Annotated in this window: 32 protein-coding genes and 5 pseudogenes; 13 read left to right on the forward strand and 24 right to left on the reverse strand. The window is 62.1% G+C overall.

What is annotated here, in order from left to right:
* Positions 1–182 (reverse strand): annotated as a pseudogene (locus BM374_RS39090) (GGDEF domain-containing protein); the annotation flags it as partial.
* Positions 183–926: 744 nt separating this feature from the next.
* Here BM374_RS39090 and BM374_RS35920 point away from each other — a divergent pair.
* The 3 genes and pseudogenes from BM374_RS35920 to BM374_RS35930 all read left to right on the forward strand — a co-directional run.
* On the forward strand, positions 927–1,142 hold the full coding sequence (locus BM374_RS35920) for a dodecin family protein (RefSeq protein WP_092303486.1): 216 nt from the start codon (positions 927–929) through the stop codon (positions 1,140–1,142).
* A 166-nt stretch (positions 1,143–1,308) separates the two neighbouring features.
* Positions 1,309–1,534: pseudogene (locus BM374_RS39735) on the forward strand (hypothetical protein); the annotation flags it as partial.
* 354 nt (positions 1,535–1,888) lie between these two features.
* Positions 1,889–2,801, forward strand: a pseudogene (locus tag BM374_RS35930) (IS110 family RNA-guided transposase); the annotation flags it as partial.
* 762 nt (positions 2,802–3,563) lie between these two features.
* On the opposite strand, the gene BM374_RS39095 reads toward BM374_RS35930, so the two are convergent.
* The gene (locus BM374_RS39095) at positions 3,564–5,687 is read right to left on the reverse strand and encodes a methyl-accepting chemotaxis protein (RefSeq protein WP_177248776.1); all 2,124 of its coding nucleotides are present in this window, start codon (positions 5,685–5,687) and stop codon (positions 3,564–3,566) included.
* A gap of 741 nt (positions 5,688–6,428) precedes the next feature.
* Positions 6,429–7,540 (reverse strand): annotated as a pseudogene (locus tag BM374_RS35945) (IS3 family transposase).
* A gap of 61 nt (positions 7,541–7,601) precedes the next feature.
* On the opposite strand from BM374_RS35945, the pseudogene BM374_RS39740 reads away from it, so the two are divergent.
* Positions 7,602–8,070 (forward strand): annotated as a pseudogene (locus BM374_RS39740) (site-specific integrase); the annotation flags it as partial.
* Positions 8,071–8,284: 214 nt separating this feature from the next.
* On the opposite strand, the gene rhaI reads toward BM374_RS39740, so the two are convergent.
* The gene (gene rhaI, locus BM374_RS35955; RefSeq protein WP_092303490.1) at positions 8,285–9,583 is read right to left on the reverse strand and encodes an L-rhamnose catabolism isomerase; all 1,299 of its coding nucleotides are present in this window, start codon (positions 9,581–9,583) and stop codon (positions 8,285–8,287) included.
* On the reverse strand, positions 9,580–11,676 hold the full coding sequence (locus BM374_RS35960) for a bifunctional rhamnulose-1-phosphate aldolase/short-chain dehydrogenase (RefSeq protein ID WP_092303492.1): 2,097 nt from the start codon (positions 11,674–11,676) through the stop codon (positions 9,580–9,582). The genes rhaI and BM374_RS35960 overlap by 4 nt, the downstream gene beginning before the upstream one ends.
* Before the next feature lie 184 nt (positions 11,677–11,860).
* Between BM374_RS35960 and BM374_RS35965 the strand changes: the two genes are divergently transcribed.
* The 6 genes from BM374_RS35965 (at position 11,861) to BM374_RS35990 (ending at position 18,792) form a co-directional block, all read left to right on the forward strand.
* A complete protein-coding gene (locus BM374_RS35965) occupies positions 11,861–12,673 on the forward strand; it encodes a DeoR/GlpR family DNA-binding transcription regulator (protein WP_092303543.1) in 813 nt (270 codons plus the stop codon).
* 2 nt (positions 12,674–12,675) lie between these two features.
* Positions 12,676–14,217 carry a sugar ABC transporter ATP-binding protein gene (locus BM374_RS35970; RefSeq protein WP_177248777.1) on the forward strand — a complete coding sequence of 514 codons (1,542 nt, stop codon included), beginning with the start codon at positions 12,676–12,678 and terminating at the stop codon, positions 14,215–14,217.
* On the forward strand, positions 14,214–15,200 hold the full coding sequence (locus BM374_RS35975; RefSeq protein ID WP_092303495.1) for an ABC transporter permease: 987 nt from the start codon (positions 14,214–14,216) through the stop codon (positions 15,198–15,200). Before BM374_RS35970 ends, BM374_RS35975 begins: the two co-directional genes overlap by 4 nt.
* Positions 15,197–16,189: an ABC transporter permease gene (locus BM374_RS35980; RefSeq protein WP_092303497.1), complete on the forward strand. Its 993-nt coding sequence runs from the start codon at positions 15,197–15,199 to the stop codon at positions 16,187–16,189. The genes BM374_RS35975 and BM374_RS35980 overlap by 4 nt, the downstream gene beginning before the upstream one ends.
* 48 nt (positions 16,190–16,237) lie before the next feature.
* The gene (locus BM374_RS35985) at positions 16,238–17,353 is read left to right on the forward strand and encodes an autoinducer 2 ABC transporter substrate-binding protein (RefSeq protein ID WP_092303545.1); all 1,116 of its coding nucleotides are present in this window, start codon (positions 16,238–16,240) and stop codon (positions 17,351–17,353) included.
* A gap of 74 nt (positions 17,354–17,427) precedes the next feature.
* Positions 17,428–18,792, forward strand: coding sequence for an FGGY-family carbohydrate kinase (locus tag BM374_RS35990; protein WP_092303499.1), 1,365 nt, complete (start codon positions 17,428–17,430; stop codon positions 18,790–18,792).
* Positions 18,793–18,915: 123 nt separating this feature from the next.
* Here BM374_RS35990 and BM374_RS35995 read toward each other — a convergent pair whose 3' ends face one another.
* The 6 genes from BM374_RS35995 to BM374_RS36020 form a co-directional block, all read right to left on the reverse strand.
* Entirely contained in the window at positions 18,916–19,809 is an 894-nt protein-coding gene (locus tag BM374_RS35995) for a sugar phosphate isomerase/epimerase family protein (protein WP_092303501.1), read from the reverse strand.
* A gap of 69 nt (positions 19,810–19,878) precedes the next feature.
* Positions 19,879–20,817 (reverse strand): ABC transporter substrate-binding protein, encoded by a 939-nt coding sequence (locus tag BM374_RS36000; RefSeq protein ID WP_092303503.1) that lies wholly within the window; start codon positions 20,815–20,817, stop codon positions 19,879–19,881.
* A gap of 78 nt (positions 20,818–20,895) precedes the next feature.
* Complete coding sequence (locus tag BM374_RS36005; RefSeq protein WP_502689490.1) at positions 20,896–21,876, reverse strand: ABC transporter permease subunit; 981 nt, start codon at positions 21,874–21,876, stop codon at positions 20,896–20,898.
* Positions 21,877–21,893: 17 nt separating this feature from the next.
* A complete protein-coding gene (locus BM374_RS36010; RefSeq protein ID WP_177248779.1) occupies positions 21,894–23,390 on the reverse strand; it encodes a sugar ABC transporter ATP-binding protein in 1,497 nt (498 codons plus the stop codon).
* Between the two features lie 44 nt (positions 23,391–23,434).
* Entirely contained in the window at positions 23,435–24,814 is a 1,380-nt protein-coding gene (locus BM374_RS36015) for an FGGY-family carbohydrate kinase (protein ID WP_092303508.1), read from the reverse strand.
* Positions 24,811–25,593 carry a DeoR/GlpR family DNA-binding transcription regulator gene (locus BM374_RS36020; protein WP_092303510.1) on the reverse strand — a complete coding sequence of 261 codons (783 nt, stop codon included), beginning with the start codon at positions 25,591–25,593 and terminating at the stop codon, positions 24,811–24,813. Before BM374_RS36020 ends, BM374_RS36015 begins: the two co-directional genes overlap by 4 nt.
* Before the next feature lie 197 nt (positions 25,594–25,790).
* On the opposite strand from BM374_RS36020, the gene BM374_RS36025 reads away from it, so the two are divergent.
* Genes BM374_RS36025 through BM374_RS36035 form a run of 3 tightly spaced genes read left to right on the forward strand, consistent with a single transcriptional unit; the run spans position 25,791 to position 28,963 of the window.
* Positions 25,791–26,831 (forward strand): class II aldolase/adducin family protein, encoded by a 1,041-nt coding sequence (locus tag BM374_RS36025; RefSeq protein WP_092303512.1) that lies wholly within the window; start codon positions 25,791–25,793, stop codon positions 26,829–26,831.
* A gap of 10 nt (positions 26,832–26,841) precedes the next feature.
* Entirely contained in the window at positions 26,842–28,116 is a 1,275-nt protein-coding gene (locus BM374_RS36030; RefSeq protein ID WP_092303514.1) for an FGGY-family carbohydrate kinase, read from the forward strand.
* Between the two features lie 4 nt (positions 28,117–28,120).
* A complete protein-coding gene (locus BM374_RS36035) occupies positions 28,121–28,963 on the forward strand; it encodes a TIGR01459 family HAD-type hydrolase (protein ID WP_092303517.1) in 843 nt (280 codons plus the stop codon).
* Positions 28,964–29,136: 173 nt separating this feature from the next.
* Here BM374_RS36035 and BM374_RS36040 read toward each other — a convergent pair whose 3' ends face one another.
* The 13 genes from BM374_RS36040 to BM374_RS39245 all read right to left on the reverse strand — a co-directional run bounded on the left by BM374_RS36040 (position 29,137) and on the right by BM374_RS39245 (position 44,090).
* On the reverse strand, positions 29,137–30,162 hold the full coding sequence (locus tag BM374_RS36040; RefSeq protein ID WP_092303519.1) for an aldo/keto reductase: 1,026 nt from the start codon (positions 30,160–30,162) through the stop codon (positions 29,137–29,139).
* 908 nt (positions 30,163–31,070) lie between these two features.
* On the reverse strand, positions 31,071–32,579 hold the full coding sequence (locus tag BM374_RS36050) for a glycerol-3-phosphate dehydrogenase (protein ID WP_092303521.1): 1,509 nt from the start codon (positions 32,577–32,579) through the stop codon (positions 31,071–31,073).
* Complete coding sequence (locus tag BM374_RS36055) at positions 32,576–33,334, reverse strand: class II aldolase/adducin family protein (RefSeq protein WP_092303523.1); 759 nt, start codon at positions 33,332–33,334, stop codon at positions 32,576–32,578. The genes BM374_RS36050 and BM374_RS36055 overlap by 4 nt, the downstream gene beginning before the upstream one ends.
* 19 nt (positions 33,335–33,353) lie before the next feature.
* Complete coding sequence (locus BM374_RS36060) at positions 33,354–34,394, reverse strand: 2-hydroxyacid dehydrogenase (RefSeq protein WP_092303525.1); 1,041 nt, start codon at positions 34,392–34,394, stop codon at positions 33,354–33,356.
* Positions 34,387–35,967, reverse strand: coding sequence for an FGGY-family carbohydrate kinase (locus tag BM374_RS36065; RefSeq protein WP_092303527.1), 1,581 nt, complete (start codon positions 35,965–35,967; stop codon positions 34,387–34,389). Before BM374_RS36065 ends, BM374_RS36060 begins: the two co-directional genes overlap by 8 nt.
* A 2-nt stretch (positions 35,968–35,969) precedes the next feature.
* Positions 35,970–37,079, reverse strand: a complete 1,110-nt coding sequence (locus BM374_RS36070; RefSeq protein ID WP_092303547.1) for an ABC transporter ATP-binding protein — start codon at positions 37,077–37,079, stop codon at positions 35,970–35,972.
* Positions 37,080–37,100: 21 nt separating this feature from the next.
* Entirely contained in the window at positions 37,101–38,207 is a 1,107-nt protein-coding gene (locus BM374_RS36075) for an ABC transporter ATP-binding protein (RefSeq protein ID WP_092303529.1), read from the reverse strand.
* 3 nt (positions 38,208–38,210) lie between these two features.
* Positions 38,211–39,068 carry a carbohydrate ABC transporter permease gene (locus BM374_RS36080; protein WP_092303549.1) on the reverse strand — a complete coding sequence of 286 codons (858 nt, stop codon included), beginning with the start codon at positions 39,066–39,068 and terminating at the stop codon, positions 38,211–38,213.
* Positions 39,069–39,084: 16 nt separating this feature from the next.
* The gene (locus BM374_RS36085; protein ID WP_177248780.1) at positions 39,085–40,011 is read right to left on the reverse strand and encodes a carbohydrate ABC transporter permease; all 927 of its coding nucleotides are present in this window, start codon (positions 40,009–40,011) and stop codon (positions 39,085–39,087) included.
* Positions 40,012–40,155: 144 nt separating this feature from the next.
* Complete coding sequence (locus BM374_RS36090) at positions 40,156–41,595, reverse strand: extracellular solute-binding protein (RefSeq protein WP_092303533.1); 1,440 nt, start codon at positions 41,593–41,595, stop codon at positions 40,156–40,158.
* A gap of 26 nt (positions 41,596–41,621) precedes the next feature.
* On the reverse strand, positions 41,622–42,629 hold the full coding sequence (locus BM374_RS36095; RefSeq protein WP_092303535.1) for a sugar-binding transcriptional regulator: 1,008 nt from the start codon (positions 42,627–42,629) through the stop codon (positions 41,622–41,624).
* Positions 42,630–43,157: 528 nt separating this feature from the next.
* Positions 43,158–43,385, reverse strand: coding sequence for a sigma factor-like helix-turn-helix DNA-binding protein (locus tag BM374_RS40400; RefSeq protein WP_092303537.1), 228 nt, complete (start codon positions 43,383–43,385; stop codon positions 43,158–43,160).
* A gap of 456 nt (positions 43,386–43,841) precedes the next feature.
* A complete protein-coding gene (locus BM374_RS39245) occupies positions 43,842–44,090 on the reverse strand; it encodes a PRC-barrel domain containing protein (RefSeq protein ID WP_502689492.1) in 249 nt (82 codons plus the stop codon).
* Positions 44,091–44,232: the final 142 nt, after the last annotated feature.

Below are 44,232 nucleotides of genomic sequence, written 5' to 3' on the forward strand. Positions count from 1 at the left end.
TCGACACGCTTCTCGACATATTGCTCGAACTGATCCGCTGGGACGTCATAGAGATTCTTGCCCCAGACATAGGTGACGAGGTCGCGCATCGTCGGGCGGGTATCGCGGATGAATTCATCCGAGATGTCCCACATTTTGCGGAAAGCGCGATTGATCAGCTTGGCGCGAAGATCGGAACCCATGAACAGAATGCCGTAGTCGATCGTGTCGAGAACAGCGTGAAGTTCTTGATCAGCTTGAGGGAGCGCGGCGCGGCGGCGCGGGACGGTTGTCCTCTGACGTCCGCCGGCCGTCTTTCCAGTCGCTGCCGATCGCCGCACCATTGGCTCCTTTAGCCCAGACTACATCATACCACGTTACTGAATTTGGCGCGGTGTTTTGCCTCATCGCGGAATTGGCAGGCGACTTCCCCAATGGGTCAAAATCGGCGGTCGATCCAGCTGCAGCTGCTTCCAGTTGACCCTCAGCAGCAGACGTTTTGACAGACTCGGATGTAATCAGCCTCAGGCCAAGAGCCGAAGTAGACGCCTCTGCGCTTCAGAACGTCAACGACTGCTCCGTCGAAGTTTAAATGAAGAGCATTCCATGGGGCAGCGGTGTCTACGGCTACGCCGCAACACGAGATCCGACGTACGATCCGGGTCACAAGCGGGCATCCTGGTGCTGTCCGACCCTGCGGCCCCAAGGCCAGCATCAGGGCGATTGGGACAGAGGACAGCTCAACAGGTAAGCGACAGCCAGTCGGCCCCTTTTCCGTCAGCCAGCCGCAGGACATGATGGCGCTATTCCGACAGGTTAGCTTGGGCCAAGAGCCGCCCTCCGCCAAATGCAGTTGTCTCCTTCCCGGTTCCGGGGCATTCGCGAAACGGTATCGGCGTCGAGATCCTGATGCTAGATTTCCTGGGTCAGCCGGACAGGAGGACGACATGCCTGATAGCGTCTACAAGGTCATAGAACTGGTCGGTACCAGCAGTGACTCGTGGGAGAAAGCGGCCGCCAATGCGGTCGAGCAAGCAGCAAAATCTCTCCGCGATCTTCGCATTGCAGAGGTCATCAAGCTCGATATGCAACTTGATGACAAGGGAAAAGTTGAGGCCTATCGCGCCAAGCTCAACGTATCATTCAAGTTCGAGGGCTCTTAAGCCTCCGCACCTCGCCCGCGCTTGTGCGCGAAGATGGCTCATTGGAAAAAGGCGCGTTGCGAGGCCCGCCCAGCTGGGCGGTGTGACCCAGCTCCGGAAGTCGGCGCTAGCCTGACGGGGACCGACATCCTTTGATGCGAGGCGCGTTTGGCAGCGTGGTGAGCTCATGTACATGCTCATTCGCAAGTACACCAAGGTTCGTTCGGTAGCAGACGCCGCTCGCCGCGCCAGGAGTGCGGTCGGCCAGATCCTGAGGCAATCGCCGGGTTTCAGGTCCTACTATATGCTGGATGGCGGGCGACGGTGTCAGTATCGCCGTGATGATATTTGACGACCGCGAAAGCGCCAATACAGCGAACGACAAGATACAGTTTGTTCAAGCAGGTCTACATGCACCTCAACCGCGGCCACAAGCCACCACAGCACGGCCCCAGATAAGGCCGGCGCCGACGCTGAAGCCGTCGTCGGCAGACTGCACACGTCCCATCGCGCGGAAAGTGTCGAGTACAGCAGAGAGCCAGCCACCAAAAAGGAATTCAGCAGACAGCAGCTTTACGCCATTCTGGCTGAGGCGGTCAGAAACACTGGTTAAGGAGCTCACCATGAAAGTCTTTGCGCTCCGGTCATCTCGGGCTCGCCTCGACGGTGCGGCTGTCGCGAACCTCCCCAGGCCTACGTCTGCTAATGGAATGATCCGGCCGTGCTCCGGCCCGCCAGTGCGAGAAGCTGGCAAGGGCGCTCAAGTCATGTCTCAGAACCTCAACAAAGCGATCGCCGTGATCGGCGTCGATATCGGCAAGAACTCGTTCCACCTCGTGGGTCACGATCACCGCGGTGCCATCGTGCTGCGGCAGAAGTGGTCACTCAGCCAGGTGGAAACACGGCTCGCCAACTTGCTGCCGTGCTTGATCGGTATGGAGGCCTGCGTCGGCGTGCAGCATCTCAGCCGGAAGCTCCAAATGCTTGGCCACGACGCCCGCCTGTGCCGGCGAAATACGTGCGCCCCTACTCGAAGGGGCAGAAGAATGACTTCCGAGATGCGGAAGCCATCGCCGAGGCTGTCCAACGCCCGACCATGAAATACGTCGCAACCAAGATCGCCATCAGCTCGACCTTCGGGCGCTGCACCGCGTCCCCGATCGATTGGTCGGTCAGCGTACCGGCGTCATCAATCAGATCCGTGCGTTCCTGCTGGAGCGGGGCATCGCCGTACGGCAAGGCCTGCTTTCCCTACGGTCCGAGTTGCCGGATATGCTCGCGACGCGCGCCGATGTGCTTTCGCCTCGCATGTCACGCATCATCGAGGATCTGGCGGGCGACTGGCGCCAGCTGGATGCGCGTATCGAGGGGCTGTCTAGCGAGATCGAAACGCTGGCTCGTCAAGATAAGGCCTGCGAGCGACTGATGACGGTGTCCGGCATTGGCCCGCTTATCTCGAGTGCAATGGCGGCCGCGATCGTCACTGGAGACGTGTTCTCGAAAGGCCGCGAGTTCGGTGCCTGGCTCGGACTGGTGCCGAAGCAGATATCGACCGACGACCGCACGATCCTCGGCAAGATATCAAGGCGTGGCAACCGCTACCTACGCGCGCTGTTCGTGCAAGCCGCATGGGTCATTCTGGTCAGGGTCAAGTGCTGGGAGCGCTACGGCAGATCCTCGCGCCGTGCTCGGGGCCGTCAAGGCGCAGCCTCGTAGCGTAGAGCAAGACGTCAGGACAGCACGACGGCCTTGACGGCCTCTTGCGCGCGGCGCGTCTGCGCGCGCAGGCCGGGACGAAGGAACGCCCGGCACGCACGAACAAAGGAATAGCGCGAAGTGAGGAGCTATCGAGATGACGTAGCCAACATCCCTTACCCGCCGAGGTCTGCGAGAGGATGAGACGACGATGGAAGATCGGTCTTCCTGGCGCATGCGAACACTGGTGACCCGAATGGCCCTTTCGAGGCCAGTCCGCTAATCAGCTCGAATGCGCGCTGATATCCATGATGGCCCGGAGCACAGCACGCTCCAATCAGAGGCCGCATACATTGATGCAAGACCGCGATCTGACAGGTTGACGAAAACTCTTGTAACGCGCGGCCGGACCATACATCGGGTCACGAGCTGACGGTTCGCGAGCGGTGCGGCAAGGCCCGCCAGGGGCCAACAGGCGACATTTCTTCTTTTTGGATCGGTATAGTGGGCGGCCTGAGCTTCGCTGATCGGATGCGAGGAGAATGGCATGAGGAGCATTTCGGCGGACACGATACCCATACGCTTTTGGCAAATTAGATACGATCAAAACCGCGATCCGGATACGCCGACGCTGCCAATCATCTCCGACAGCTCCAATTGCCAGAATTTTGCGTACGGTACCGACGCAACCGATTGCACGTTGGCAGTGGCCTGCTAAAAACCGCCCTCACTCGGCGCCCTGGGGTGTTAAGCCGCACGAACGGATTGAAGGAACTTCGTCACCTCGAGCTTCAGCCGATTGCTGTCGCCGGACAGCATTTGCGCTGCCGAAAGCACCTGCGAGGACGCCGACCCGGTCTCGCCTGCACCGCGCTCAACGTCGTTGATGTTCGATGAAACTTGCTGGGTGCCTTGCGCAGCCTGCTGCACGTTGCGGGAGATTTCCTGCGTCGCCGCGCCCTGCTCTTCCACGGCCGCGGCGATAGTCGAAGAGATTTCCGACAGGCGCTCGATAGTGCCCGAAATTGCCTTGATCGCACCGACCGATTCACCGGTTGCACTCTGGATGCCCAAGATCTGCTGGCTGATTTCACCAGTTGCTTTCGCAGTCTGCTCGGCCAATGCCTTCACTTCGGAAGCGACCACGGCAAAGCCGCGACCTGCCTCGCCTGCGCGCGCCGCCTCGATGGTGGCGTTGAGCGCTAGCAAGTTCGTTTGGCTCGCGATGGTGTTGATGAGCTCGACAACGTCGCCAATGCGGCCAGCTGCCTTCGACAGCTCACCGACGCGGTCATTGGTGGCCCGAGCCTGACCAACGGCGTCGCCGGCCATCCGGGCCGATTCCTGAACCTGGCGGCCAATCTCAGTCACCGAGGAAGTCAGTTGCTCAGTCGCCGAGGCAACCGATTGCACATTGGCAGTGGCCTGCTCTGAGGCAGCTGCTACAGCCGTTGCCAACTGCTGCGACCGATCTGCCGTGGCGGTGAGCGTCTTGGCGGATGCCTCCAGTTCAGTAGAGGCCGAAGAAACTGTCTCGACGATCTCGCCAATCCTAGCTTCGAAGTCATCAGCAAGCAGCTTCATTGCGGCAGCCTTTTCCGCCTGGGCCGCTTTTTCGAGCGCCTCGCGCTCTGCCTGCATCGACCGGATCTTTTCCGCATTATCCTGGAACACGAGCAATGCGTGCGCCATCGCCCCCATCTCGTCCCGACGATCCAGGCAAGGCACCACGATTTCGGTCCCGCCTCCGGCGATTGTACCCATGGCCCGCGTCATCTGGTTCATGGAACAAATTATTCGCTCGAAGACTATCCAGAGGGCGCCGGCCGCAAGGAGGGTAGACAGAGCCATCAGAACGCCATTCACAAGCAGCGTGTGCAGGCTGTTGCGCTGCGCTGCGTCGGTGAGTTTTGCGGCTTCCTGACTGGCCGTCGCGCTGAGCGCGATCACCTCGTCAATCGCTTGGGTTGACTGACCAAACCAATCAGCGGAACTGATCGGATAATTCCCGCCGCCAAGACCGGCGGCATAGACACGCTTGCGGGTTTCCTCGAAGCTGCGGAAGACTTTCTCGCGCACGCGCTCGGTGCCCGCCACGATGCTTGCCGGTGCCGACGATTTAGCGGCATAGGCCTGCACATAGTCCCACGCCGCCTCAAGTCGTCCTGTAAAGGCGGACAGATTGCTAATTTCCTGGGAACTCATCGGCTTGCCGGATGCCACAAGCGCTGCCACCGCAGCCCGCTCGCGACCGAGATACTCGCTCATTATCCACACGAAATGCTTGAAGTTCTGCACGCTCGACAGTCGAGACCGGATGTCATCCTCCTCCATTGCTGCGGCCACACGGAGAGACTGGCTCGCAATGATAAGTGAGGTGATTGTGGGCGCCCACTGAGAGACGACGGCTTTGTCTCGCACGCTCGCCGACTTCGTCATTTCGGCGTCTGCCAGTGCTCGAAGCGCCGTCAGCTGCTCATGCGCACGCCTCGCGCTCGCGATCATCTGATCCTTCCCGGAGAAATGCCTTTCCGACATACGGACCAGCGCCTGTTCGAACGGCTGATCGCCGAGCTTGCGGAAGTTTGCGATAGCCGTCTTCTGGCTATCAGAGGCAAAGTCGGCACCGTTGAGCGCCAGATTGGTTGCGCCCCGCTCTCGTGCCCATTGGCCGGCGCTTTCCAGCAGCATGTCGGCCGTCTCGTTCACTGAAGCCGCGTCGGCCGCCGTGGCACGCTCCACGCTTGCACTGCGCAAGACATACCCGGAGATAGCAACGCCGAAGAGCGCGAGTAGCGAGACTGCTGCGACGAGCAGATTTCGAATACTCCATATCGTTGCGGCTTGCGCAGGTGCATTTGTGGACGGCATTTCCTCAACCCCATGAGTGGTTCGGAGCTGCCTTGTCACTTGGGCTGAGCGCTCCGACGGATTCGACGAGCCTCTGGCAAACGGCTTCCCGCAAAGCGCGACAGGGATTCAGGCCTCATTGGTCCGCTCGCCCGAAGTCGGCGCCCTACCAAAACCGTACATCCAACTTTCCACGTTAGTCTTAACGCTGGTTGCGTATTATTACGCACCGTGCAGAGCAAATCGCTGAACTTAAACACCTTTTGCGTGCCGATGATATCGGGTTGCAAGCTACGGTCTGCATCTGAGAACGACGTACGCCCCTTCCGAAGCACATCCAGGATAACGCGCAGCCGAATGCACCTTGGGACCGCCGCGAGCTTCGAGAGCGCTCGCGCCGTTGGAAGAGCTTGGATTGGACCGCGTGGAAGTATGCCGCGCGAGGCACGCGTCGGGCAGATTGAAACATAGAGCGGGCTCGGCGCTGCCGTCGCCCAAATCTACGAGAACCGGCTCGGGCCTGTACTCAACGACGCTAGGCTGCGAATACAGTTGGTCGATCTCAGCGTGTGTGAGACGCATGACCATCCCGTAAACCCTGCCCTCCTTTACTGGGACGACCGTAGCGCGCTCACCAAGTCTCATTTCAAAATGCTCGACATGAGCCTGCCTAACCTGCGATGGACGCAGCCCCTTGGCTTCGAGAGCTTCCGGGTCCATGAAAAGTACGTATGAGCTGCTGCCGGTTTGATGTACACCAGGTTAAGCTAATCCCACCTTGCGCTCGAACTCAACCGGGCTGAACAGCCGATGGTCGAGTGCCTGCGGACCGTGTTGTAAAATCTTTCGATGTAGTCGAACACATCGGCTCGTGCCTCGTCTCTGGTTCGGTAGATCTTGTTGGCGGTCCGTTCGGTCTTGAGCGACGAAAAGAAGCTCTCCATCGCCGCGTTGTCCCAGACGTTGCCGGAACGGCTCATGCTGCAGAGAATGCCGTTGTCGGCCATCGAACGCTGGAACTGCTCGCTGGTGTACTGACTGCCCTGATCGGAGTGGTGCACCAGGGCGTCCGGCTTGCCGCGCCGCCAGACGGCCATCAGCAGGGCGTCGGTTACCAACTGAGCTTTCATGGCGGCGCTCATCGACCAACCCACCACCCGGCTTGAGAACAGGGCGATCACTGCTGCGACCTAGAGCCAGCCCTCGGCCGTCCAGAGATACGTAAAGTCGGCGATCCACTTCTGGTTCGGCCGCTCGGCGGCGAACTGCGGTCAAGGAGGTTCGCCGGCACGGTCTCGAGCTGTCGATCGCCGCTGTCCTTCGGCAAGCGCCGGCGTCGCGGTCGCGCCCGCAAGCCTTGCAGGCGCATCAGCCGTTTGATTTGGTGCAGGCCACAGTCCGCCCCATCGGCGAGCAGATCACGCCACACCCGGCGCGCGCCATAGGTACGGTCGCTCGCCATGAAGCTGGCCTTCACCTTGCCGCCGAGCTCTTCGTCGCTGCGGGATCTGGCGCCGGGCGAGCGATTCAGCCAGGCATGGAAGCCCGACCGCGACACCCCCAGCGCATCGCATAGCCATGCCACCGGCCAGATCGCCCGGTGCTTCGCGATGAAGACGAACTTCATGTCGCTTCCTTCGCGAAGAAGGCTGCGGCTTTTTCTAGGATATCCCGCTCGGCCTTCAACTTGGCGACCTCACGGCGCAACCGGGAAAGGCCTGCACCGGATCGGAGCCGAACTTCTTCACGCATTTGCGCAGAACGTTCTCATGAACATCCCGGTCGCGACCTGCCTGCGCCACCGACACCCCACGCTCCCTGACCAGCTTGACCGCCTCGATCTTGAACTCGCGACTGAACTTCCGTCTCTTCATCGCGAACCTCCGGCTTCATGAAACAACTGATCTCGGTGTCCATCAAACCGGCAGCAGCTCACACATCGATTTTCGCGGCCGCACGCTGCACATTCCCAAACCAAAAGGCGGCAGGAAGAAGGCCTTCGATATTCCGCTGTCACGTCAGATGATTATCTGCCTCATCCGCGCGGTCAGGTTCGGTCGCCAGATATATCCTCTGCAAGCACAAGCGTGGGTGTTTCCGGCCGACAGCGCGTCAGGGCATTTAGCGGAATTAAGGAGGATCGGGAAATGCTCTCGAAATGGGGCAACGACCTCCGTCAAACCGTCCGTACGATTGCAACCGCAGTCGGTGTATCCGAAGTTGGTGCCAAACTCTTAATGAACCATGCCATCCCCGGAGTAAACGCGGCTACATTACGCGGCACAAGCTCCTCGGAGATCATCTGCGCAGCCAGCAGCAGGCGATTAGCAGCGCGATATTTGCTACCTTGAGCGCGTCAGCCCGAGATCGTGAGTTGCACGGTTGGCTCGGGAGAGGCGTGTAATGCGATCTGTGGCCCGCTTCCCGGGGGCAAGCAGAGTATGGTCCGATTGGCAATGAAGTGAGGATCTATCTGAGCCTCAGCGCGTTTGAGAATTCTGCGTTATTGGCAGTGTGAATCTGTCCAATCCATCATGGGCCATTTTGATCTAGTTAGAACCAGCCAAACATTGTTTTGCGGTCGCTCGCCGGCCATCCTGAAAATAGAGATCACCTTCCTAGACGATGCCTGCCGAAGCTCCGCCGACCAGGGGACGTTCGCTCGCTTTTCGCGCCCGGTAGCCGGAGGCGCGATAGGCCTCGATAGGTGCGATCGCCCCGCCAGCTCGCATCCGGGCGACGGCGAGGAGTGGCGAGACATCGATGGTGAAGGCCCGTTTCAGTTCGAGATGTGCCCCGAGCGCGTCATTAGTCTCTTGCGCCGCCTCGAGCGCTGCGCGATCGATGATCAGCGCCTGCGTATAGGCGCGCTGCAACTCGATCGCCGATTGCATCAAGCTCTCGATCGGATCGGTCACGTTGTGCGACTGGTCGATCATATAAGCGGGCGCGAACCCTTCCGCTTTGCGACGTTCGGCGTCGATCAGTTCGTTGAAGACGAGAAACAGCCGGAACGGCTCGACCGAGCCACTGTCGAGATCGTCATCGCCGTATTTTGAATCATTGAAGTGAAAGCCGGCGAGCTTCCCGTAACGAACGAGCCGAGCCACGACCTGCTCGATATTCACGTTCGGCGCATGATGGCCGAGGTCGACCAAGCAATGCGCCTTCGGTCCGAGCTCCTGCGCGACGGCAAAACTCGTGCCCCAATCCGAGATCACGGTCGAGTAGAACGCCGGTTCGTACAGCTTGTGCTCGAGGAACACGCGCCAGTCGGCGGGCAGTGCCGCGACGATCTCACGCATCGCATCGATGTAACGGTCGAGCGCCTTGGTCAGATTCGCTTGGCCGGCAAAGTTCGAACCGTCCGCGATCCAGACGGTCAGCGCCTTCGAGCCGAGCTTGCGGCCGATCTCGATACATTCGAAATTGTGGGCGATGGCCTGCGCGCGCACCCGCGCATCGGTATGCGACAGCGAGCCGAACTTGTACGAAAGCTCCTGCCCCGGCTGATCCTGGAAGGTGTTGGAGTTGACCGCGTCGAAGGCCAAGCCGTGACTCGCGGCCTGTTCGCGCAACGCGGCGTAATCGTCCACCTTGTCCCACGGGAAGTGCGGCGAGATCGTCGGAGTAGCCCGCGCCAGCAGCTGGATCACCGCGCAATCGTCGATCTTCTCGACAACATTGCGCGGTTCGCCCGGCCCGGGAAAGCGGGCAAATCGCGTGCCGCCCGTGCCGACGCCCCAGGTCGGAATGGCGACGCCGAAGGCCATGACCTTCCGTACCAGAACGTCCGCATCAATGCCGTGCCGCGCCAGCGCGCGCTTGAGGGCGTCATAGTCTTCGCCGGTCGCGCCTTCGAGCCGCGCATTGTGCTCGGCGATGAAATCCGCACTGATCGAGAACGGGGCGCTCATCGCGTGAAGGCCTGGGCGTTCCCGGCATCGACATTGAGAATGTTGCCGGTCGACTTGGCCGAAAGGTCGGAGGCGAAGAAGTAGACGCCCTCGGCGATGTCCTCGGGAAAGACCGACAGTTTGAGCATCGAGCGCTGGCGGTAGACTTCCTCGAGCTGGTCTTCGGCAACCTTGTTGGATGCCGCGCGCTGCTGGCGCCATTCGCCTTCCCAGATCTTCGATCCGCGCAGCACCGCATCCGGATTGACCGTGTTGACGCGGATGCCATGGGCCGCGCCTTCCAGCGCCAGGCAACGGGCGAGATGAATCTCCGACGCCTTGGCGGCGCAATAGGCCGAGGCGCCAGCCGATGCGGCTAGGCCATTCTTCGAGGCCACGAAGATGATGGCGCCGCCGATGTTCTGGCGCTGCATCAGCCGGAAGGCTTCGCGCGAGACAAGGAAATAGCCCGTAGCGAGAATGTCCATGTTCTTCTGCCAGAGCCCAAGACTCGTGTCCTCGACAGGTGAGGCCGATGCGATCCCGGCATTCGAGACGACGATGTCGACGCCGCCAAAGGCACGTGCGGCCTCTTCGAACGAAGCGACGACCGCGGCCTCGTCGGTCACGTCGAGCTTCACACCGATCGCAGCGTCGCGGCCATGGCGCTTCGTGATCGCCGTAACGCGCTCGTTCAGCGCCTTCTCGTCGATATCGGCAATGACGAGGCAAGCGCCTTCGCCGAGCAACCGCTGCGCGGTTGCCCCGCCAATGCCGCCGGCGCCGCCGGTCACATAGGCGATCCGCCCGGCGAGCGATTTCGGCTTGGGCATGCGCTGGAGCTTGGCCTCTTCCAGCAACCAGTATTCGATATTGAAGGCCTCCTGCTCGGCTAGGCCGACATAGGCGCTGACACCGGAGGCGCCGCGCATGACGTTGATCGCGTTGACGTAAAACTCGGCTGCAACGCGCGCCGTCGGCTTGTCCTTGGCGAAGGTGAACATGCCAACTCCCGGCACGAGATACACGACTGCGTTGGGATCGCGCATGGCCGGCGAATTGGGATGCTTGCAGCGCTCGTAATAGGCGGTGTAGTCGCGCCGGTAAGCGGCGAGGACGTTGTCGAGACCGGCGACCACCTCCTCGAGATTGTCACGCGCGGGTTCGTAGGGCAGCAGCAAGGGGCGGATCTTGGTGCGAAGAAAATGATCCGGACAGGAGGTGCCGAGCGGCGCCAGCTTTGTCAGCGCGCTGGAGTTGACGAACTCCAGCACCTCCGGCGCATCGGTGAAATGGCCGATCTTGCGCTCATCGGCGGAGATCTTGCCGCGGATCAGCGGCATCAGCCTCGCCGCGATTGTGCGGCGCCGTTCCGCTGTGGCCGTCTGGACCTTGGCGCCACCAAAGGCCGGCTTCTGCTCATGTGCTGCAAGCCAATCGGCGGCCTGCTGAATCACGCGCAAGGTCATCCTGTAACAGGCTTTCGACGTCTCGGCCCAGGTGAAGAGCCCGTGGCCGCCGAGGACCACACCGACATAATCAGGGTGGCGCGCCGCCATCTCGCCGAGCTTCAGACCGAGATCGAAGCCGGGCCGCTGCCACTGCAGGAATCCGAGCTTGCCGCCGAAAACTTCGCGGGTCAGACGCTCGGCGTCTTCAGAGGCGGCAATGGCAATGACCGCATCGGCATGGACATGATCGACGTGCCGGTGCGGCACGAAGGCGTGCAAGGGCGTATCGATCGACGTCGCGCGTGGATTGAGATCGAAGGTGCAGTGATTGAACAAGGCGACCATCTCGTCCTCATGGGCGAGACCGCGATAAAGGCCTTTTAGTCCCTCGAGCTTGTCGAGGTATAGCGTCGAAAAGCCGTCGCGCTTCATTGAGCCGATGTCACCGCCTGAGCCTTTGACCCAGAGCACGCGCACGCTCTCGCGCGTCAGTGGATCCTTCATCTCGATCTTGGCCGAGGTGTTGCCGCCGCCGAAATTGGTGATGCGCAGATCGGCCCCGAGCAGGTTCGAGCGGTACAGCAATTGATCTGCTTCATCGAGCCCGGCGGCGTGCGCGTCGTCCCATAGATTTGGCAGGGGCGTGGCCGCAACCTCGCTCATGACGCATCCTCCCTGTGCTTGATCTCCGGGCAGCTTAAGCTACAGATTCAATCAAGGTCAATCACTGACACCCATCATCGCGACGCAATATGATTGATGCAGCGCGATAATGATTGATTATGACGGATTACAGTTGACCGACGGCCGAGAGCGTGACCTATTTACGGGCAAAAGGGAGGGCGACGTGCACGAGCGGGAACGCTGGCAGGTCATCAAAGCGCTCTTGCGCGAGCGGTCACTGGTGCGCATCGCCGACGCTTGTCGCGCGACCGGCGTCTCCGAAGCCTCAATACGGCGCGATTTCGCCAGGCTCGCCGAGCAAGGTGTCGCGATCAGGGTACATGGCGGACTCGAAGCTTTGCCCGAAGCCGCAAACGCACCGAGCGACGTCCTCTCGCTTGCCACGCGGTCCTTCGACGTCAGCCAAACACTCAACATCGACGCCAAGCGCGCCATCGCGAAGGCGGCCGTCGCCCTCTGCGCCGACGGCGACACTATCATCATCAATGGCGGCACGACCACCTATCAGATGGGTGAGTATCTGCGCGAACGCCGGTTGAAGGTGCTGACAAATTCCTATCTGCTCGCCGACACGCTCATCCACACATCGAAATGCCGCGTCGCGTTGCCGGGCGGCGAGGTCTATCGCGAGCAAGGCATGATCGTCTCCCCCTTTGAAGAAGATGCGATCCAGCATTATTCGGCGACGCGGATGTTCATGAGTGCGATCTCGATCGGACCTCTCGGTGTGATCGAAGGCGATCCTCTGCTCGCCCGCGCTGAATCCAAGCTGTTGAAGCGTGCCGACAAGCTGATTGTGCTCGCCGATTCCTCGAAATTCCTCTCGCGCGGCAGCCTTGTCGTCTGTCCCCTCTCGCGCATCGACACGCTGATCACCGATGCCGACGCGCCGAACGACGCACTCGACATGCTGCGTGAACACGATGTCCGCGTCGTCGTCGTCGATGCGAGCGCTCAAACCACTGCGGCGGCGTGACCATGACAACGGATCCGCATCGTGACGCTTCTGCGGCACCGCTTCTATCGGTGCGCGCGATCGAAAAATCCTTTCCGGGCGTGCGGGCGCTGTCCGGCGTCTCCTTCGAAGCAGCCAGGGGCGAGGTCCACGCCTTACTCGGCGAGAACGGTGCCGGCAAGTCGACGCTGATCAAGATCATCTCCGGTGTGTTCCCGCCCGATCGCGGCGAGGTCCTCGTGGACGGCAAGCTGGTCGACCTCGCACGGCCGGACGATGCCAGGCGCGCTGGCATCGCGACAATCTATCAGGAGCTGCTGCTGTTTCCGGAACTCACGGTCGCCGAGAACATCTTCATGGGTCACGCGCCGCGCGCGGGCCTGCGCCGGATCGACTGGCGGGCGATGCGCGAGAAGACGAATGCCCTGCTCGCCTCGCTCGAGATTCATGATCTGCAAGCCGACCGGATCGTCGGCTCGCTCAGCGTGGGAAATCGCCAGCGCGTCGAAATCCTGCGCGCGCTGTCGCAAGATGCGCGCATCCTGATCATGGACGAGCCGACCGCGGCCCTGACCGAGTACGACGTGACGCGGCTGTTCGACATCGTGCGCAAGCTGAAGGCCCGCGGCGTCGCCGTGATCTATATCAGCCATCGCCTCGATGAGATTTTTGCGATTGCCGATCGTGTCACCGTGCTGCGCGACGGCGCGCATGTCGCGACCAGACGCGTCGCCGAGACGGACGCAGCCGGGCTCGTGCAATTGATGGTTGGGCGTAAAATCGAAAGCCTGTTCCCGAAGGTCACGGTTCCGATCGGCGAGCCGGTGCTGGAGGTGACGGAGCTCGAGCGACAGCCGCTGACAAGAAGCGTCTCGCTCACAGTGCGGGCCGGCGAGATCGTCGGCCTTGCCGGCCTCGTCGGCTCGGGTCGTAGCGAACTCGCCCAAACCATTTTTGGCGTCACACCGGCCGAGAGCGGGGAAACCCGGATCGGCGGACAGCGTGTCGATATTCGCTCGCCGGCCCAGGCAAGGTCTCTGGGTGTCGCCTATGTCCCCGAGGATCGCGGCACGCAGGGGCTGGTGCGGCCGATGACGGTGCGCGAAAACTTCAGCCTCGCCGCGCTGGGCAAGGTCGCGATCGGCGGCTTCATCGATCGCGGAGCCGAACGCAGGCTCGCCGGCGATGGCGTCAGGCGCTTTGCGGTCAAGACGAGCTCGCTCGAGCAGATCGCTGGCAAGCTCTCCGGCGGCAATCAACAAAAGATAGTGCTCGGTAAATGGCTCGCCAATGGACCGAAGCTGTTGATCCTCGACGAACCGACACGCGGCATCGATGTCGGCGCCAAGGCGGAGATCCATCGCTTGATGGGCGAGCTTGCGGCCCAGGGGCTCGCCATCCTGATGATCTCCAGCGAGCTGCCGGAGGTGCTCGGCATGAGCGACCGCGTGCTCGTGATGCGCGAGGGCCGTATCGTTGCCGAATTCTCTCGCGAAGAAGCGACCCAGGAGTCGGTCGGCGCGGCGATGATGGGCAGCCACGAAAACGCGGAGAAAGCGGCATGACGGCGATGACCTTGGCCGGCGTCGGGACTGATCCGCGACGGCGGCTGAAGGTGCTTGCCTCGCAGGAGGCTCTGCTCGCGATCGCAGTGATCGGCCTTGCCATCGCCGTCGGTCTTAACAATCCGCGCTTTCTGGCGGCACGCAACTTGTCCGACGTGCTGCTCGGCAACGCCTATATCGCCGTCGCTGCAGTCGGCATGTCGATGGTGATCGTATCAGGCAACATCGATATTTCGGTCGGCGCGCTGATCGGCGTCCTGGCGACGATCAGCGGCACTCTGGCCGTGAATGGCGCGCCGATTGTCGTCGCCTGGCTTGCAGCACTCGTTGCCGGCGTTGTGGTGATGGCCTTTCAGGGCGTCATTATCGCCTATCTGCGCATTCCGGCGATCGTGGTGACCCTCGGCATGCTCTCGATCCTCAAAGGCGGCCTGATCAGCGTCACCGGAGGCAAATGGATAACCGACCTGCCCGACAGTTTCCATCTCGCCGATATCGAGCTCTTCGGCCTATTGCCGTTTCCGGTCTTTCTCATGATCTTGGTGACGATCCTGGCCGCGTTATGGATGCGCTATTCGGCCTCGGGCCGCGCCATCTATGCCGTTGGCGGCAACGCCGAAGCGGCGCGGCTATGCGGCATTTCGCAGCCGCGCACGATCGTGATGGTTTTCGCGCTGCACGGCTTGTTCGCCGGGGCGGCCGCCCTGCTCTATGCAACGCAGTTGCGCGTCATCCAGTCGACCGTGCCGCCCAATCTCGAATTGACGATCATCACCGCGTCGGTCGTCGGCGGCGTCAGCATTCTCGGCGGCGTTGGCACGGTGGTCGGCTCGACCTTTGCGGCCGTCCTGATCGCCGAGATTGCCAGCGCGCTGGTCTTCATCGACGTCTCCCCTTACTGGATCCGCGCGGTCCAGGGCGTGCTCATCCTCGTGACCGTGATCGCCGACATTCTGCGGCGCCGGCGCATGGCCGGAGCATGAGCGCCATGAGCGAGATCCCCCTCGCCCAGGCCGCCAAGCGCGTCATCCCCTGGTGGCTGCTGCGCCACGAAACCATGCTGGCGCTCATCCTGCTCATCGCGCTGATCGGGCTCGGCGGCATGAACAGCCGCTTCCTCACGCTCGACAATCTGCTCAACCAGGGCAGGTTGACGACAGAGGTCGGGCTGATCGCGCTGCCGATGACCTTCATCATCATTACCGGCGGCATCGATCTGTCGGTCGGCTCGATCGTCGGCCTCTGCGCGATCCTGCTCGGCTATTCCTGGAAGACCTTCGGCTTTCCCCTGCCGCTGGCGATCGGCTTTTCGCTGCTTGTCGGCGCCGCGGCGGGCTTTCTCAACGGCATCGTGATCACCAAGGTGAAAGTGCCGCCCCTGATCATGACCATCGCGACGCTCGCGCTCTATCGCGGCCTCGCCGAGGGCATCAGCCAGGCGCGTTCGGTGCGCGGCTACCCGGAATGGTTCTACTTCGTCGGACAGGAGAATCTCTTGGGTGTGCCGGCGCAGCTCTGGCTCTTGCTGATCGCGATCGTGGTCTCGGCAGTCGTTCTCGACCGCACCACGTTTGGCCGGACGCTCTATGCGATCGGCAACAACGAGACTGCCGCGCGATTCTCCGGTTTGCCGGTCGATCGCGTCAAGCTGATCATCTATACGCTGTCGGGCTTGATGGCCGGCCTTTCCGCCTGTGTTCTCGTCTCGCGGGTGACTACGACCCGCTCGGACATGGGGATCGGCTACGAGCTCGACGTGATCGCGGCGGTCGTGCTCGGTGGCACCAGCATATTCGGAGGCGTTGGCACCATCTGGGGCACAGTGGTGGGCATCGCGATGATCCAGCTCTTGAAAAACGGGCTCGCCCTGACCGGGGTCAAGGGCGACGCGACGATTGTCGTCATCGGCACGGTCCTCATCCTTTCAACTCTTGTGGCGAGTTCGCTCCAGCGGAGACGCGAGGGCGTTTGACGGCGTGTCTAGCCGCAAAAAAGCGGCATCAAAATGGGAGGAAACAAGATGAAGCTCGGATTAGCTGCTGCATTCCTCGGCGCGACGCTGCTGGCCGGAACGGCCTCGGCGGCGGACAAGAGATGGGACGGCGCGGACGACCTGCCGGTCAATCCGCTGGCCTGCTCGGCGGGCGAGGCCAACGCCGCGCCAGCCGCCAAGCTTTACGACGGCGGCAAGCCGACCAATGCGCCCGACAAGGCCGGCAAACCGATCACGCTGGTCGACGTGCCAAAACTGATCGGCATCGGTTACTTCAACGCGACCTCGAAAGGCATGCAGGACGCCGCCAAGGCGCTCGGCAACGTCACGGTGAAGACCGACGGCCCGACCGAAGCCAAGATCGATGAGCAGATCAAGTTCATCGACAACTACATCACCAGCGGCGTCGACGGCATTCTCTTCGCCGCCAACGATCCGGTGGCGATCGCGCCCGTGCTGAAGAAGGCGCTGTCCAAGGGCATCCACGTCGTCGGTTACGACGCCAACTCGACGCCGGATGCGCGCGAATGGTTCGTGAACCAGGCCGAATTCAACGGCATTGCCAAAGCGATGATCGATTCGATGGCCAAGGAGGCCGGCGAGGACAAGGGTTTTGCGATCGTCACCTCAACCTTCACGACGCCGAACCAGGCACGCTGGATCGCCGAAATGTGGGCCTATGCCCAGAAATGCCATCCCAAGCTGAAATGGCTGGAAACGGTCGAGGCACAGGAGGACAACAACCTGTCCTTCAACCAGGCGACGACGCTGATCAACAAGCATGGCGACAAGCTGGCTGGCCTATTCGGCATGACCTCGGTCGCAACCCCTGCTTCGGCGGAAGCCGTGACCAAGGCCAAGCTGTGCGGCAAGATCGCGGTGGTCGGCCTCGCCACGCCCAACGCGATGAAGCCGTATGTCAACGCGGACTGCGTCAAGTCGGTCGTGCTGTGGAATCCGGTCGATCTCGGTTATGCCGCGACCTATGTGATGCGTGCCGTGGTGGATGGTAGCCTGAAGCCGGGCGCGACGTCGGTCGAGGCGGGCAAGCTCGGCAAGCTGAACGTGGTCAATGGCAGCGAGATCCTGCTCGGCTCGCCTTTCGTCTTCACCAAGCAGAATATCAAGGACTTCGATTTCTGATCCAGGTGCGCGCCCGGCCGCAGAACGCGGTCGGGCGATACCCATAGTGATCGTCTTTTGCCGTGAGCTTGACGATGAGCCAGACGATTGCGGTGCTCGACATCGGCAAGACCAACGTCAAGCTTGCCTTGTTCGATCACGACCGGCTGCTCTGGGAAAAGTCGGCGCCCAATCGTGTTCTGCCCGGGCCGCCTTATCCGCACGAAGACGTCGAGAGCGCGTGGAGCTTCTTCCTCGATGCCCTTCGTGAAGCCGCACGCACGCATCAGATCGGCGCGATCGTTCCGACCGCGCATGGCGCAGCCGGTGCTTTGATCGGCGAGAGCGAGCTTGCCGCTCCGGTCATGGACTACGAATTCACTGACGTCGATGCGATCGAACCCGACTATGCTGCGTTGCGCCCGCGCTTCTCGGAGAGCCTGTCGCCGAAACTGCCCGCAGGCCTCAATCTCGGCCGGCAACTCGCCTATCAGAAATGGCGCTGTCCGAACCTCTTCGCCAAAGCGAGGCATTTCGTTGGCTATCCGCAATATTGGGCCTGGCGGCTGAGCGGCGTCGCGGTCTCCGAAGTCACCACCATCGGCGCTCATACGGATCTCTGGGCGCCGCGGCAGGGACACATCTCGAGCCTCGTCGAAGCCCTCGGCGTCGGCCATCTGCTGCCACCGATGCGCCAGGCCTTCGACCCGCTCGGTCCGATCAAGCCCGACATCGCCGCCGGATGCGGGCTCGCGCCCGATACGCCGGTCTTTTGCGGTATCCACGATTCCAACGCTTCACTTCTGCCCTACCTCGTCTCGCGCCGGGCGCCATTCACCGTGCTGTCGACCGGCACCTGGGTGATCCTGATGAGTGTGGGTCTTTCGCTCGATCAGCTCAATCCTCGCGACGACACACTCGCCAATGTCGACGCCCTGGGCCGCCCGATTGCCTGCGGACGCTTCATGGGTGGACGTGAATACGCTATGATCGCGGGTAGCGGCGGCAACGCGGCTCTCGACGCGATCGAGCGCGTCATCGCCTCCGGCGCAATGGCCCTGCCCTGCTTCTCCGGCCAGGGCGGACCTTATGCGGCGACCAAGGGCGTGATCCGCGGCGACGTCGCGAGCCGCAATCGGGCCGCGCTAGCGACGCTCTATTGCGCCCTGGTCAGCGACCTGATGCTGATCCGGATGGGAGCAACCGTTGGAGATCTCATTATCGAAGGGACGTTCGCCGGCAATCTTGCCTTCTGCCAGACCCTTGGCGCGCTGCGACCGACGCAGCGTGTCTTTTCGGCGCAAGATGCCGCTGGAACGGCGCGCGGCGCCGCGATGCTCGCGCAATGGCCGCCCTCTTACCGTATCGCGGAGCCGGACCCCGTCGATCCGAAATCGATTGTCGGCCTTGATTCCTATCGCCAAGCCTGGATGGCAGCCGTCGACCCAATCGGTCGATGAGCCAGACGTAGAACCGGCATCCGCGCTCGCGTCGTTTGGTCACACGGCTCCGCCCTAACGTTCAGGCACCGAGACTTCTCTGCTAGACCCGCCCTTCGCGAACTGCAGGTACCACCACTATCTTCACGGTTTCTGCGCCGCCCAAACGAGCTCTGCCTTCCGCCGCGCCGTCTCCAAACCGAGCGCAATGAACCGGCGAGCATGACGCGCCAGCTCCATATTGTCGGTCCACAGATTGCGCCAGATGGCGGCTTTTCTGGACAAGTTCTGATCAACGATCTCAGAGGAGAAAGATTCGAAACTGAGATCGTCGTTGTAGCCGATCGCCGTGAGCGCGTCGAAGACCCCTCCGAAATCGATGCTGCCGGTACCGAGGAAGCCACGATGGCTCTCGCCGATATGGACGTAGCCGATCTTGTTCGTGGCACGGCGAATGGCGAGCCCGATATCGGCCTCCTCCAGGTTCATATGGAAGGTGTCGAGATGGAGGAAGATGTTGTCAGAGCCGCTATCCTCAATGAACGCGAGCCCTTGTGCCGTGGTGTTGAGCAGATTGCTTTCGAAGCGGTTCACGATCTCCAGATTGAGGGTGACGCCGGCGGCCTTGGCTCGCTCCGCGACCTGGGCAAGCGTGGCCGCACTGCGTTTCCATTGATCGCAGGTGCCGGCCGCGGTCTGCAGTCCATGGCCGGAGGACAGGATTCCGCCGAGCTTCCGGCCGCCGAGATCGCGCGTCAGCGATATCGTTCTGTTCAGGATTTCAATGCCGCGCGCAGCGATCGCGCTGTCGGCGCTGGAAATATCGCCCTCATCCGGCAGGCCGATGCTGATCGCAACGCCGAGGTCCAAGTCAGCAATGCGCCCGGCCAGTCTGTCGATATCGACATTGGCCGGATCGAGATAGGAGAACTCGATGAGATCGAAGCCGGCCTCCTTGGTACTGGCCAGCGTCCGTTCGAGTTCGGCTTGCGCGGAACTGGCCGACCAGACGAACGAGTGGATTCCAATGCGCGACATAATCATCTCCGCCTGTCGGGAAATCTGGTGCGGCCGCAACGAAGCGACCGCGCCTAGTTTGCAGCAGCTCTAGCGCACCGCCGTCCAACCCTTATAGTCCTTCAGGTTCTCGGCCGTGATCAGCTTGGGGTCGAGCAGCACGACCGGCTCGGCCGGCTTCTTACCCGCCAGCACGTCGGCAGCCATCCGCAGCGACTGGCCGGCCATCACATACGGGTCCTGCGAGGCCGAGGCCTTGATGAGCGAGGTGCCGGAGGAAAACTCCTTCTCGATGTCAGGCGCGCCGTCGACGGCGGTGATGACGAACTCCGATCGCTTGAGCTGCTTCGCCGCGAGCTGGGCGCCGATCGCCGTCGGGTCGTTGATTGCGAATACGGCGTCGATCTTGTCGAAGCGGGTCAGCAACGACTGGAAGACCTTTAAGCCGCCGTCCCGCGAGCCTTCGGCGTTCTGATCGTCGGAGAGGATCTTGATATCCGGATGCTGCTTGAGCACGTCCTTGCATCCCTTGACACGCTCGAGAATTGACGACGACGCCGGTCCGTTGAGGATGACGTAATTGCCCTTCCCGCCGGTGTGATCGACGAGATATTGGCAGGCCTCCTGGCCGGCCTTCACGTTATTGGTCATGACTGTGACGTCGGCGCCCGGAGCGGAGACGTCGAAAGCCGCGACCACAATACCCGCCGCCTGCGCCTTTTTCACCGCCGGAGCGATCGCCTTTGCGTCCACCGCATTGAGCATGATCACGTCGACGCCGGCGGCGATGAAAGAATCCACCTGGGAGACCTGCTTATTCAGGTCGTAATCGGCAGATACCGAGGTCACCTGGACCTTCGGATTGATCTTCTTGGCCTCATCCTCGATGCCTTTGATCGTGGCGACGAAGAAGGGATTGCCGAGCAGGCCCACCGAGATACCGACCTTGTTCAATTCCTTGGCCGAAGCCGGCGCGATGGCGATGGCAGCGAGCGCAGCACCACAGAGCAGTTTAGCGATGTTCGTCATTTCGTTGCTTCCTCCGATTGCCCCGTGCCTCTCACGGCGCGTTACACAAGCCGGTTCGTTGCCGGCGGCTACGTTCAGTCACGTTCTTGCTCCTCCCTGGAGCCTGTAGCGGTCGAGGGCGACCGCGATCACAATGACCAGTCCCTTGATGATGTACTGCCAGATGTCGGAGACGCCGGCCAAGATGAGGCCGTTGGACAGCACCGCAATGATCAGGCCGCCGATCAACGTGCCCCAGATCGAGCCGATGCCGCCGACGAAGCTTGTGCCGCCGAGAATGACCGCCGCGATGGCGTCGAGCTCGTAAGATTGCCCGAGTTGCAAGCCGTTGGCGGCATAGAGCCTGGCGGCAGACATGGCGCCGCCAAGTCCGGCAAGTAGACCGGAAACGCAGTAAACGAAGATCAGCACGAGCGGCACCTTGATGCCGGTGAGGCGCGCGGCCTCGACGTTACCGCCGACTGCGTAAATCCACGTCCCAAGTACCGTGCACTTGAGCACCAGCCATGACAAAATCACGACTGTGAGCGCAATGATTACGAGCCAGGGAATACCGAAGAACGAGCCGTTGCCGATGTCCGCGAATGGTAGGTCGGGGTTGAACACCGTCGTATCGTTCCCGAGTAGGCGTGCGACGCCGCGTACCGCGGTGAGCGAACCCAGCGTGACGATAAAGGGTGGCAGCCGGAGATAGGCGACGAAAAGCCCATTGATGAACCCGAAGCCGAGGCCGACCAGAACGGCTGCCAATACACCCAGCATGCCCCACTCCGGTATCAGAGAGACGAGAACCGCCGTCATCGCGGAGGCTGCAAGGATGGAGCCGACCGACAGGTCGATGCCACCGGTCAGGATGACGAAGGTCATGCCCGCTGCTAGCACGATGTTGATCGACGATTGCTGCGTCACGATCAGAAAATTGGTTCCCGTGAGGAAGCGCGGGTTGATAAGTTGGAACGCCGCAGCCAACAGAAGCAGGACTGGCAACATGCCGAGCGCAGTGAATGCGGTGCGCAGCCGACGACTGCCGACTGAGGTCTGGGCCACTGTGCCAGTCATCCCGATCGCCCTTTCGGTCATCGCTGTGGCGCTCCCGTTGCAAGTTCCATGATCGCTTCCTGGCTGAGCGGCTCGCCCGCCGATGCGGTCACCTCCCCGGCGATCGCACCGTCGCGCATAACCAATACGCGATCGGCGATGCCAACGACCTCCGGCAACTCGCTGGAGATCATCAGGATCGCCACGCCCCTGTTGGCCAAGCTGTCGATCAGCCGGTAGATCTCCGACTTCGCGCCGACGTCGACACCGCGGGTTGGCTCATCAAGGATGATGACACGCGGCTCGGTCTCCAGCAGGCGAGCGAGCAGTACCTTCTGTTGATTACCGCCCGAAAGCGAACCGGCGTTGACCCGCGTGGACGCGGTGCGGATGGAGAGATTCGTGATGGCATTGGCCGCTCGCCTCTCGCCAGCGGCGAAATCGCGAAAGCCGCCTGGTCGCGCATCCCTTGCCAACACTCCCATGTTGATGTTGTCCGAGACCCGCATGTCGAGAAAGAGGCCGAGCTCCTTGCGGTCCTCGGTGAGATAGGCGATGCCGGCATCGAGTGCCTCGCGGGGCGACCCGATGGTGATCGGCTTGCCATCGAGCTGCAGCGTTCCGGCGATGCGCCGATCGGCACCGAAGATCAAGCGCGCGAGCTCGGTGCGCCCAGAGCCGACCAGGCCCGCCAGAGCAAGCACCTCTCCCTTGTGCAGGTCGAAAGAACAATCCTTCAGCAGGTTGCCATCGGACATGCCGCGCACCGACAGTGCGACCGCACGCGCTGCATCGGGCGGACGATGATCCTTCTTGTAGAACGCGGAGAGCTCACGACCGACCATCATCGAGACAAGGCGCGAGGCGTTCAGGTCCGTGCGATCGAGCGTGCCGACATAGCCGCTGTCACGCAGCACACTGGCTCGATCAGCAAGCCGGTAGACCTCTTCCATGCGGTGGCTGATGTAGATGATCGCTATGCCTTGCAATTTCAGCGTCGCAATCACCTCGAACAGCCGATCGGTCTCGCGCGAGGTCAGCGACGTGGTCGGCTCATCCATGACGATAATGCGAGCGCTGGTCGACAACGCCCGGGCAATCTCGACGAGTTGGCGTTCGCCAAGCGAAAGGCTGGACACAAGATCGCGTGCCGAAAACGAGACGCCGAGCCGTTCTATAATCTCCTGGGCTCGCCGATCACGCCGGTCGCGATCGACCACGCCAAAGCGTCTCGGCTCGTTGCCGAGGAAGATGTTCTGTGCGACCGTCAGGTTGGGCGCCAGCGAAAGCTCCTGATAGATGACGGAGATTCCTTGTGTGCGCGACGTGATGGGATTGCCGGTGGCCAATGGCGTGCCGTCGATCAGGATCTCGCCGCCGGGATCTGGCCGATAGGCGCCCGACAACACCTTCATCAGCGTTGACTTGCCAGCGCCGTTTTCGCCCATCAGCGCGTGCAGTTCGCCAGCATGAGCGTCGAGTGAAACATCCTGCAGGGCGCGTATCGCGCCGAACGTCTTCGAAATGTGGCGCATCTCCAGCACGGGGCGGCGCCGAACCGCGATTTCGGCAGTCGCGTTCACTGGACGCCTCCCGCTGCCTTGCTGGCGGCGCTGCGATCGAACACAAGACCGCGCCAGTCGTCGCGATAACCCGCCAATCCAGCGAAGTGCGCGGCGCGGACCGGTTCGGGCGCCGCGGCAGGAAAACTGCGCCCCACGCTTTCGAATGCGAGCGCGGCCGCGCCTGTCGCGCTGCCTTCCAGCATCGCGCCCTGCAGGAAATCCTGGTCGGGACGCAAGGCCGCCAGCACGCTCGCGAGCAGGCCACCAGTGTTAAGCCCCCCGTCGATGATGACGGTCTTGTCGGAATGGATGAGATCGAGCGAAACATCGGTCATCAGCGCGACGTAGAGCAGCGCGGCGGCCGCCCGCTCCTCGGAGCCGGGTGCGCACCCGAGAAATTCTCCATGGTGATCGGGCATCGGACCACCCGGAGCGAAACTCGGGAGAGCCATGATTCCGGACTCGATCGCCTGTTGAACCGCGGCATGTGCGATCGCCCCTTGCCACCCGCCGCTGATCGTTTCGAACTCGCGCCCTCCCATAAAGCGGATGGTCGGTACCGGGCCGCCGTCGACGTCGACATTGACCAGCATATCGCGGTCGGGATCTAGCGCATTCAGGGGGCACTCCGGATTGAGCACGACCACCCAGGTGCCAGTCGATACGACCGTGAAAGCTCCGAGTTGCTGACGCCGGTAGGCATAGAGCGCTGCATTGCTGTCGTGCACGCCGTTGTGGATGGTGAGATTCTTTCTGGCGCTGCCGAAGCACCGATCGCCGATAACGGCGCCTGCCCGCGCAAATTCAGGCATCTGAGGGCGCCAGCCTTCCGCCTCCACCAGGGATGAAAAATCGCGCCTGCGTGGAGCCCAAAGATGTGAGTGGCAGCCGAGATACGAGACTTCCGAAACCGGTCGGCCGCCGAATCGCCAGGTCCAATATTGCGGATAACCCAGGATATAGGTGGCGGCGGTGAAGGCCCGCGGATCGACCGCTTTCAGCCAAAGCATGTGGCGGCCGTAGTTGAAGCCGAGCGGCAGTCGCGGCGAAAATGTCTCGCTGAACTCCGGAATCCGCCGATCGATTTGCGCAGCAATCTCAACCGGAGGCTCCTGCTCGTAGTCCAGGATAGGATGGGTCAGGCCGCCCTCGCCTGCCAGAGCGAAGGTGCAGCCGTGGCCCGAGACCATCAATCCTTCCACGCCGTGGCGCTCGACGGCGTCCTCTATGGCGCCAACCGCCCAGTCGTAGAGCGCCGCGTCATCAAGCACGCGAAAGCCGCCCTGGCGTATCCAGTTAGGCTTGGTCCGCATCTCCTGGAGAACGCTCCCATCCTGACGGAAGACGAGCAGCTTCGAATTCGTCTTTCCGAAGTCGAGCACCGCCACGTTCATGGCACAACTCCCGAGGTCGGGGCGATCCGTACCGCGACGCCGGCGTCTTCCAGCATGCGCGCGTCAACTTCGGAAAGGCCGTCATCGGTGACGAGGGTGCCGATCCGCGACAACGGCAGCGCGACATTGCGCGCGTGGATCGACAATTTGCGGCTGTCGGCCAGCACCACAATCTGGTCAGCACACAGGCTGAGGTCGACGATGGAGCGAACCAGCAGCGGATGCGATTCCAGCACCCCCGCAGGACCGAGGCCCTGTGCGCCTAGAAAAAATTTGGAGGCGTAGAACGGCGCGGCTTGATTCATTGAATGGATGATGCCCGGCTCGCGATGCAATTCGCCGCCGGCAACGGTCAGGCTGCAGTGACCGTGGTCGCTGAGATAGGCAGCGAGTGGCATGGAATTGGTGAACAGGCGGATGTTGCGGTCGGCGAGCTTCACGCCGAGATGGAAACAGGTGGAGCCGCCATGCACGATTACTGCGTCGCCGTCGCGCACCATCGTCGCCGCCACAGCAGCGATCTGTCGCTTGGCTTCGACGGCGAGGTCGCGATTCTCATCGTAGGGTCGGGCATAGGCGATGCCGGCCTGCGAGGCGCCATCGAGCGCCGAGACACCGCCATAGACTTTCCGGGCTTCGCCGGCCTCATCGATCTTGTCGATGTCGCGCCTGACAGTTGCGGCCGAAACGCCCAACCGCTCCTGCAACTCGCGCACTGAAGCGAAAGGGCGATCCCGCAACAGCTCGACGATCTGGCGTTGGCGGCCGGCGTCGCTCAACAGTTTTCCTCCCCAAGGCCGTTTGGTCCATTGTTTGATGTAAGTTACTCATAACAGGCGGAATTGCAAGCCTAATTGATTAATCTAGATCATTCTTGACTGAACTCGCTCGCACCTGCAATAAAGGGTGCAACAATCCTGCCGGTAGATGGCCTGGTAGGCCGCGATGTGCGGGCGAACTAGCGGAGGAATGCGCAATGACGAGCGCTGTAAATGCGCAAGAACTGTCCGACCTTCGTTCGCTCTCCGCGAGAATTGGCCACAACCCTGATCTGATCCAGGCGGCGGGAGGAAACACATCGCTGAAGACCGGCGATACGCTATGGATCAAAGCTTCCGGCACCTGGTTGAAGGACGCGGTCGCCGAGGACATCATGGTGCCCGTGACGATGTCGCCGCTCTTGAGCGCCGTGCAAAGGCGCGACCAGGCCGCCGACGAGCCGCAGGCGTTCACTGACGAGGCGCTCAACCCGCGTGGATTGCGCCCATCGATTGAGACCACGGTGCATGCTCTGATGCCGCATCGTGTGGTTTTGCACGTGCACTGCGTCCAGACCATTTCGCTCGCCGTGCAGGCTAATTGCGAAGCCGAAGTGGCAAAGCGGCTGGGAGATCATCGATGGGCATTCGTTCCCTATTTCAGGCCAGGACTGCCGCTTGCCCTGGCCATTGCCGAGCTGCTGCGGCCGGGCATCGATGTTCTGATCCTTGGCAATCACGGGCTGGTCGTTGCGGCGGAGACCGTCGCCGAAGCCGAGGTTTTGCTTCGTCGTATCACCACTTTGCTGACGCGACCGGCTCGCCGAGCACGAGACCCGGACCTCGACGCCTTGCGTGCGCTCGCGGGCGACAGTGACTATTGCCTACCAACAGATATCGAAGCGCATGCGACCGCGATCGATCCGGAGAGCTTACGTATTGCGCAGGCAGGCAGCCTCTACCCCGACCACGTCATCTTCCTCGGCCCAGGATCGGTCGTGGCGAACCCTGGTGAGGATGTAGCTCGTGTCGTCGAGCGGTGTCGCGTCGCGCCCATGTCAATCTTATTTCCCGGAATCGGCGTCCTCATGCACGGCGATGCAGGTGCGAGCGCCCATGCCCTGCAACGGTGCCTCGCCGATGTGACAGCGAGGATCGATCCGGCAGCTTCGCTTAACTACCTGACTGAGGTCGAGACGAACGAGTTGGTCAACTGGGACGCCGAACAATATCGCCAGAAACTCAACGGCGCGGCTTGAGGCCGGCAGCATGACACCACTTGCGATAGGCATAGACATCGGCACCTCCGGTGCGCGCGCCGTCGCAATGCGTGCGGACTTCTCTATTGCCGCGCATTCTGCCGTTTCCCTGGACCGATTTGGCGAAAATGCACGTGACCCCACAATCTGGTGGACGGCCGTCTCCACAGCTCTAACGGAGCTGCTGTCGCGCTGCGATCGCGCGGAGGCGTGTTCCTTAGCCGTCGACGGTACGTCCGGCACAGTGCTGGCCGTCGACAACGCCGGCCGCCCCCTCGCCGAACCGTTGATGTACAACGACCGCGTTACCGATGGCGGCATCTTGAACACGATTGCCCGCGAGGCGCCGGAGGCCAGCGCTGCGCACGGGGCGACATCGGGGTTGGCCAAGGCGTTGTCGTTCCAGGATCTGCCCGGGGCAGCAGCGGTTCTGCATCAGGCAGACTGGATAGCTGGACATTTCTCAGGTCGCTTTGACACCAGCGATGAAAACAACGCGCTTAAGACCGGCTACGATGCCGAGGGCGGTCGGTGGCCGGACTGGATCGCCGCAACCGGCATGCGGATGGAACTGCTGCCGCGCGTAACGAGACCTGGCTCGGTCGTTGGCCCGATCACGACAAGTGCGGCCGATCAGTTCGGCCTGCCACGCCAAGCGGTCGTAGTTGCGGGCACGACCGATGGCTGCGCGTCCTTTCTGGCGACAGGCGCTGCACAGATTGGAGACGGCGTCACAGCGTTGGGATCCTCGCTGACTATCAAGATCCTCTCGGATCGGCCGATTTCGGCCCCGCGCTATGGGATCTACAGTCATCGGCTGGGTGACGCCTGGCTCGCAGGTGGTGCCTCGAATTCCGGAGGCAGGGTGTTGGCCCAGCAGTTTGCAGTTCAACGCATCGTCGAACTGAGCGCCACGATCGAACCTGAGACCGATACTGGCCTCGACTACTACCCGCTTGCCGCGGCTGGCGAGCGCTTTCCGATCGCAGATCCTGAATTTCAGCCAAGAATGGGGCCGCGACCGGCAGCCGATGCCGATCATCTGAAAGCAATGCTTGAGGGCATCGCGAAGATCGAGGCACTCGGTTATAAACGCCTGGCCGAGCTTGGTGCGCCCCCGCTGACGTCGCTCAGGAGTGTTGGCGGTGGGGCTGCGAATCCAGCCTGGACCAGGATCCGGCAGCGTAAGCTAGGGGTCGCGATGCTGCCGCCACTCTCGGACGAGGCGGCTGCCGGCGTCGCAAGGCTCGCGCTGATCGGTGCGCGCCAGGCGGGACTGCTGTAGCGCGATGCACATCCAACACCTTAACGGGATCAGCCCGCTCGCCGAACGATACGACGTTTTCCTGCTCGATCAGTTCGGGGTGCTGCATGATGGTCGGCGGGCCTACCCCGGCGCTGTGCACGCTCTCTCTGCACTGAAGCGCGCGGGCAAGACCATTATACTGGTTTCGAATTCCGGCAAACGCGCTGCGCCGAACGAAGCCCGCTTGTTGAAACTTGGCTTTGATGCGGGAAGCTGGGACCACTTCGTTTCCTCCGGCGAGGTAGCGTGGCGCTCCTTCGCTGACATGATAACGGCGGGGAGATTGCGACCAGGTACGAAATGTCTGCTGATCAGCCGCGACGCTGATTGCTCCGCAGTCGAAAGCTTGCCCCTCACGTTGACTGATAGCGGTGGCGATGCCGAACTGGTCCTCATTTCGGGCAGCGAGGGTGACCGTTATGATCTCGACCATTATCGTGCGCTGCTCGCTCCGGCGGCCGCGCGAGGCATAGCATGTTTCTGTACGAATCCCGACAAGGTTATGCTGACGGCTGTCGGTCCGCGCTTCGGAGCCGGCGAGTTGGCTAATCTCTATGAGAAACTGGGAGGCGCTGTCATCCGGATCGGCAAACCCAACGCGGAAATCTTCGAGACCTCGCTCGAATTTGCAGGCAGACCAGACCGTGCACGTGTCGTCTGCGTCGGCGACAGCCTGGAGCATGACATCGTCGGTGGGCGTCGGGTGGGGCTTGCGACTACGCTGGTGCTCTCGGGTATACTCAAAAGCACCGCCGATCTGACGGCGTTGTTTCAGCGAATGGGCGTCTTTCCGGACTACACGATCGACACCTTCTGCTGGGGCTGATCTCTGCGGCCGCACCCGCTTGAGTGGTGTGTGCAAGCACCTAAAAGACCGAAAGTCAGTGTTTCGCCGCTGGCCCACCGCTGAGCCACTTGATGAGATCAACCGTCGTTGCATCTCCAGCGCGGAGCGAGGTGATCTGATTGTCGGCTTCGATCCTTAGCATATCCTCCGCTCTACCCAGGAACAGGCGCTTCTGTGTCCAGCAGGCGCGCTGCCTTGAGATCGCTCCAGAGTGCGGCTGGCACTGAGGCGGTCAGCGCTGCCAAGTTGCGCTCGACCTCCTGCGCGTTATGCGCCCCGAGCACTACGCTCGCGACAGCGGGATGACCAAGCGCGAAATGCAGAGCGGCCGTCGGCAGCGGTACTCCATGAGCTGCGCAGATCTGCTGGATTTCGACGACCTTCGAAAGGATGTGCGGCGGCGCATCCTGATAATTGTACTTGGCGCCCTTGATGGCGCCCGTCGCCAGAATCCCCGAATTGAACACTCCGCCGAGCAGCACCGCGATGCCCTGCTTCAGCGCCAGCGGCATGAACTCCTCGAGTGCCGGCTGCTCCAGCAGCGAATAGCGTCCGGCGAGTAGCATCACCTCGAAGGATCCGGCTTGCGCAAAGCGCACGCACATTTCGGCTTCATTGACGCCGATCCCAATGCCCGCCAGGACACCTTCGGAACGAAGCTTGTCGAGCGCTACATAGGCCCCTGACATCGCCTCGCGAAAGCGATCTTCGATCGCGTTCTTGCCGTGGGTCCACACATCGACATCATGGATCAGCAACAGGTCGATACGGTCAGTGCCAAGCCGCAACAGCGATTGCTCGACCGAGCGCATGGTGCCGTCGTAGGAATAATCGACAACGGCCCGGTGCGGCTGGCCGCCGACAAACCCGGACCGAGTCTCGGGCTCGTGAAAGGGATCCATCCAGCGACCCGTCTTGGTGCAAAGCACCACATCCTTGCGCTGCACACGCCGCAGCGCCGTTCCGCAGCGATGTTCCGACAGACCATTGCCATAGTGCGGCGACGTGTCGAGCAAATTGATGCCGAGCTCGAAGGCACGGCTTGCAGCGGCGATCGCGGTCTGGTCGTCGAGCTCGAGAAAGAGATCGCCCAGTGGCGCGGTTCCGAAGCCGAGGATGGAAACTTCAAGTCCGGTCCGGCCAAGGGTGCGACGCGGCAAAGCCGATTGCGAAACCATGATGGATTGCTGCCCTTCTCCGCGGTCTCAATGACGCGCTGGTCTCGTACGTGGTGATGCGCAGCCTATGTATTTGCCGCGACGTGTCAACGCGAAGGATGAGCACCAGGGCGCAAAGTTGCTCAGCTCGACGAACATTAAGGCAAGAGGTCATTTGGATTCGATCCGACATTTCCGATCAATTGGATGTACGTTGACGAGACCGAGCTCGTTTGGTTTCAAGTCGAACGGCAACACGACCTCGCGAGCGCGCAGTTGAGATTACTTCGATCAAGCCGATCTCCGGATCGCGCCCGGCTGCGATTATGAGGTGTTTTGCGATATCGGAGGCGCGATGCGAATCGGAAAGCAGCTCCTTTGGCAAGAAAGCGCATGTCCAGTCGAATTCGCCCGCGCAATAAACTATCTGTCTACGGCTCACTTTTTCGTCTTGCAGCTTGGCGGCTAGTGAAATCTCGCAACTCGCGGTTCAGAGCGACATCTCGGACCTCGTCCAGCATCAGCCCTCTTCTCTCGTGCGCCCTAGCTCCCACGTCTCCCGAGATGTAACGATGTGCAATCTCTACTCGGTGACCAAAAAACGTTGATGCCATCCTCCGATTGGAGCGCTGAACAGCCGCGTGGGAAATCTGCCAAGCATGCCGAGCATCCATCGTGACTATCCCGCCCCATCGTCCGGAACGCCGCGGGTGGGTGTGAGATCGTGCTGGTGCGATGGAGAATGCCTTATGGACGCAACCAAGAAGCGCGCTCAAAAGCTCGAGGCCAAAGGCTTTCGGTCGACTTCAAGAACTGCCCGCCGTCCCGTACCGTTCACGAGCTTCGGCGACTACGACACAATAGATGGCAAGAACGTCCCCCCGGAAGTCACACGTGCGCCCACGTGTTCCCGCCTCTTCATACCATCTCTAGATGCAGCTCTCAAACGCGTCCCTCTGCGCAGGCGTCAAATGTAGGCCGTGCTTGGTGCGCCTATCCAAGAAATCGGCGGCCCGGCGCGCCCATTCCGTTTCGCGGAGCCAATTTGCTTCTCGCTCATAGAAATCGCCGCCGAAGTGCCGGCCAAGATCAGCCGCGATACGGGTCGATCCGAGCAGGTCGCGTGCGCGCGTCCCATAGAGGCGCGCATAGTGATGAATCAGCCTGCGCGGAAGATCGGGATAGTCGCGCGCAAGACCACCGAGGAAATCATCGAAGCTGCCACCGATGTCGCCACCCGGCAGCGGTCGGTCCGCCGTCCAGGCCGACGACATTGCCGGAAACCAGGGCACGAGGCGCTGCAGCGCCTGCTCCGCCAGCTTTCTGTAGGTCGTGATCTTACCGCCGAAGATGGACAGCAGCGGCGGCGCATCATGGGCACCGTGCACCTCGAAGACATAGTCGCGCGTCACCGCGGAGGGATTTTCGGCACTGTCGTCGTAGAGCGGTCGGACGCCGGAAAACGCGTGCACAATCTCGCTCTCCTGCGGCGGCGTTCGGAAGTACCGACCCAGCACCTGCAACAGATAGTCGGTCTCGCCCTTGTCGATCGTGACGTCCTCGGCCTTGCCTCGGTACGGAATGTCGGTGGTGCCAATCAGCGCTAGATCGTCCTCGTAGGGGTTGACGAAGATCACGCGACCGTCCGCATTCTGCAGCAGATAAGCCTGCGGCCCGCTCCAGAATTTCGGCACCACAATGTGGCTGCCCTTGACGAGCCGCACGTTGTGCGCGGAGTTCAGCCCCACGATCCCCTGGAGCACATCCCGAACCCAGGGGCCTGCCGCATTGACCAGCGCACGAGAGCGCACCACCTGCGTCCTGCCGTCATCGCTCTGCACCTCAAGCAGCCACATGCCATCTTCGCGCCGCGCCTGCACGGCGCGGGTGCGCGGCAGGATCGTGGCGCCGTTCCGTGCGGCATCGATGAGGTTCAATATCACCAACCGGGCATCATCGACCCAGCAGTCCGAATATTCAAAGGCTCGCCTGAATTCGGCGCGCAATGGCGCCCCCTCCGGTGCGTGCGACAGATCGAGGCCGCGGCTTGCCGCCAGGCGCTTACGGCCGCCGAGATGATCGTAGAGAAACAGACCGGTGCGAATCAGCCATGCGGACCGCTGCTCCGGCGAGTGGGGCAGCACGAAGCGCATCGGCCAGATGATGTGCGGCGCCGACGCAAGCAGGACCTCCCGTTCGATCAGGGCCTCGCGGACCAGGCGAAATTCGTAATATTCGAGGTAGCGCAAGCCGCCGTGCACGAGCTTTCCGGAGCGCGACGAGGTGCCTTCGGCAAAATCGTCCTTCTCGCACAACAGGACCCTCAGTCCGCGGCCGGCCGCGTCGCGGGCGATGCCGGCACCATTGATGCCGCCGCCGATGATGGCAATGTCGACCAGCCCGTGATCTCGAGCCGGGCCCGGCACCGTCACGGTCATTTTCTGCTGCTGCGCTTCTTCTCGGACGCTCGTCCTGCAGCCGCGACGCGCGCCTTGGCAGCCTTCCCCTTCACGGCTTCGCGCTTCGCCGGCTTGCTCTTGGGCTGCTGCAATCCGTAGGTGGAAAATCCCTTCGCGGTATCGGCGATCTCCGACTCGCTCAGGATGTGGGGCGCGCCGAGCGCGAGCGAGAGATAATATTGACGCGCGATAGTCTCGAGCTCGACCGCGAGCCACATCGCCTTGTCCAGATTGGCGCCAACCGCGATCATGCCGTGATTGGCGAGCAGACAACCGTTGCGACCTTCCAGCGCTTGCAGGGCGAGTTCGGACAGCTCCGCGGTACCGTAGCGTGCGTAGCCCGCGCAGCGGATGTCGTTGCCGCCGAACGCTGCCATCATGTAGTGGCAGGCCGGAATCGGCTTGCGCGCGATCGCAAGCACGGTGGCATAGGTCGAATGGGTATGGACGACACCGCCAACATCCGGCCGACCACGCATGATATCGAGATGAAAGCGCCATTCGGTGGAGGGCTGCAGCGGTCCTTCCCAGGAGCCGTGCTCGCCTTCGAGCGGCATCGAAGCAATCATCTCCGGCTTCATGGCGTCATAGGGCGTCGCCGATGGCGTGATCAGCATCCAGTCCTTGTAGCGGGCCGAGATATTGCCCGACGTTCCCTGGTTCAGGCCCGAGGCGTTCATCCACCGGCACTTGGCGATTATCGCTTCGCGCAACTGTCGCTCCTCACGAGTCATGTCGAAACACCTTTCGTCTTCAGCAAGGGTTGAGCGGCGGCTCACCGGCGAGATACCGGCGAACCTCTTCCGCGGCCTGATCGGCAGCAATGGTGACGGTGCGCAAGGAGGCGCCAGCGATGTGCGGCGTCAGCGTGACGTTCGGCAGTTGTAGCAGCGGCCAGTCCGGCGGCACAGGTTCGACTGCAAAGGTATCGAGCATGGCGCCGCCAAGACGTCCCGAGGACAGGGCTTCATAGAGCGCCACGTAGTCGACCAGCGGGCCGCGCGCCGTGTTGATCAGTAAGGCGCCTGGTTTGGCTTGCGCGAGTGCCGTGCGATCGATGAAGCCCGTCGTCTCACTGGTGACGCGCGCATGCAGGCTGATGACATCGGCGCGCGCCAGCAGATCCGCCAGGGCAACATGCTCAACACCGTCATTGCGGTCCTGCGCGCTGAGCTGAACGTAGGGATCGGCGACCAGAATCTTGCAGCCGAAGGCCTTGAGCAGCTTCACCACGCGGGTGCCGATTGCGCCATAGCCGACGATGCCGACCGTCATCTCGCCGAGCTCGCGGCCGGTGCGATCGGCGCGATAGAGATCGCCGCGCCATTCGCCACCGCGCATGGATTCGTGCCCGCTGCGGATCAGGCGCGTCTCGGCGAGGATGGCACCGATGGTGAATTCAGCCACCGCGCTCGCGTTGCGGCCGGGCGTGTTGACGACCATCACTCCGTGGTCGCGCGTGGCCTGCATGTCGACATTGACGGGACCGCCGCGCGAGACCGCAACGAATTTCAGGTTCGGCAAACGCTCCAGCATCGATCGCGTGATCGGGGCGAGATGCGTCACAAGCAGCGCCGAATCACCGATGAAGTCGGCAACCTCGTCCGGGTCGCCCATGAACTCCTTCAGCCCATCGAGCGTCGAGCCGGCATAGCCGTGCTCCATCGGCTGATCCGGCCAGGGCTGCTCCAGACGACGGATGTCGACGCCGTTGCCGCAGGCAGCCGTGATCTTCTCGGCGAATACCGACGGCAGCATGAAGCGATCACCGACGATGGCGATGGAACTAGACATGACCGGCTCCCGCACGCAGTGCCGCGAGCTGCTTCCAGACCGGCTGCGCCGCGAGCCTGGCCTCCACATAAGCTGGGAAAATCTTTGCATAGCGCGCGGCCAACGCCGGATCCGGCGTTTGTGGTTCGTTCAAATACGGTCTCACCCAGTCCTCCGCGCAGGCCCTCATATCCGGATACAGTCCGGTCGCGATGGCCGCGATCATCGCAGCCCCAGCAGCCCCGGCTTCGCCGCGGCAGCAGACGCGCACATTGCATTCTAGCGCAGCCCCAAGGATGGACCCAAGCGCGCGGCTGCGCGCGGCGCCGCCGGTGATCCGGACCTCGCCCGGCAACGTCCCCATCGCGGAATAACAATCGCGCGCGGCGAAGGCGAGCCCTTCCATCACGGCGCGCATCAGGTCCCAATAGCCGTGTCGCGTCCGAAGACCGATCAGTTGCGCGCAGGCCTCATGCGCGACGAACGGCCCGCGTTCGCCCGCATCGGAGATGAAGGGATGAAACAGGAGCTCGCCGGCCTTTGCCTCCAGGACCTTCTCGTCCAGATGGCGGATCAGATCGGCACGCGAGCGCACGATGTTCTCGGAGGCCAAAAGATCGCGCGCAAGATCGAGCAGCCAATCGATGTTCAGCGTTGCCGCCATGTTCGACTGCATCTGGGTGTAATGCCCGGCGACCGGGAACGGCATGGTATAGCCGGTCGCCTCCGCATTCAGCGTGACCGCGTCAGCGCTGGTGACGAGACGCATGTGCATGCCGGTGGACCCGATGATGGTGCAGCCGATATCGGGCGATGGATCGTAGAGGCCCGCGCCGAGCGCATTGCAGACGACGTCGACATAGCCAAGCGAGACCGGCACGCCCTCAGGCAGTCCGGTCTCCATTGCAGCGGCGGCACAAAGTGGATGCGTCGTCGTGACCCCGTCGACGACCTCGGGAAAAAGGGCCGCGCAGTCGGCGATGCCGATGATACGCGCCGTCTCCGCATCAAAATGGCGCTTGCGGAAATCGCCGCTGGTGAAGGTCGCCTCCGACGGATCGGTCGCACGCCGACGGGTGAGCAGGAAGTAGAGCCAATCCTTGCAATGAAAAGCCGTCTTTGCGCGCGACAGAGCCTCGGGTGCGTGCGCCTGCAACCAGGCAAGCTGCGGCCCCTGCTGGCAGGCGTTGAGTCCCGATCCCGTGCGTCGATAGAGCGCGGCGTTGCGTTCGCTCGAGCGGATTCCTTCGACGAGGCTGGCAGCGCGGGAATCCAGCCATAGCAGCGCCGGCGCGACCGGACGGCCGTCATCGTCGATCAGCCAGGTGCCATCTCCCTGCCCCGTGACCCCGACGGCAGCAAGGCGCTGGGAAATATCAGGTACGGCCGCCACCAGCCCGCGCAAGGCGGCGACCGTGTCGGTCCAGGTCCGCGACATGTCCTGCTCGACATGGCCGCCCGGCGAGGTCATGTATGTATTGGGCAGAGAGAAATCGCCCAGGTGCCGCCCGTCGTACGAGAACGCCACGGCCTTGATCAGAGACGTGCCGGCATCGATCCCGATGATCACGTCCCGCTGCAGCGAGGTCTGCATGATCAGCCGCCCTCCGCATGGCGAATGCAGGTGCCGTCGGCTCCGAAGATGTGGAGGTGGCGCGGCTCCAGTGCGAACGGGATGACCTCGCCTGGCCGCGCTGCGATCCGGTTCGGCGTCACGGCAATCAGGAGCTTGCCGGCGCACTCCCCGGCGATGTGCGACTGATCACCGAGCCACTGATTGGACACGACGCGCACGCGTATGTCGCCCGTTCCGACCGCGACCTTCTGCGGGCGGATACCGACCCGGACCCGCTTGCCAGGCTCGAGTGCAAGCCGGGCGGCCCGACTGAGCGTATCGCCCGGGATATGGAATACGATATCGGCGCCGGCCGACAGGCGGAAGCCACCATCGCCGACTGCGACTTCCGTCTCCAGCACGTTCATCGGCGGCTCCCCGATGAAGCTTGCGACGAACAGATTGGCCGGGCGGTTCTTCAATTCCTTCTCGCTTGCGAACTGCTGAAGGACGCCTTCCTCCATGACGGCGATGCGATCGGCGAGTGCGCTGGCCTCGGTCTGGTCATGAGTGACGAAGATCGCCGTCATGCCGCGCTCTGCCAAGAGGCTCTTGATCCGCCCGCGTAGCACCGCGCGAAGCTGCGGCTCGAGCTGTCCCATCGGTTCATCGAGCAGATAGAGGTCGGCATCGCGCACCAGGGCGCGTGCCAGCGAGACGCGCTGCTGCTGCCCGCCGGAGATCGCGCGCGGAAAGCTGTCCAGGATGTCCTCGATCTCGATCAGTCGAGCGATCGCTTCGACTCGGCGCGATATTTCGCTGCGCGAGAACTGCTGGGCTTTCAGCGCAAAGGCGACGTTCTCACGCACCGTCAGCGGCGGATAGAGCGAATAGCCTTCGAAGGCCATCGCCACTTTTCGCTTCGCCGGCGGCAGCTCGTCGATCCGCCGCTGCGACAGCGCGATCTCGCCCGACGTCACGCTCTCGAAGCCCGCGATCATCCGCAGGGTCGAGGTCTTGCCGCAACCCGAGGAGCCCAGCAACCCGACGATCTCGCCCTTCGTCACCGCCATGTCGAGCGCGCGGACCGCATGTACGGGCGGCTTGCCGCGGCTGCGATAGACCTTGTCGACATTCCGGATTTCGAGCATTGCCATGATCGTCCGCTCCCCTCACGCGGCCTGCCGCCGTTGTTGCGGCCCAATACGCAATCCGGTCGCGCGATCGAACAGAAGCGCCGCATCCGGCGCAAAGCGGACGAAGACACTATCTTCCGCGCTGCCGACCATCGCGTCAGGTGGCAAAGCGGCGAGCCATTCGGTGCCGTCGGCAAAACGCAACAGCAACACGGCCCGTTCATGCATCGGCGTGATCGCAACGATCCGCGCCGGAATCGCGCCTTCGCCGAAGTCCCGGGCGATGACGAGATCGTCGGGGCGAACGCCGAGCCAGCACACGCCATGATCGACCGGTGTCCGCTCGTCGGACTCCAGCAGGACACGCGTCCCGGCGATCTCGGCGCATAGCGCGCCCTGTACGGCTTGCGGCGTCACCTCGGCGAGGTTGATGCTGGGATCGCCGAACAGGCGCGCCACCGCAACCGAGGCCGGCCTGGCATAGATCTCTTCCGGACGCCCGACCTGGACGAGCCGGCCGTTGATCAGGACCGCAATGCGGTCGGCGATCGCCATCGCCTCGCGATAGTCCTGGGTGACGTAGAGCACCGCGGCCGAGCTCCGGCGCAACAGGCTCGGCAGCTCCAGCCGCATCTCGTAGCGCAGCTTGGCGTCGACGTTGCGCAAGGGATCGTCAAGCAGCAGCACTTCCGGATTACCGATCAGCGCGCGCGCAAGCGCAGTGCGCTGCTTCTGTCCGTTCGACAATTCGCGGGGCATATGGCCGAGCACGTGCTCTATCTTCAGAAGCCGGCTAATCGAGGTGACCCTCGAGGCGACCTCACCACTCCCGACCTTCGCCCGAAGGCCGCTCGCGATATTCTCCTGCGCGCTCATATGCGGGAAGAGCGCGAAGTTCTGGAACGCCATGCCGACGCCGCGCTGCTCCGGCGGCGCGCCGACGATCGAGCGTCCGCCAACCAGGATATCTCCGTCATCGGGTTCGAACATGCCCGCGATCATGCGAAGCAGCACGGTCTTGCCGCCGCCCGAGGGCCCAAACACCGCGACGATCTCGCCGGGTTCGACGACGAGCGACAGACCATCGGCGCAATGGACCGCGCCGAATGCCTTACCGACCGAATCGAGTTCGAGGCGCGCCATCTGTCAGCCTTTCACCGCGCCAAGCGAGAGCCCCTCGACCAGATAGCGCTGCGCATAGAGCGCAAGCAGCAGCGTCGGCGTCACCGAGAGCACGATCGCGGCCGCGATCTGGCCGTACTGAATGCCGGATGCCGTGACGAAGGCCAGCGCACCTACCGTCACCGGCTGCTTATCGGCAGACGCCAGGATCAGCGCGAAAACAAAATTGTTCCAGCAGAAGATGAAGGACAGCAGACCGGCAGCCGCGATACCGGGCCCGGCGAGCGGCACCGCAATGCGCGTAAAAGCCTCACGCCAGGTGTGGCCGGCGAGACGATAGGCGTGCTCAATGTCCGGACTGATGTCCTCGAAATAACCGCGCACGATCCACAGGATCAAGGGAAGCGCGATGAGCTGATAGACCCACACGATGCCGAAATAGGTGTCATTGAGGCCAAGCTCCTGATAATAGAGCGACAGCGGCAGCAGCACGAGCAGAGGCGGCGCGAATCGGAACGACAGCAGCGTGAAAGCGATGCTCTCGCCTAGGCGGAACTTGAACCGCGCGAAGGCATAGGCCGCCGGCACACCGAGCAGCAAGGCCAGCAACACTGCCGCGCTCGACAGCACAAAACTGTTCATCAGGTTGCGCATGAAGGAAATCTCAAGATTGCCGGCAGCGGTCCGGAGCTGGCCCGAGATCAGCGCCTCATAGTTGGCAAGCGTCGGCTCGAACAGAATATGCGGTGGAATTCGCAGGATTTGCTCGTTGGTCTGGAACGACATCAGCAATATCCAGACGATCGGGAACATGAAGAACACCAGCACAAGCGCCAGCGCGACACCGCGGAAGATTCGACCTGCGAGACTGGAGTGATCCATCACCGCCTCCCGCGCTCTACGCATGACCATGGGCGCGTGCGCGCAGCCGCAACCAGTTCTTGATGAAGATGTTCGAGAGAATGTTGGTGATCAGCCACAGGATCATCAGCAGCGCGGCCGAGCGCCCGACGTTGGTGTACTGGAAGAATTCGAGATAGGCCTGAACCTGAAAGACCATCAGCCGGTCGCCGGGCCCGCCCTGGGTCATGGCGTAGATGATGTCGAATTGCTGGATAGAATCGAGCAGACGGAACAGCGAGGCAGTGATGATATAGGGCGCGAGCATCGGCAGCGTAATGCGGAAAAACACAAAGCTCGTCGGCACGCCGTCGAGCGCGGCCGCCTCGAACGGCTGGCGCGGCAGCGAGCGCAAGCCCGCCAGCAGCAGGATCATGATGAAGGGCGTGTAGACCCAAACATCGACCAGGACCACCGTGAATAGCGCAGTCGACGGATCGGACGCCCATTTGAAGTCATGCACGCCGAACAGGCCGATCAAATAGGACAGAATGCCGAATCCCGGATTGGTCATCAGCTTCCACATGAGCGCGGCAATGGCGGGCGCCGTCATCAGCGGCAGCAGGAGCACGATCGACACCGCATTGTGGAACCGTGTCGGCCGCCGCAAGAGCAACGCGATCCCAAGGCCGAGCAAGAGCTCGAGCACTACCGTCGAAGCGGTATAGACGAGCGAAATGCGCAGCGTGTTCCAGAAGGCCGGGTCGGAGAGGAAGTCGATGTAATTGTCGACCCCTATGAAGCCGCGCAGATAAGGCAGGTTCAGCCGATAGCGCTGGAGCGAATAGACCGCCGCCGTCACGAAGGGCACCAGGATGGCGATGCACACGAGCAGCGCCGGCAGGCTCAGCAGATATGGCAGCATGCGTCCGCGCAATCTCGTGGTGCGACGTGGGAGCGCGGAAGACTGAAGGAGTTGAACCATGCTCATGATGATACGGAATCACATCGTTCCTGCAACACCGCCGGCCCGGATCGGGTAGTTGCTCCGAACCGGCGGGTCGTCGTGGCGCGGAGGAATAAGGGCACCACGAAAGGCGTCGACCAAGTCTCTTTCAACTAAGACCTTTCACCCAAGTCCGGCTTGTTTCAGCTGTCGATTGATGCTGTCGGCGAGCTTGTCGAGACCTTCATCGACACTGATTTCCTTGGCCACCATCTTCTGCAGGGACGCGGCCCATTCTGTCGTCAGGTCGAAGAACAACGGCTGCGCCGTGAAGTAGATCTTCGCACCTGGAGACGAGACGTCGAATTGCTCGAGATATCCGGGATAGGATTTCGCGATCCTGTCGCGGAACTCCTGGTCCTTCCATACCGAGGCGCGCACCGGGTTGACGAAATCCATCTTTCTGGCGCCGAACAGGTCGTGCTCGGTCGATGCCGCCCATTGCATGAATAGCCACCCGGCGTCCTTCTGCTTGGAGAAGCTGGAAAGAGCCAGCGACCAGATCCAGACATTCGGGGTCGGCGCCTTCGCTGCCGGGTTCGCGGCGAAGGGCGCGTAGCCGAGATGACCTTTCTCCTTGTTGTCGCCGCCGTTCATGAAGTAGCCGAGGATGTCAGCGTCGAAGATCATGCCCGAGGCACCGGCGCCGAGATCGGTGCCGACCTGGTACCAGGTGTAGGTCGACCAATTCTTCGGGCCCGAGGTTTGGATCATCTTGACCCATTTCTCATGAAAATCCTTTGAGGCCTTGGTGTTCATCGCGGCCTTCAGCTTGCCGCCTTCCATCACGAAGTCCTTCTGGCCAAAGTTCGAATAGGCCGAGAGGAATCCAGGATGGATGGTCGCCCAGGACCGCGAGCCGCGTACGCCTATGCCGTAAGGCCCACCCGCGTCCTTGGTGATCTTCGCGGCGACATCGAGCATCTCATCGAGGTTCTTCGGCGGCTTGACGCCGACCTTGTCGAAGATGTCGCGATTATAGGTGATGTTGTTGAGTTCGTAGCCCCAGGGAATGCACCACTGCTTGGCTTTGCCTGAGCCGAGTTCAGACCCCGCAACGCCGTCCCATGCGGTCGATGCGCGCAAATTCGGCAACACGTCGTCCCAAGCAAAGGCCGGATTGGTCTTGGCAGGATCTTTGATGTACGCATTGAGATCCTCGATCCAACCGGCCGGACCGTAGGTCCAGGTCATGTAGGCCCCGGTCATGAAGGCATCGTACTGGTCCGATTTCGACGACAACGCGGCCGTCACCTTGTCGAAATACACATCCTCCGGGAAAATGTCATAGGTGACGTTCATTCCCGTCAGATTCTTGAAGGCATCAAGGTCTGCGATCATCGCATCGACGTAAGGATGCTTGTTTAGCAACAGCTTGATGGTCTTGCCGCTATGGGCCTTCCAGTTGAAGTCCGCGGCCATCGCCCGCGACATGGCGGAGGCGAAGGCTGCGTTGGCGGCGACGCCGGCGATGCCGAGCTTGGCGGCTCCGTCGAGCAGATCACGCCGGCTGATGCGTTTGGCGGCGTAGGAATCGAACAGGTTCTTCTCGCGATCGTGCATTGTAACCTCCCATAGTTGCGCGTTTACTATCCCTTCCGACCCTTGTTCTTGGTTTTGCCGGATGTTGCCTCCGGTTTGTCGGTAGCGAGTGCCTGCGCGGTGGCTTCATCGATGATGAGTCCGTGCAGCAGGCGGCTGCGCAGCACGGCACGCAGGGCCGTGACCTTGGCTAATCCGCCACCAATGGCGACAATGCGGTGTTTCCTCAAATCGGCCGCCTGCATCGAGGTGGCGCGCGCCGAGAGGTCGATGTCGAGCATCTCGCCGTCTGCATTGAAGAAGTGTCCGAGCAGATCGGCGCAGGCGCCGGCGCGCTTCAGTTCGACCACTTCGTCCGGCTTGATCATGCCGCTCGACACCAGAAAGCCCTCGGCGTGGATCTGGCCGATGCCGACGAACAGTAGCGAGGCCTTGCGTGCGAGCGCGAAGACCTCCGCAATGCCGAATTGCTGCATCAGCACCGCACGGTCGGCGGCGGAATTGGCAAACACCGGAACCGGCAGAAGATAGGCCTCAGCGCCGGTTCTCTCGGCGAGACGATGAATGACGTCGAAGGGATTGGCGGCGAATTTCCGCGTCAGCCCGCCCAGCAGCGATACGAACTGCACGCCACGCGCCGGGGTCTGGGGTAGCTGTTCGACGACGGCCGCAAGCGTCCGGCCATGGCCGACACCGATCACCTTGTGCTCGCCGCGCTCGAGACTCTGCCGCAGGAAGCTCGCGCCCTCGAGTGCCAGCGCCTTCAGCGGCAGTTCCCCCTCGCCGAGGTCGGGTGCCACGCGGCAGAACGAGAGTCCGTAGCGTTCGGTGAGAGCGTTCTCCAGTGCTACGCATTCGGCGACCGGCCCCTCCACGAAGACGCGGATCATGCCCTCGCGGCTCGCTCGCGCGATCAGCCGGTGTGCCTTCGTGCTTTGGATATTGAGGCGGTCGGCGACCTCCGACTGGGTCAGGCCGGCGGCGAAATAGAGCCATGCCGCGCGCGTCGCGAGCGAAGCTTCGCCATCGATCGCCGCCGGCCTGTCGGGTTGCATTACCACCGAGGATAAGCCCACTTGCAAAATTATTCGCGTCCTGCAAAAAATTGCAGAGGCAGCGCGGGACGTCAATCCCCCAAACGTGCTGCACCGCAATCGCGGAGCCCGACGACAGGTCTTTTCTCGGCTGCAGAACATCTCTGCGCGGCAGGTTGGAGCGTGGTCGAAAGGAGGTAACCAAGAATGCGGACGTTGGTGGTGCTTGCTGCTCTGCTCGGGATGATGATTTCGCTGCATGCGAAAGAGACAGATTCGCCGAGAGCAGTGCGAAGCCCCGACGCCGCCGTCAGGCAGATTGTCAGCAATTAAAGCGGCCAGCCTTTGGGCAAGCCTGCAAGAAGAAAGCCCGATGGCCGCAAGGATCGTGAGTTTTCGGCGGAGGCTATTGTGCCTGACATCTGCACCGGCTGCTGAGCGATCCATCAGCAGCCGGTCAGCGGTTTTTCGTATTCTGCTTCTAGTACGCGCTTGCTGAAGCAGCCTCAAGATCCGGAAGGCGTGCGCACAGCATGGTCTTGATGCGCTTCAACGCACGCTGCTCGATCTGGCGGATACCTCACGAGAAATCCCGAAGGCGTGAGCAAGATCGTCAAGCGTGCTTTGCTCTTCCGCCATGTAGCGGGCTTCAACGATAGTGCGTTCTCGCGGGGAAAGCGCATTCAGCGCCTCCGCGAGTGCGGAGCACCGGGTACGACGACCACGGCACCGAGCGGGCGGGCCGGTTGATGGGCGTGCGAATGGCGCCCGGCGCATTTGACGGGGTCATCGTCCTCCGGACCGGTGCTCAACCGACGCCGCAAGAGGTCCCCACCGAACGACGAGGACACCGTCAAGGCCCCCATGCCCGGGTAGTTGGAGGCCCACATGCTGCCGAAGTCTCGCCAGGCCCGCGCCTCCTCGTAATAGCCCGCTCCCATCAGGGCGAGCCACGCGGGCGACCTCCGGACTGAAATCATGAAAATCGGGACTGCGTGTCACAGGACCTTGCCTGCAACAATCGCAGAGTTTCCACCATAACCGGCCACCCGCGTCGGCCTTGGGTCAAAATCGGCGGGTCTAGAGCGTCGCAATCCGCTTTCCGGTCTACACTCGCAGCCGACACCTAGTTGAGCTCCCACTGAGCGCCGATCGGCCAGCAACTGATGTGTGCGGTGCGCCAGAGGCAGGAGAGCCTCGTCGAAACCGGGGCAGCTGCCTGCAACTACGGACTCAGCCCTGGATGTATCTTATAGTGGAAATCGGCCAATGGCCGTGATGTCCACTGATCGATATGCGAAGCCCGTGCACGCCATCGAGCTCGATACCATTTATCGCGCCAGCCTTGCCGTCGGTCATCACAACGGTTCTGCCGAGCAACTCCTCCTCGGCGGCATGCAAATCGCGAAGTATGTTTCTGGCGCGCTCATCCCCGGTGCTCATCACCTTTTGAAAAACGGGGATAGCCGAACGCTGCGGCATGGAAACTCCAGTGAGAAGGCATCGTTGCGATCAGGACTAAAGGGCTACTTATCGTCTTCGCTCGGGAAGGGTTCGCAGGTTTTGCGGCCAAGGAATGTATCCGGCGCAGGATCGCGCAATATTCGAACAGTTTTGTAGATCA

The organism is Bradyrhizobium sp. Ghvi, from assembly GCF_900115265.1.
In the GTDB taxonomy this organism is placed as follows: Bacteria; Pseudomonadota; Alphaproteobacteria; order Rhizobiales; family Xanthobacteraceae; genus Bradyrhizobium.

Excerpts from the sequence above, each read along its gene's own strand:
- BM374_RS36095 (WP_092303535.1), bottom strand. The coding sequence starts at position 42,629 with ATGCAACCCGACAGGCCGGCGGCGATCGATGGCGAAGCTTCGCTCGCG.
- BM374_RS40400 (WP_092303537.1), bottom strand. The coding sequence starts at position 43,385 with ATGCGCCGGGCGCCATTCGCACGCCCATCAACCGGCCCGCCCGCTCGG.
- BM374_RS36010 (WP_177248779.1), bottom strand. The coding sequence starts at position 23,390 with ATGCGCCACATTTCGAAGACGTTCGGCGCGATACGCGCCCTGCAGGAT.
- BM374_RS36000 (WP_092303503.1), bottom strand. The coding sequence starts at position 20,817 with ATGACGAACATCGCTAAACTGCTCTGTGGTGCTGCGCTCGCTGCCATC.
- BM374_RS35990 (WP_092303499.1), top strand. The coding sequence starts at position 17,428 with ATGAGCCAGACGATTGCGGTGCTCGACATCGGCAAGACCAACGTCAAG.
- BM374_RS35980 (WP_092303497.1), top strand. The coding sequence starts at position 15,197 with ATGAGCGCCATGAGCGAGATCCCCCTCGCCCAGGCCGCCAAGCGCGTC.
- BM374_RS35975 (WP_092303495.1), top strand. The coding sequence starts at position 14,214 with ATGACGGCGATGACCTTGGCCGGCGTCGGGACTGATCCGCGACGGCGG.
- BM374_RS36075 (WP_092303529.1), bottom strand. The coding sequence starts at position 38,207 with ATGGCGCGCCTCGAACTCGATTCGGTCGGTAAGGCATTCGGCGCGGTC.
- BM374_RS36065 (WP_092303527.1), bottom strand. The coding sequence starts at position 35,967 with ATGCAGACCTCGCTGCAGCGGGACGTGATCATCGGGATCGATGCCGGC.
- BM374_RS35920 (WP_092303486.1), top strand. The coding sequence starts at position 927 with ATGCCTGATAGCGTCTACAAGGTCATAGAACTGGTCGGTACCAGCAGT.
- BM374_RS36060 (WP_092303525.1), bottom strand. The coding sequence starts at position 34,394 with ATGTCTAGTTCCATCGCCATCGTCGGTGATCGCTTCATGCTGCCGTCG.
- BM374_RS35995 (WP_092303501.1), bottom strand. The coding sequence starts at position 19,809 with ATGTCGCGCATTGGAATCCACTCGTTCGTCTGGTCGGCCAGTTCCGCG.
- BM374_RS36050 (WP_092303521.1), bottom strand. The coding sequence starts at position 32,579 with ATGACCGTGACGGTGCCGGGCCCGGCTCGAGATCACGGGCTGGTCGAC.
- BM374_RS35985 (WP_092303545.1), top strand. The coding sequence starts at position 16,238 with ATGAAGCTCGGATTAGCTGCTGCATTCCTCGGCGCGACGCTGCTGGCC.
- BM374_RS36070 (WP_092303547.1), bottom strand. The coding sequence starts at position 37,079 with ATGCTCGAAATCCGGAATGTCGACAAGGTCTATCGCAGCCGCGGCAAG.
- BM374_RS35970 (WP_177248777.1), top strand. The coding sequence starts at position 12,676 with ATGACAACGGATCCGCATCGTGACGCTTCTGCGGCACCGCTTCTATCG.
- BM374_RS35960 (WP_092303492.1), bottom strand. The coding sequence starts at position 11,676 with ATGAGCGAGGTTGCGGCCACGCCCCTGCCAAATCTATGGGACGACGCG.
- BM374_RS36005 (WP_502689490.1), bottom strand. The coding sequence starts at position 21,876 with ATGACTGGCACAGTGGCCCAGACCTCAGTCGGCAGTCGTCGGCTGCGC.
- rhaI (WP_092303490.1), bottom strand. The coding sequence starts at position 9,583 with ATGAGCGCCCCGTTCTCGATCAGTGCGGATTTCATCGCCGAGCACAAT.
- BM374_RS36025 (WP_092303512.1), top strand. The coding sequence starts at position 25,791 with ATGACGAGCGCTGTAAATGCGCAAGAACTGTCCGACCTTCGTTCGCTC.
- BM374_RS36055 (WP_092303523.1), bottom strand. The coding sequence starts at position 33,334 with ATGACTCGTGAGGAGCGACAGTTGCGCGAAGCGATAATCGCCAAGTGC.
- BM374_RS36035 (WP_092303517.1), top strand. The coding sequence starts at position 28,121 with ATGCACATCCAACACCTTAACGGGATCAGCCCGCTCGCCGAACGATAC.
- BM374_RS39095 (WP_177248776.1), bottom strand. The coding sequence starts at position 5,687 with ATGCCGTCCACAAATGCACCTGCGCAAGCCGCAACGATATGGAGTATT.
- BM374_RS36040 (WP_092303519.1), bottom strand. The coding sequence starts at position 30,162 with ATGGTTTCGCAATCGGCTTTGCCGCGTCGCACCCTTGGCCGGACCGGA.
- BM374_RS36080 (WP_092303549.1), bottom strand. The coding sequence starts at position 39,068 with ATGGATCACTCCAGTCTCGCAGGTCGAATCTTCCGCGGTGTCGCGCTG.
- BM374_RS36015 (WP_092303508.1), bottom strand. The coding sequence starts at position 24,814 with ATGAACGTGGCGGTGCTCGACTTCGGAAAGACGAATTCGAAGCTGCTC.
- BM374_RS39245 (WP_502689492.1), bottom strand. The coding sequence starts at position 44,090 with ATGCCGCAGCGTTCGGCTATCCCCGTTTTTCAAAAGGTGATGAGCACC.
- BM374_RS36085 (WP_177248780.1), bottom strand. The coding sequence starts at position 40,011 with ATGGTTCAACTCCTTCAGTCTTCCGCGCTCCCACGTCGCACCACGAGA.
- BM374_RS36030 (WP_092303514.1), top strand. The coding sequence starts at position 26,842 with ATGACACCACTTGCGATAGGCATAGACATCGGCACCTCCGGTGCGCGC.
- BM374_RS36090 (WP_092303533.1), bottom strand. The coding sequence starts at position 41,595 with ATGCACGATCGCGAGAAGAACCTGTTCGATTCCTACGCCGCCAAACGC.